Below are 57,671 nucleotides of genomic sequence, written 5' to 3'. Positions count from 1 at the left end.
TGGTTCAGATGGGCACAGGCCTATTGTTGAGGTGTCCGTCTTCACAGTAAACCACCAGTTTTGACCACTGGTTCAGGGCATAGCTCATGGCCTTATGGGTAAGAGTATCCGGTATCAGCCGGGTGACGTTTTTCTGTAGCCACTGGTGCAGGTCATCAAGCAGTGGCTAAGGAATAGTCTAAAAATAACTTCCTGATTTGCGCCTCTCAGACAATGGTCAATACTTTGAACCATTGCTGGAGGTGACTATGGCTACATACCCCTCATTAGTAAAAAAACGCATGAGAACTTTCTATCGATCACTCAATGAAAGGGATCGTCGGCATTATGCCACTATTGAAGCTATTAAGCTCGGTCATGGCGGTATTGGTTATATATCTCAGGTGCTGGGCTGTGATCAGAAAACCATTAGCCATGAAATTGCTGAGCTGGAGTCAGGAGGTGGATGGTTTTTTTAAACAGATTGTGGTTTTGCAGGCCGAGGCCCGTTGAGCAGTCCCTGATCAAGTGCGCACTATTCCTCAACCCCGTGCCGCAAGCAAAGCTGTGCGCAGATCATCGTAGTTGGTGATGGAGGGATATTGAGAAAACTCCGCAATCACGTTATCGGGTGCCTTGAACAGAAAACCGGCATCTGCTTCAGAGAGCATGGTGGTGTCATTGTAGGAGTCACCTGCAGCAAGAACCCGGTAATTGAGGCTTTTCAGTGCTTTTACCGATGCGCGTTTCGGGTCTTTCTGCCTTAACTTATAGCCGGTTACCTTCCCTGATTCTGCTACCTCCAGGCGATGGCAGAACAGTGTCGGACGACCCAGCTGAACCATAAATGGATCGGCAAACTCATAAAAAGTATCCGACAGGATAATTAACTGGAATTCACTGCGCAGCCAGTTGACAAAATCCACAGCGCCTTCCAGCGGCTTCATTCCGGAAATCACTGCCTGAATTTCATTCAACCCGAGTTTATGTTTATCCAGTATGGATAAGCGCATGGTCATCAGCTCATCGTAATCGGGAATATCACGTGTCGTTGCCCTGAGTTCGTCAATACCGGTATGGGTAGCAAATTCAATCCAGATTTCCGGAATCAGTACACCTTCAAGGTCAAGACAGACGACATCCATTGGTTATTCTCTCTTTGATGGTTAGACTTATTGCGGCCTGACAGGCTGGTTGAGAATATAGCATAAACACCTATAAATATAGATATTAATTCTATTATCGGCTAAATAGCTGCTGCTACAATAAACCACCACCGGCAAATGAAAACCATCCCCCGGGAGAACTGGATTATGAAAATCACCATGGTCAAAAAGATAATGGCCGATGGCAACCTCTGCAAAAAATGCCAGGAAGTGCAGGAAAGACTGGAGAGTTCAGGTCATATCAATCGCATTGATCAATTCGTCACCGCCGTTGATGGTGACCCGGACAGCACAGGCACTTTACTGGCAAATTTGTACCAGGTAGACAAAGCACCTTTTTTCATTGTTGAAGAAGAAGGCTGCGAGCCAGCGATTTACACTATCTATTTTAAGCTGGTAAAGGAAGTACTGGAAAAAGCGGCTTGAACCAAGCCGCTTATAAGGTAGTTACTGGTTTGGTAGCTGAACATGTGAAAAGAGTTCATCCACTTCCGCCTTGTTATGACGAAGGATTGCTTCCTGAACCACATCTTTGGTCAGGTGAGGGGCAAACTCTTCAATAAAGTCGTACATAAATCCACGCAGGAAAGTACCACGCCGGAACCCGATCTTGGTAATGCTTGGCTCAAACAGGTGATCAGCATTCAGGGGTACAAGGTCAGAATCCAGTTCGGGGTCGTAAGCCATTTTGGCAATGATCCCGACGCCCAACCCAAGGCGCACATAGGTTTTGATCACGTCAGCGTCAGTGGCAGTAAACACTACCCTGGGTGATAACCCTTCATTCATAAAGGCTTCATCCAGCTTGGAGCGACCTGTAAATCCGAAAACATAGGTTACCAGGGCATACCGGGCAATATCTTTCAGGCTCAATTCAGACACCTGGGTTAGAGGATGATCCCTGGGTACAAGAACACAGCGATTCCAGCGATAGCAAGGCATCATCACCAGATCGTTGAACAGATCCAGTGCTTCCGTTGCGATAGCAAAGTCAACGGAACCGTCTGCTGCCATTTCGGCAATTTGGATGGGAGTGCCCTGATGCATATGAAGAGCAACATCGGGATACTGACCAATAAACTGCCGGATAATGCCCGGCAGGGCATAGCGAGCCTGCGTGTGGGTTGTGGCAATGGACAGACTGCCCTTTCGCTCGTCACTGAATTCCTGGGCAACCTGCTTGATCGACTCAACTTTTCTAAGGATCTCACCGGCTGTATCAATGATTTTCTCACCAGCCGGGGTAATGCGGGTGAGATGTTTGCCACTTCGGGCAAAAACCTCAACGCCAAGTTCATCTTCCAAAAGCCGGATTTGTTTGCTTATACCGGGCTGGGAAGTGTATAGACTCTGCGCTGTAGCTGATACGTTGAGATCGTGGTGGGCGACCTCCCAGATATAGCGCAGTTGTTGCAGCTTCATTGATGGCCTCCGGTCGGGCAGGTTGTGCTGACAAAAATGAATAGATTGAAATAGGATCCGTTAGTTCTATAAAGCATAAAAGAATGACATTAAATTCTTTTCCAGAATACAAGCCAGTCAATATAGTTACCAGCGAATCATCAATTTTTAGTCAATATTTTCAAACATCGCCTTGGCTAGTTATAACTTTAGACCATAGATTTTGGGATGCTTATGGATTTTCTAACATATATTGCCACCGGTGCCGGCGTTGGTTTTGCGGTTGGCCTGACAGGTATCGGCGGTGGTTCATTGATGACACCACTGCTGTTAATGTTTGGCTTTCCGGCTCATATCGCCATTGGAACGGATCTGATGTATGCAGCCATTACCAAGTCAACCGGAGTCATTGTCCATCATCGTCAGAAAAGTATTGACTGGACACTGGTCAAAACGCTCTGTGCTGGCAGTCTTCCTGCCACAGTCCTGACAATTGTGCTGCTCAAGTTTTTTTTTGACAGAAGCGCTGATTATAGCCCGATCCTTACACTATGCCTTGGGATAATGTTAACCCTCACTGCGCTGTCGCTATTTATGAGTCCTTTTTTGAAAAGAAGACAGCTCTCAGGTGTCTCGATGATTCCACAGAAATATCAGACACCTTTAACATTTATTGCCGGTATCTTCCTCGGGGTTCTGGTCACACTTTCATCGGTGGGGGCCGGAGCACTGGGCACTGCCGCTATTGTCCTGCTCTATCCGCTGCTGAAACCCGTCAAGGTAGTGGGTAGCGACCTGGCTCACGCAGTACCGTTAACGTTGCTGGCAGGCTTTGGCCATATCTGGCTGGGTAATGTCGATTTTGTGCTGTTAGGCAGCCTGTTGATTGGCTCTATCCCTGCTATCTATGTAGGAACCCGTGTCGGCATGAAGCTACCGGATACCTTCATGCGCATCATATTGGCCATTATTTTGCTCGGACTGGGCCTGAAATACCTTTTTTAACCCTATCCAGGGTTGCAGCCCTGTGTCAGTTTGAATAAAGTGGAAAACCCTCACCAGGCCAATGGAAAACCCATAATTACCAGGGCTTTATACAGGGTGAGGTGACTATCTGTCAGTATGGGTGCCATATTTTCATCTGGCATCAGGGGCTCAGGCCACTGATCAGGAGATTTTAAACCAGTCTTATTAAAAAAACGGGACCGCGCACATGGCTGTATTACCCATTGAAGACCTTAATATTCAATCTCAGGAAGTTCTGTTGAGTCCGGAACGCCTTAAGGCTGTGATTCCGATGACTGAGGCAGCAGCAAAAACGGTTTCTGAAAGCCGTGAAGTAATCAGGGATATTCTCGATGGCAAAGACCATCGCCTGTTTGTCGTCATAGGCCCCTGCTCAATCCACGATGTTGCTGCGGCGAAAGATTATGCCCAACGGCTGAAAGCCCTCAGTGAAGAGCTGAAAGACACATTGTATCTGGTGATGCGTGTCTATTTTGAAAAGCCAAGAACCACGGTGGGCTGGAAAGGCCTGATCAATGACCCGCATTTGAATGACTCATTTAAAATTGAAGAAGGCCTGCATATCGGTCGCCGCCTGTTAATGGATGTTGCCGAAATGGGCATTCCTGCCTCTACAGAAGCACTGGACCCGATTTCGCCTCAATATCTTCAGGACCTGGTTGCCTGGTCTGCAATAGGAGCCAGAACCACTGAGTCGCAGACTCACCGCGAAATGGCCAGCGGCCTGTCCTCGGCCGTTGGCTTTAAAAATGGAACCGATGGCGGATTGGAAGTCGCGATCAATGCCCTGCAGTCTGTTTCCAGTCCACACCGGTTTCTCGGGCTGAATGGCCAGGGGCAAGTGGCTGTTACCCATACCAAAGGCAACCCCTACGGCCACATTGTTCTGCGTGGCGGTAACGGCAAGCCAAACTACGATTCTGTCAGTGTTGCACTGTGTGAAAAGGCGCTTGAAAAAGCCAGCATCAAGCCAAATATCATGGTGGATTGTTCCCACGCCAACTCCAATAAGGACCCTGCCCTGCAACCGCTGGTTATGGAGAATGTGACCAACCAGATCATTGAAGGCAATCAATCCATTGTCGGTCTGATGGTGGAAAGCAATATTGGCTGGGGCAATCAGAAAATGACTGACAACCTGAACGACCTGCAATACGGTGTTTCTATTACTGATGCCTGTATTGACTGGAAAACCACAGAGAAGACGCTGCGCAGCATCAGGGATAAATTGAAGGATGTTCTGCCGGGTCGTCGCTAGTCAGACCTGATTTTTCTCACATAAACAGCTCGATTTGCTCGGGCTGTTCGTCTATTGAGTTGATCTTGTTATCCTCTTCAACCTGAACAGGCTCAACCACACCCGGAAGCGATAACTGGGTATCCGGTGGTGTAAAGATCTCCATCGTCTGCTTTTTGCCATAACTGACTTTACGTTCCACCGGCATATTACTGATTCTTCGATCAAGAATCGCTGAGCAGATCATGCAGACCGTGGATAGATGGCCATTAACCAGCACCTCGTAGCGACAGTCACTGTTCAGGACTTCGGTACAAAGCGTACGGTCACTTCTTGACTCAATATCCAGATTTGCCTCAACCAGATGGCGCACAGCACTGCCGTCTTCGGTGACAAAAAAATTGGATAAAATGGCCTGTTTATAACGCTTCACAGTTCCGTCGGACTACCGGCTGAGTAAATGAGCTTGGGATTTCAAAAAGGCGGGAGAAGATACACCATTATTTCAGAGAGTTATACCGGTATCTTTACCCTTTTTTCAATAGTGGGTAAAAATACCATTAATAAAACGTGAAAAACCATAGCTTTCCCTATTCAACATCAGAAAAAGGCTGATATTGTATTTTATTGATCAACCAGATCTTACGTCCACCTGGTGCATTGACCACAACTTCATCGTCTACCTGACGCCCAACCATTGCCCTGGCCATGGGGGAGTCGATGGTAATGTGGTTGTTTTTCACATCTATCTCATCGGCACCCACTATACGGCAATGGAGTATTTCACCTTCTTCGCTCTCCAGCTCAACCCAGGCACCGAAAAAAGCCTTGCCTTCCTGCTCTGGCGAATAATCGACAACCTTCAGGATTTCAAGCCGCTTGGTCAGGTAGCGTATGCGTCGGTCAATTTCCCGAAGCTGTCGCTTGCCCTCTTTATATTCCGCATTCTCACTGCGATCCCCAAGCGCAGCAGCCTCAGAAACAGCCTGCGTGACTTCAGGGCGCTTAATTCGCCACAGATATTGAAGCTCCTGCTCAAGATTTTCCTTTCCGGCACGGGTAATAAGGGGAGACTTCATAAGGTGGCACCGAACACCAACGGTAAAATTGAAACAACATTGAAAAAACGGAGAAAGGAAGTGGATGCCACCTCCCTCTATTGATCTGCCTTATTTGTAAAAAGCATTCTCAGTATTACTGTGATCCGTCACATCACGAACGCCTTTCAGCTCCGGAATACGCTCCATCAGTGTTTTTTCAACACCATCCTTGAGGGTCATATCGACCGCAGCGCAGCCCTGGCAACCACCGCCAAACTGCAGAACAGCAATGCCATCATCCAGTTCCACCAGGGATACCACGCCACCGTGGGAAGCCAGCCCGGGATTCACTTCCATTTGCAGGAAGTAGTTGATCTTCATATCAAGAGGGCTGTCTTCATTAACGTTGGGCATCTTGGCGTTGGGTGCCTTGATGGTCAGCTGACCACCCAGCTTGTCTTCAGCAAAATCAACCACCGCTTCTTCAAGAAATGGCTCACTGGTGCTTTCAACATGGCAGTTGAAATACTCAAGCTCCAGCGTCAGATCACCCTCTTTCTCTTCCCCTGGCTTGCAATAGGCCAGGCAGGTTTCCGCATGGGGAGTGCCGGGGTTGCTGACAAACAGGCGTACACCAATCCCCTCAACCCCCTGTTTTTCTAATAATTGGGCAAGATACTTCTGTGCGGCTTCAGTGAATGTAATGTTCAACGCAACACTTCCTCTATTAACTTCAGGGCTATTCTATGTCATTGGGGCGCTTCAGAGAATCCCTACCTGGCAACTCGGTTATTCAAAACGGTTTCATTTATGGGAACAATCGGGGAGAATAGTTCGCATTTGCAATTCATCGTCCTTTTCCTCGACAAGCAAGAGACCGATAATGAAAGAAACCATCAGCATTCTGGGTTGTGGCTGGCTGGGCATGCCATTGGGCGAACGACTGGTAAAAGATGGCTATCCAGTCAAGGGATCAACCACCCGGGAGGAAAAGCTGGGAGCTATTTCTGCGGTTGGCATGAAGCCTTATATTATCGGTCTTTCACCAGAGCCTGAGGGTGATATTGACTCGTTTCTGGATACCGATATTCTCTTTATCAATATTCCACCCGGAAAAGGCGATGGCCAACCCCACTTTTACCTTCGCCAGATGAAGGCACTGCTTAGCCGTATTGAGCAGTCCCGGGTTAAAAAAATTATTCTGATCAGTGCCACCTCCGTTTACCCGCAAAATAACGTTGAAGTAACGGAAGACGATGCCGTTCGCATTGAGTCCCCCTTCTCTGATACTGCCTGGCTGGATATTGAGCAGCTGTTCACGGACCATGACGACCTGAAAACCACGGTGCTTCGCTTCTCAGGCCTTATTGGCGGTGAATATCAGCCAGGGCGCTACTTTTCCGGCAGAGAGCTGGGCGGCGCTGATGATCCGGTGAATATGATACACCGGGAAGACTGTTTGCAAATCATCGGGCAGATTATTGCTAAAAATCTGTTTGGGGAAGTCTTTAACGCCTCAGCGGATGAGCACCCTACCCGTCGTCAACTCTATACCCGGTCCTGCGAAATCATGGGCATTGAGCCGCCCGTTTTTATTGACAAACCCATGCCCTATCGCCTGGTGAATTGCGATAAATTGAAGAAAGCGCTGAACTATCAGTTTGTTTATCCAGATCCATTAACAGCATTGTCTGACTAGATCTACTTCGGATATTTAATTGGCATGGTATATTCCTTGAGCGGATGGAATATACCAAAAACCATTTAGATGAGTGTAAGCCAATGAACCCCTTTTCCTTAGATCCTGACCCAGCGCCCACTTCCTTCAGAACCAGCAACACCAAAACCGTTGATCAAAGTTCATGTTTTGGCAACCGCCATGTTATTCCTGGTTCAGGTTCCAATGAACCTGCAATGAATCTGGACACCAGAGAAACTCCATTTTGCAGCAACCTGTCGCAACGCAGTATAATACTGTCGCAAATACGGTCTTTTCTTAAACCTGAGGCAAGTGAACAGGCAGCAAATATCCTGCTCGATATTATAAATATTGAATGCCAAACCCTGAGAGGCCATAAAATATATCTTCTCAGCCAGGAAGATATATCCAATTTTATTTTTGAACGCTTTAAAGTGAGGTCGAATTATCTACTACGCAAGTTTGAGAATACGTTATTCAGAAATATTAATGAGGACTTACGGACAATCTCATTATTTACGGAATTTAATATAACCACCGAAATGGCAATAAAAAGTTTTGTACATAGTGAATATTGCCCAAAAACAGCAGGTACGAATATTTTTTTCCGGGCAGGCAAATTCACTTGTGTCAATGACGAAATGGGCCGCAGCAGAAATTCTATCCTGAAAGAGAAAATTTTTGACCCTAAAACGATCAATCAACAGGGTCAGGCCTATGGTATTGGCTTATACAGTACTCCAAGCATCGCTGCCGCCAGGGGTTACCTCCATAAAGGTTATAATAAAGGAAACCCAGTCACCATACTGGCCATATTCATTAAACCAGATATAAATATCCTGTCTCTGGAAAATGACAGTCCATTTTCCTGTTTTCTGGACCACCAATATCCAATGTTTAAGAAAACAATAATGAAAGATATAAGACATGACAAATGCCATATAGAAAACTGCCTTTATATCATGCCCGCAGCAGAAACCCGATATGGTTATACATTGATTAAGTCGCCAGAAATAATCAGAAAAGTTACCCCTTATGATTACAGCTTGCTAACAAAGCTACACGTGCCTTTTAACCGTGATGAAATCAGTGGTTATAAGATGACACCACGGCCAATGTCAGCTAAGTTACAGCCTGAATATATCAAGCATGATTTCATTGAAGTAAATCCTGATTCTGACAAGTTGTATCTGCCAATTTATCGTTATGCTGCCAGAAATCGTTTTGCAACCAATAGGGAGTTCCGGGATAGCAATTGTAAACCAGAGAACCAGGAGGAGATCTGCCAAAGCAACTATAAATTCTTCACAACCATAGATGGAATCAATTATCTAATCAGGCCATCAGCTCGACCATATGAACTTTGCAGGGATTTTTCATCACCTGTATTTCATGTTCAATACAAGCTTTCAAAAAACAGGCTAACACCATCTTAATTTGTCTCTAAGGCTAACCACACTGCCAATAATGATTATTGTCGGAGCCTTTACCTTTTCGGACTCAATAATTTTATTAATGGTGGCCAGAGTTCCGGTAAAGACCCGTTGATTCCTAGTAGTACCCTGTTGAATCAAGGCTATGGGCGTCTGCGGATTCCTTCCATGATCCATTAACTCCCGGCTGATGCGGGGAAGCCCCAGCAACCCCATGTAGAACACCAGCGTTTGACCGGGGTCCAGCATTTCCTGCCAGTTCAAGGCGTAGCTGCCATCTTTCAGATGCCCGGTGACAAAGCGGACAGACTGGGCGTGATCCCGGTGGGTCAGGGGAATACCGGCATAACTGGCACAGCCGGAAGCGGCAGTAATACCAGGCACCACCTGGAAAGGAATACCCTCACTGGCCAGCGTTTCAATCTCTTCACCACCACGACCAAAGATAAAGGGGTCGCCACCCTTCAACCGCAAAACCCGCTTGCCCTCTTTGGCCAATGCGACCAGCAGGGCATTGATCTCTTCCTGGGGTCGTGTGTGTCGATCCCGCTTTTTACCAACGTAGATATAATCTGCATCCCGACGACAAAGTGCCAGAACATCTTCAGACACCAGCCGATCATGCAGCACAACATCCGCCTGCTGCATTAACCGCAGTGCTTTAAATGTCAGCAGATCTGGATCACCCGGGCCTCCGCCCACCAGATACACTTCGCCGGTTTTCTGCTCCGATGTGTTGGCCAGGGTCTGTTCAATCAAACTCCGGGCTCCCTGCAGATCACCTGTCAGCGCCTTTTCCGCAGCAGGACCTGCCAACACATTCTCCCAGAAATACCGGCGGTCATTGATCTCACTGAACCGGGCCTTGACCATATCGCGACACTCACCTGCCAGTGCCGCCAGACGGCCATATCCCCGGGGCAACAGCGTCTCCAGTTTCTGCCGCAGCAGACGGGCCAGAACCGGTGCTTTACCACCGGTGGAAAAGGCAACCACCACCGGAGAGCGATCAACAATCGCCGGCATTACCGCATTACCGGCTTGTGCGTCATCCACCACATTAACAAACAGCTGTCGCTGCTGTGCCATCCTGGCTACCTGGCGGTTAATACCCTCATCATCCGTTGCCGCAATGACCAGACAGACATCGTTCAGGTCATGGTTTTCAAAGGTTTTTTCCAGCAATTGGTGCTCACCGCTGGCAAGAAACTCACGAATTTCTGCCGATATCTCTCTGGCCACCACTCGAATATTGGCACCAGAGGCGTTGAGAAGCCTGATTTTACGCAGGGCGATATCGCCACCACCCACCACCAGACAACGCTGGTTACGTACCTGTAGAAATAATGGCAGATAGTCCATGTTTTTCTCGTTATTGATATAGCTCTGTTTGACATAAGGTTGCAGGCACAAATGATGTAAGCCTGCGGTTCGCTGGCCGAACCATGTATGGGCCGAGTTTACCAGCCTACGACAGAATAAAGATAACAATATTTTCTTATCTTTTATTATTAAAAGTTATAAAAAGCCGGAAGCTGAACGGAGGATAGGGAAAAATCCGACTTCTCACTTATACGACTATAAGAGTACAGTTGATAGTAAATATGACGATATAGCTTTTTATACTGTTATTGCATCACTCCGACATAACCATAAAGAGAATGCTATACAGTTCATGGCTGTTTATATCCGAATGAGACTACTCCCCTCTTTCACGGATTGAAACGCGCTTCAGGCCCCTATCATTGTTAGCCGCTTTATGACCAGTCAAACTATTGAAAACCCAGCCCCAAACAGGGACTTCCTGCGCAATCTCTGGCAATTGGCACTGCCTATCTCCCTGCAATCCATGATGTTCTCAATGCTTGGATTGATCGATATCTTCATGGTCTCCATGCTGGGTGAAACAGAAGTTGCTGCGGTCGGCATGGGCAACCGGATTTTCTTCTTTAACCTGATTCTGATCGCTGCCCTGGGCAGTGGCATGAGCATTCTGGCGGCGCAGTATATCGGTGGCCGAAATATGGATGGTTTGCGTAGGACGCTGGTTCAGACGATCATTGCCACACTGGCCATCACCACCCCATTTGCCATTGTCTACCTGCTCTTTCCAGAACAGATCATGGGCCTGATCAGTGAAGACCTCACGCTGAAGGCTCTGGGCAGCAGCTATTTATTCATCACAGCGCCCTCCTTTCTCTGCATAGCGGTCACCATCCCGCTGGAAGCCCTGCTGAGAACCAATAACGACGCAAAAACACCGACACGCATCGGTTTTATCACCATTCTTATGAATGTGCTGTTTAATTATCTGCTGATCTATGGCCATTTTGGCTTTCCAGCCCTTGGGGTTGCCGGTTCGGCATGGGGGACAACCATTTCCCGGTTGATTCAGGTGGGCTTGCTTATCTATTACATCCTTGAGGTTCGCCCGGGGCTCAAACCGGTAAAAGCTGACCTGTTGCAATGCAAGAGTCGTAAACACTGGATGAAATACATCGGCATCTGTGTTCCCATGCTGATTCAGGACGGCCTCTGGTCATTTGGTCTGGTGCTTTACAACCTGATGTTTGCCCAGATGGGGGTTGTTGAGCTGGCGGTGATGAGCGCCATCTCTTCCGTTGAAGGCGTGCTGATTTCCCTGTTTATCGGGTTCGCTATCGCTACCTCAATCATACTCGGGAAGGAGCTCGGCGCTGGAGAATTTGAGCTGGCCTGGAAACAGAGCCGTTATTTTATGCTGGTCGCCCCGGCCACCGCCCTGGTGATCGGCGTTGTTACCCTGATTTTCAATGAGCAGATCGTCGGAATGTTTGGCAAATTTCAGGGTGACACCTTGAAAATGGCCAGTGAGGTGCTGATTATTGCCGGATTTGCCCTATGCATCCGGGTCATCAACCTGACCGGGATTGTTGGTGTACTGCGCAGCGGCGGCGATGTGAAAGCCACGGCAGCCATTAATATTATTGGTATGTGGTTTGTCGGTGTACCGCTGACCTGGGCAGCGGTGAACATCTGGCATTGGCCACTGCATCTGGTGTTTATCTGCGCTCTGATGGAAGAAGTGACTAAAGCAATTCTGGTCCTTTACCGGGTGCTGGCAAAATACTGGTTGAAGAATCTCACAGTTGAATGCTAAACCAATCGCCCTGGCTAATTCAGCAAGGGCGACTTGCTCATGGTCTGGATGTTTGTTGAAGAATCTCCGCCCAAAAAGAGTCCACCTTCTCGCTGATGAATTGTTCAAGATCCTCATTCATGAACCTTCTGCGAGAATCTGCAACGCCAGCAGCACCTTCAATAATCTCCTGTTCAGAGAGTCCCTGGGTATCCGGGCTGTACTGTTCCAACAATAACTCGGTGTTGCTCTCTGTCTTACCATGCCAAACTGAAAATTCAGCATTTCCCTTTATTAAAAGATCAAGTAATTGAGGCTCAGTTTTAAACATGTCAACAATATAATTCTGAAAATCGGCTTTATTCCTGATGCCTCTGATGAATTTTATTTCAAGTTCATCCATCACTTCCGGCTTCAGTTTACCAATTTCTCCAAAACGCTGAAAAACATGATTCTCCGGGAATTGACAAATACTTCGGGAAAATTGATTCTTGATACGCCCTCTTATCTCAGTGGATTCACTGGCTTCTACAAGAAGAGTTCCATCACTCTTGCTTGTAGTAGACATGGCTTTGTAGAGTACTGACTCATTAAAAAATAATTTTAACTTCTTCAACAAGTCGAATATCTGAACAATATCATGCCCTGCCTCCAGCTCCCGCCTGATATTAATGAAAGCCATTCTCGTTTTGATTTGATCGATGATTTCCGAAGTATGATCCTGACAATCATGGTCATAAGCAGCGTCAATCATCTCAGTGATTTCAGCACCGGTATCTGCCCGCAGATCTTCCGGGAGTGTTATCAGATGTTCCAGGATTTGTAATAAGCTCAATTTAAGCTGATTGTTTCGGTCTCTGGCTGCATTCACTTTTCCATGCAGCCTGTCTATTGCGTGGTGAAGTTCAGAATCAACGGGAAAGCTACTGTGTAATTCCTGCTGGCATCTTTGAATATTGCTTTCGATCGCAGAGGTGGCACCAGGCTGATAGTGACTTTGCCTGCCCCAACTCTGTTGGGCACGTTGAGTATGAACCCTGTTTTGACGCAGAATTTCAGGTACAGTCATTCCATCCACTAGTGTTTGTCCATTATACAAGTTAAACACAGCTTCCCGCTCGGATCTTGCAGCCTCTTCTTGTTGCCATTGATGATCACTCACGGGTAAAGAATACAAATGCGGATGACTTTCCAAAGGTTGGGCCAACCGGTGTTGCTGTTCGGGTCGTAACTGTTGCTGGCAATCTTGAATAAAATGTTTGCCCTTGTGTTCCTGCAAAAAAGAGCATTTCGGGTAAAGTCTGGCATGAACCTCATCGATGGTACTAACTCCCCACTCCTGTTGCCACTCTCCAATGGAGCCTCCGCAGGAGAAACAGAATATTTTTTTTTCATCCAGTGACAAATAAAATCCTGCATCGGATAGTCTAAGGGCATTTCTATTACCATGAGGAAAATCATCCAGGAATTCTACACACCTCGATGCATAGTGCTTAGCGAAAGAGTACATTCGCTCTGTCGCACATGCCATACGTTGGTTATAAATCGTAGCAACCGGCTCCACGTCAGAGGGCACCGTTTCAATATTATTAATTTGATGGTTATCAATGGAAACAGTTCGCTGTCGGCTACCTGATGGTGCCAGTAAATGATAGTCGCTGCCTGATGCTTGTTCGACCAATTGCGTTTGATCAGATGATGCGGCTACATTTAATGTCTCTATTTCATTAGCCAACAAAAATACTTGCTGAATACATTCATTCACATGGATCAATTTCCTGAGTTCAGCATCCTCAGGGGGAATATCGATACCAGGAAGATACACTTCGGCGCTACCCCTGAAGTTATCCATAAAAGACTGTATTTGGAGCAATGCCCTTAGCGAAGTTAATGTATGAGCATGGCCATGAATAGTAAATGCATAAGTTCTTACCGGCTGGTGTTGATGACTCTGAAAACCTGCATCCCGTGGAAATGAGCGCTCAGGGAGATCAGCACCACCAACAGCCCCCTGATCAGATAATAAATAGTTGTTCGGGCTGGCAATCGACCTTACACCGTATAGACGATAACTCGAACCATCAGTATCTGGACGGTTACTATTAATCGCCTCATTCCCATGAACAGTTCTCTGTGTAAGCTCCCCGGGTGTGATATGATCCATCATGATTCTCCTTGAGTTCATTATGACCGTTAAATATTTGAACAAAATTAATTAATAATAGTGTTTTAGATTTCAAATGTGGCTATCAAAATGGTTAGATTGACTAACCATTTTAATGATGTCCGAAAAATTTCAGGATGACACCTTGAACATGGCCAGCCTGGGTGTTGTTCTGCGCTCTGATGGAGGAAGTGTCTAAAGCGATTTTGCTGCTTTACCGGGTGCTGACAATGCACTGTTGAAGTATCTCACTATCGGGATGTTTCTCGAATAATCTTATCCCAGAACATGTCCAGCTTCTCGCTGATGAATTGGTAAAGATCTTCACGCATGAACCTTGCACGAGCATCTGCAACGTTAGCGGCACCTTCAATAATCTCCTGCTCAGAGAGCCCTGGTGTATCGGGACTGTACTGTTCCATCAATAACTCAGCGCTACTCTCTGTCTTGCCATGCCAAACTGAAAACTCAGCATTTTTCGTTATTAAAAGATTAAGTAATGCCGGATCCGTGTTAAACATGTCCATAATATAATTTTGAAAATCGGCCAGATTCATAATACCGCTGGTGAATTTTCTTTTAATTTCCGCCATCACAATTGCTGGCGGCCTGCCAACAGTGCCGTAACATTGTGGAATTTGATTCTCAGGGAATTGGCAGATACTTTGGGAAAACAGATTCTTAATGTAACCTCTTGTTTCAGTGGATTCACTGCCCGCAATAAGTAGAGTACCAGTTAACCCTCTTGTAGTAGACAATACACTGTACAGTACTGACTCGTTGTAAAATAATTTTAATTTCTTCAGCAGGTTGAATATGTGGACAACATCAGACTCAAACTCCAGCTCCCGATTGATATCAATCAAAGCCATTCGAGTCTGGATTTGATCAATGATTTCTGTTGTATGATCCTGACAATCCCGGTCGTAAGCAGCGTCAATAATCGAAGCAATTTCAGCACCTACATCTTCCGACTGATCTTCTCGAAGTGCCAGTAGATTCTGCAGGATTTGCAATAATTTTAATTTAAGCACGTAGCTTTGGTTCTGAGCAGCATTAACTTTCTCATGCAACCTGTCCATTGCATTGTGAAGAGCTGACCCAGGAAGAAAGCTACGGTGAAATGCCTGCAGACATCTTTGAACATTGCGTTTGATAGAAGAAGTGGCATCTGCCTGACTCTGTCTGTTACTACTGTTTTGGCCAGCTTGATTTTGCGCCCGTACCAATTCATGTAACGTCATTCCGTCCAATCGTGCTCGTCCTTCACGCCAGTCGGATAGAAATTTATAATAATCCACTTCTACCTGCTCTTGCTGCCATTGATACACATCCAAAGGTGAGCGATACAAATGGGGATGACTTTCCAAAGGTCGGGCTAACACACGTTGTTGCTCTTGTGTTAATTGTTGTTGACAGGCTTCGATAAACCCTTCACCTTTTTTTTCCCGCAAAAAAGAGCACTCAGGGTAAAGTCTTGCATGAACCTCATCAAGGGAGCGCACTCCCCACTCCTGTTGCCACTCTTTAATTGAACCTCCACAGGTAAAACATAACAGCCTTTTTTCCAGCAGTGATAAATAAAATCCAGCATCTGATATTTTAAAAGCACTCTTATTGCCAGCAGGAAAATCACGTATAAATCTCATTTGTCTGACTGCACCATGCAGAACGATAGAGTTTCTGCGATCGTTACTGTTTACCATATATGGGTTAAAGATTGTAGAAACCAGCCCCGCATCAGGGGCTGCGGCATGATCAGCACCATAACCAGTATTAGTGGTTGGTATCGCGGTAATATCATTAATTAACAGAAACGCATTGAACCGATCCTCTCTATTGATAATAAAGTGTTTCAGTTCAGTATTGTTAATAGGAATATCTGAACCTACATTGTATAACTCAGCACTATCACGAAAGTTTCGTAACAGTTTCCGCTCCGATAATAACGCAGCAATCGAATCAAATTGTTTATCTTCTCCATTAATATGGCCGAAATACCGGGTAGTGCTGTTAACGTCAGCAGCAGGATTTGAGCTTTCCGAAGATAGAGCAGGCTGGCAATACTGTACTGGTGTTATCTGACCACTGATTGAATTTAACCGCCTGTTTTCACGGGCAACCATTCGCTGCAAGCCACTGTGTGTTGCCGGTAAACGATAGTCATCTGACCTGTATCCACTGGCTGCTGCCTGTTCCGTCATATGTGTTTGATCCGCTGGTGTGAATACATTTAATGTTTCTATGTCATTCACCAACAAGAATACTTGCTGAACACGAGCATTCTCAAGAATCAATGTTTTGAGTGCGCTATCCTCAGGGGGGATATGGACATCAGAAAGATATCTTCCGGTACTCGCCCTGAAGTTATCCATAAAAGGCTGAATCTGGAGCAGTAACCGTAGCGACTTAAATGTTTTAGTCTGGCCATTAATGATAAATTGATAAGAACTCCCCGCCTGATTCTGGTGACTCTGAAAACCTGAAGGAAGGTCATATTCATGACCAGAGGAATCAGTATTAGCAACAGGCTGCGGGTTACCCGATAAATAATTGCCTGATGTACTGGCAATTGGCCTTACAAGGTATGACTGATATCTCGAAACAGCCGCCGCATGGGCATTATAAACATCAGATTCATCATCGCTGCCCAAATCAATAGTTGTCTCTACAGGGTCCCTCGCGGAAAGATTATTCACCACGCTCTCCTTTTGTTCATGACTACCGTAATTTTTGAACAAAGTTGATCGATGATAATACTTTAGATGTAAATTAAGAGGGTGAAATCAAACGTTCCACCCTGCTGATCTCCTAGAGAATACTAATTCCTCCCATATAGCTCTGAAGTGCTTCAGGAATATGGATACGCCCATCCTTATCCTGGTAATTCTCCAGTACCGCCACCAGAGTACGACCCACGGCAAGACCTGAACCATTCAGCGTATGAACCAGCTCAGGCTTGCCTGATTCGTTGCGGAAACGCGCTATCATTCGACGTGCCTGGAAATCAACACAGTTACTGACGGAAGAGATTTCACGGTACTGATTCTGGGCGGGCAGCCAGACTTCAAGGTCGTAGGTCTTGGCAGCCCCAAAGCCCATATCGCCACCGCACAGTGCCACAACGCGATAAGGCAGCCCCAGCTTCTGGAGAATGGCTTCTGCATGCCCTGTCATCTCTTCCAGCGCTTCATAGGACTTGTCAGGATGGACGATCTGCACCATCTCAACCTTTTCAAACTGGTGTTGACGGATCAGGCCACGGGTATCACGACCATAACTGCCCGCTTCGCTTCGGAAACAGGACGTGTGAGCCGTCAGACGAATGGGCAGTTGATCAGCTTCAACAATCTGTTCACGCACCAGGTTGGTCAGGGTAACTTCTGCCGTAGGAATCAGGAAAAACTGCTTCTGGTCAGCACCGGAATCATCATCACAGGCGGTTTTGAACAGATCTTCCCCGAATTTGGGCAGCTGGCCAGTGCCATACAGGGCTTTATCATGAACCAGCAGCGGGGTAATAACTTCTTCATAGCCGTGCTCAGTGGTCTGAACATCCAGCATAAACTGAGACAGAGCCCGGTGCAGGCGGGCAATTTTGCCACGCAGCATGGCAAACCGGGAGCCGGAAATATGAGCAGCCGCTTCGAAATCCAGGCCAAGAACTTCACCCAGATCAACGTGATCTTTGACATCAAACTCAAACTGTCGTGGCTCACCCCAGGTACGAACCAGTACGTTGTCGTTTTCGTCTTTACCTTCTGGTACAGAGCTGTCTGGCAGGTTAGGCACTTCCAGCAGCAGGTTATTCAATGCTTCCTGCAGTTCGGTCAGGGCCTGCTCATTTTCCTTGAGTTCGGCATTCACCTGATCCATGCGCTCTTTAAGCGCGGAAACATCACCGCCCTGGGCCTTGATCTTGCCAAATTCCCTGGAACCCGACTTACGTTCGCTCTGCAGCTGCTCAGTTTTAACCTGAAGCGACTTGCGACGCTCCTCCAGAGAAACCAGACGCTCAATATCCAGTTTGTAGTGCTTCTTCAACAGCTGTTCCGCCACAGCTTCAGGATTGCTGCGAACGATTTTGGGGTCTAGCATATTCCTACCAAATTAACTGATTGGACGATGGTTTTCTTATCCGGGCAGACGCTTCAAACGTTTACCATTCTCGTCACGGATAACCTGCTGATGATACACCATGACTCTGCGACATTCGATAAAGATAATAAACAGGAAGTGAGGACCGTTAACCGTTCAGGATCACCCGTATGCCCTGATAACCCAACCAGGTACCAACCAGACACAGAGTCACACTGGCCAGCATATAAACGATTGCCTCAACCAACCGATCGGCTTGAAAAAGCCGGAAAATATCCAGTGAGAACGTAGAAAAGGTGGTTAATGCCCCCAGAAAGCCTACGGTGGCAAAATCTTTCCAGATCGCAGGAAGCAGGCTTTTCTCTACCAGGCAGTACCAGCCAATCCCGATAAGAAACGAACCAATAATATTTACCGTTAAGGTCGGTAGTGGAAACAACTGATCATTTCCGGATTTTGCATACCACTCATAAACCAGTGAACGTGCCAGTGCCCCGAGGGCTCCACCGGCGGCTACAGCGAGGTAATTCAGCAAATACGGGTATTGCATCAGGGCTTCCTTTCAGATGAGGGATAGAGAATTTTGAATTCATCGCCATGAAACGGTTCTAACCATATCAAAAGGCCAGGCAACCTAAAATCAACAAGTTAAGTAATTCAGGTTGTGTGGGCCATTTGAAATTATGAATATATGATTGGATAATATAAAAACTATCGCTTTACTGTACTCTCTTCATCAAGCCGTTTCAGCCAGGCCAGCTTTTCCTTGATCTTAATTTCCAACCCGCGATCATTCGGCTGATAATAGTCCGGCACATCCATCTCTTCGGGAAAATAGCGTTCCCCTGTCGCATAGGCATTGGGCTCATCATGGGCATAGCGATAACCAGCACCATAGCCAAGGCTGCCCATTAATTGAGTCGGTGCATTCCGCAGGTGATGAGGCACCTCATAGGATGGATGACTTTTTACATCGTCCCATGCCGCTTTCCAGGCTTTATAAACGGCATTACTTTTTGGTGCACAGGCGCAATAGACCGTTGCATGGGCCATGGCCAACAGTCCTTCCGGTGCCCCCAGCCGCTCAAATGCCTGCCAGGCATTAATAACAATCTCCAGTGCTCTCGGGTCAGCATTGCCAATATCTTCACTGGCAATAGCCACCAGCCGACGAATCACGTAGAGAGGATCCCCTCCCCCATCAACAATTCGAGCGGCCCAGTAGAGTGCGGCATCGGGATTAGAGCCGCGAACGGACTTATGAAAGGCTGAAATGGTATCGTAAAACGCGTCACCGCCTTTATCGAAACGTCGCCCGGTATCGGCAAGAATGGCCTGAACCGCCTCAGACGTGATAATGCCGTTCTCAGCCAGATCCGATGCAACCTCCAGAGTGTTGAGCGCCTTGCGACCATCGCCGTCAGAATAGCGAATCAGAATATCCCTGGCGCTTTGCTCCAGCTGAATCCCCTTGCCGCCCAGGCCTCGTTCTTCATTGGTCAAAGCCTGGTCCACAAGTTGGCCAATGGCCTCTTCCCCCAGCGGCTTAAGTACGTAGACCCTGGCCCTTGAGAGCAATGCATTGTTAAGTTCAAACGATGGGTTTTCGGTGGTGGCCCCGATAAAAATAACGGTACCGTCTTCTATATGAGGCAGGAATGCATCCTGTTGCGACTTGTTAAACCGGTGAACCTCATCCACAAACAGCACTGTTTTCCGCTGGTAAAAACGCTGTTCATCCTTTGCCCTTGCTACCGCTTCCCTTATGTCTTTAACCCCGGAAAGCACGGCAGAGAGGGTTTCAAAATGGGCATCGGTTTTTGTCGCAATCAGTCTTGCCAGCGTTGTCTTGCCAACGCCGGGCGGCCCCCAGAAAATCATGGAGTGGAGCATACCCTGCTCCAGCGCTTCCCGCAGGGGCTTGCCTCTGGCAAGAATATGTTCCTGGCCCAGGTATTCATCGAGGACTCCGGGGCGCATCCTTGCCGCCAGGGGTTCATAGCGACCGGAAGCAGGGGCATCAAAGAGTGAGGTCATACCCTGCTCTCATCAATAATATCAAAACCGGCCTTCTCTAATGTCTGCAGGTCAGGTTCAAACAGTGTATTGTCCACCGGTTGATTGAGGTTCACCCGGGTAAAGTCAATTCGTCGCTTACCACCGAGAGAGTCCACAATCGTGATGGCTGAAATCTCCTCCCTGGAAAAATGGATCTCCAGCCTTTCAAAAAGATCGGACGCTTTACCGGGTTTCAGGGTATAAACCACCTCCGGACCATAGTTCATACGAGTCACCGCGTACTCCATCAGAAACTCACTGGCATCGCCACTCAGTAGCTGCACGGCGGTCGGTCCTGACTGATTGTCCATCTTTTTAATCACCACCTGCTTAAAGTCAGGATCAAGCATCCAGAGCTTGCCATCTTTAGCAATAATCTCCTGGTTAAACGGTGAAGTGATATGCCAGCGGAACTGATTTGGCCGCTTAAGTTGCATACTCCCCTTCTCAACTTTGGAGCGTCCGCTTTTATCAATGGTACTTTGAGAAAAATTGGCACTGACCGTATTCATGGCCTGCAGCTTTTGAGCCAGCGCATCAGCGGCTTTCTGATCATGTTTTATACTGGCCGGCGTACTGCTCTGTGCCCTGGCCAGCATGGATGAATGAGTTGACGCCTGCTCAGCAGACCAGACTGGCATGCTGATGGCAAAAACCAGTGGTAAAACAGTCAATAACGGCGTTTTCTTGATCATAAACAGGAACTTAATCTGGATAATTAATGCTTGGGCGGTGGTGAAGCAATCACTTCACGATTGCCGTTAGTCAATGCCGGGCTGACAACACCTGCCGCCTCCATGGCTTCAATCATTCGGGCCGCCCGGTTATAACCTACCTTCAGCTGCCTTTGAACCGAAGAAATGGACGCCCTGCGTGACTCGGTAACAAAAGCCACGGCTTCATCGTAAAGAGGATCCTGCTCATTGTTATCCAGCCCGCCCGAAAATGCACTGCCTTCCGAACTCTCACTGACACCATTGAGAATCTCTTCCACAAAATCCGGCGTTCCCCGCAGCTGCCAGTCAGCCACCACCCGATGCACTTCATCGTCAGCAACAAAAGCCCCGTGAATTCGGACAGGAACACTGGTTCCCGGGGGTAGATAGAGCATGTCACCGTGGCCCAGTAACTGCTCAGCGCCACCCTGGTCGATAATGGTTCGGGAGTCAATCTTGCTGGACACCTGGAAACTGATGCGAGTAGGAACGTTGGCCTTAATCAGACCGGTAATCACATCCACGGATGGGCGCTGCGTGGCCAGAATCAGATGAATACCCGCTGCCCGAGCCTTTTGGGCAATACGGGCAATCAGCTCTTCAACCTTTTTACCAACAATCATCATCATGTCGGCAAATTCATCAACCACGACCACGATAAAGGGCAGCGTGCCTAACTCTGGTGCCACATCTTCCGCTGATACCGGCTGATAGAAGGGATCCCGGTGCGGCTCCCCTCTTTCCAGGGCATCTTTCACCTTGCGGTTATAACCGGCAATGTTACGAACCCCCAGATGTGCCATCAGCTTGTAACGACGCTCCATCTCGGCAACACACCAGCGCAGGGCATTGGCTGCCTCTTTCATGTCCGTCACTACCGGTGCCAGAAGATGCGGAATGCCATCATAGATGGACAACTCCAGCATTTTCGGGTCAATCATGATCAACCGCACATCTTCCGGGCTGGACTTGAACAGCATGGACAGGATCATGGCATTGATACCGACGGACTTACCGGAACCCGTGGTACCGGCCACCAGAAGGTGCGGCATTTTAGCCAGGTCAACAATCACCGGCTGACCGGAAATATCATGTCCCAGGGCAAGGCTGACCGGAGACTGGGCGTCATCAAAAGCCCTGGATGAAATAATTTCGCTATAGAAAACGGTTTCTCGGTCATCATTGGGAATCTCAATCCCCATTACTGACTTTCCGGGAATCACTTCCACCACCCGGACACTGACCACTGCCAGAGAACGGGCCAGGTCGCTGGCCAGGTTGGTAATTTTACTGGCCTTGGTACCGGGTGCCGGTTGAATCTCAAAACGGGTGATAACCGGCCCTGGATGGACAGCAACCACTTGGACATCGACACTGAAGTCTTTCAACTTCAGTTCCAGCAACCGGGACATGGCATCCAGAGACTCTGGACTCATGGCCTTGCCGGAGGGGCGGGCTTCATCGAGCAACGAAACGGTTGGTAAACTTCCCTGCGGGGTATGTTCCACCAGAGGTGGCGTTTTCTCCCTCGCTGGAGGAGGGACTATTACCGGCTTTGGCTTTTCGGCTCTCTTCTCAACCACCGGTGGAGCCGGTGGCATAGAGTCTTCCTGCAGCTTTAATGCAGGCTCCTGCACCGGTGACAGCTCGCTTTGCTCAGGCTCAGGCTCACGCTGCTTTCTGGCGGCCAGCTTATCCTGCAAGTCAAAATACAGCGCAATCAACTTTTCTTTGCAGTAAACGGCGAAGCGCAGGCTCCAATAGCCGACACTGTCCATCAAACGAAACCAGGAAAGATCGGTATAAAGTGTCACGCCGAGGAGAAACAGCGCCATCAGCAGCAGTGTACTGCCGGTGACATTAAAGGCTGGCAGGAACAGATGAATAAGCAGCTCACCAATAATCCCGCCGCTGGACGAGGGAAACAGTTCACTCAACCCATGATAATGGAGTGAAGCCAGGGCAGCCCCTGAAGCAATGGACAGAATAAAACCCATACTGCGAATCAGCAGTAACCAGGAATTCCATTCATCCGCTTCATGCCGGTAGCGAAAAACCCGGATCGCCTTGATCACCAGGATAACCGGCACCATCCAAGCCAGAAACCCAAACAGGGTTAGCAGCAAATCCGCTGACCATGCCCCGAATCTGCCGGCACTGTTAGCAATATCCCTGACCGGGCCAACATGAGACCAGCCGGGATCGACCTTATCATAACTGGCCAGTGCCAATGCCAGAAAAGCGGCCAGTACCAGCCAGCCAAACATAATGCCTTCACGCACTCGTGATGAGAGCGTTTCCGCCGCTGCTGCGCCCCGGATTGTACGCTTGCACCGTCGTATGGAAACAGGCTCTTGTGATTGATCACTATCCGGTTGATGACTCTTATCCGGCTGATGACTCTTTTTGCTTACGGACCCTGCCATTCGGCTCCCTGAGATAACTGATTATAAACACAGTAGTTTAACCCGAGAAGATAACACGAGCCCTTAACTGCGGACAATCCTGCATCCATTCTTATACAAAGAACAAACATCGACCAATGAGGTAAAAATGAACAGTTTTTGTAGCCCCGGATCTGCTTGCAGGGTATTTTAGAGCGCTGTTTCTTTTCAGGCAGCGCCCTTCAAGGCCAATCCCCCATGTTTCGACCATCCTTTCTTGACTTCTCACAGCGAATGAGCCGCAACCCGGCTGTTTCAATGGGTCTATTGTTGATCACCCTGACCTGCAGCATCCTGTTCTCCCCTATTGTCATGGAGTACCAATCCATTGGGGTCACCCTGTTTTCCTGCCTGATGATTGCCAGCCTGGTTCTGACCCTCGGATCGCTGACGGAAAACAGTCCAAAAATCCGTCTCTGGTTAGAGATCACCGGCACCACTATCGTGATACTCAGGGCGGTGGTTGAGTTCCCAAACCCGCCAAACTGGCTCCCCTTCTTCACCTTAATAGCCAGCATGCTGTTCCACCTGGGCATGATGCTGATGCTTATCGGGCACCTGTTCAGCATTAAGCCACAGGCCGAGAAACTATTAGCGGCGATTAACTTCTATTTACTGACGGGCATCACGTTCAGTTATCTTTATTTACTGGTGAACCTGATTACCCCCGGGGCATTTGATCTTGCCAATCAGGGTATTTCCAGCTGGCCGGATTATCTCTACTTCAGTTTTGTCACCCTGACTACGCTGGGTTATGGTGACATTCTGCCCCTCAGCCCTCTGGCACAGGGCCTGGTATCTCTCGAAGCGATTGTGGGTGTATTGAGTCCGACAGTAATGATTGCCCGGTTTGTTGGGAAATAAGACAAACCTGGTTTCGGTGGCAGCGGATAAACTGCCATCGACAGGGCTTATACGAGGGAAAATTCAATGAGACTCTGCTGGAAACTCACCGGCAAACATTCTCTACATAGCTGCCGAAACATCACTGTGCTCTCATCATGTCTGCCAGCTGTAAGTAGCGGTCACTGTTATGGAGCCCATTCAGCAAACGCTCCGGTACCGCCTCCAGCCCATTCATCGCTCCCAGAAGCACACCCGTTAAGGCAGCCCTGGCCATATTGTTGCCGCCTCCATTAATGGCAGACAAAACACCCTGCTCAAACTGGTCAGGGTAGCGGTGCATCAGGTAGTAAGCACAGGGAAGCAGGTGAACAAGCTGGCAATCCATGCCATAAACCTGACTGATATGCAGGGCCGGTTCTATACGAACGGTCTCTGGTTGCCAGGCCACCTGTCCATTCCCGGGAGTCAGTAGATGGTCGTAACGCTGTATTGCCGACATCACATCTGAGCATTTTGCCATAGCCGCTAAACAGGCCGGTAATTTGGTCAGCGGAACGCTGTTGACCATGGCCTGAACAACCAGGGCAAATACCAGTGTATTCTGCCGTATAAAAGGCTCCCGATAGAATGTCTGCAGCAGTTGACCAGCAGCGTCTACCAGCTCAACCGGGTCATCAATCGCCAGGGCCAGCAGGGATACAAACTGTGCTCCCTCGGTTGTGTCACAACCCGAAGCAATCCCGGAATCCCCCCAATGTAACCCCGTGCGGCGTGCCCTGATCAGGTCCACCATCAATTCATCAGTATAGCGCCCGGAAAAGGACTCACCGGACAATGGCGCAAAGAAATCATCAAGCCGGGCAAGGAAATCTGTCAGTACAAAGCCATCACAATGGGCCAGAGACTCAAGCAGCAATACGATCACCTGGCCCGTCTGGGAAACGTCGCCTGCCCTGACACCCTGCTGATAACGGAAATGACTGATATTGGCAAAACCATGGCAGCCATTAACTGCCGGGTCCTGATAAGTATCAATCCAGGGGCCATAATCCTGAGCCAGTTGATCCAGGTCATAATACCAGTGGGTGCCGACGCCCAGGGCATCACCAATGAGCAGGCCAGCCACCCCACCCTTTATCCGGCTCAGTTTATCAATGTTTGAAGGGTATGATCTGATGGTCGATGTCGAAGTCATAGCAAGCCCACATTGCAAACCGTATACACCCCATGAACATAGCTGAATTTAGCGACCACCGCAGTGTATTCGCTGCCATTTCACACAGGGGCATTCAGAATGGTGATACCAAACTAATACGAATATATACGACTATTTAATTGCATTAGTCGGCGTATTGTTGCCTGAAGTCCACACTATTTATATGAGAATAAGCCCATGGAATCCGTACACGGTCACAATGTACTGAATATGATCAGAGAGCAGGAAGCTGCGCTGAGTAAAGAGGCGCTCCTCACAGCAATGTCAGCAGAGTTTGGTGAAGAAGCCCGATACCACACCTGCTCCGCACAGGAACTGACAGCAGCAGAACTGGTTGATCAGTTTGTTGGGAAAGGTAAGTTGATTGAAACCAGTGAAGGCATTCAATACATTGGTTGCAACTGCCATTGTCATTAAAAAAAGCCCGTTTACGGGCTTTTTTTAATCTGAGTTTTTCTGAGCAGAAAACAAAAAACCGGTCACAAGAACCGGTTTCAAAATTTTATTGTTGTTGCCTGTCTCATCTTTGTGGCCTTTGTGTCACCTCCCCCGCGACGTAAAGGCCTTTTCTGGAGAAATCCCCCCATCTCTTTCCCCTTCAGGCGTAAGCCATAATACGTATTGTTTTTTCTGACATATTGACCTGAATCAATATTACATCATCCATCGCATAAACTCCTGATTGCTTCAGGGTAAACTCCACTTTTTATCGAGTTAATGCTTCATGGTTTAGCTGGGAAAAATCTCTCTGTAAGATGGAGGTGGCGGCTGAAGCTCTAACTGCGAGCTTATAACCGTCACGTAAGATGGAGGTGGCTCTGGCAACAAATGATTAGACTCCAGGCTGATAACCGTCAATGCCTGGTCTGATCCCGTCTGCTTTGAATCGTTGTGCATAGGCAAGGGCTGAACCGCCACGATGGACTCTCTCCCTGGTTGCGGGGCTGTTCTGCTAATTGAAAGATCAGTGTGAACAGGAGCAGCCTCCCGAGACATTATACCGCAGCAGCCACCATATTTAGCATCGAAATAGGCACCTATTCCAAGGATTGCGAAAATACCGACACCCGAACCAGCAAGAGCACCGAAACACACTTTAGCCACCATGGTGCCTTCTAAGGGTAAGCACGAACCAATCACCGCACCGGTAGAAGTTGCACCGGCCCAGGTCAGGCCGAGACATGATGAACGGCAATTATCATTTTCTAAAGTACAGCCAGGATTATTAATGTAACCATTCGCTCCTGACGGTGTAGCAGGCAAGCTTTGCATTTTGGATCAATCTGAAAGTAGTTAACGATAGTTATTTTAAAATCGAGTTCTTTTAAAATCGCTGATTATCAGCAGCTATTTCACTGCTTGAACACATTCGACCTGTAAAATCGACCTGTAAAATCACTCATAGTTCCGGATAAAGATCATCAGGTGCGGATAAGTCCGTGAACATAAGCCCAATTTGAAGAAAATGGCACTCGACCTTTAATTTAAAGGCACAATTTCAAGCCCGAAAGATGGCGTTGTTCCCGGGTCCAGCGAATTATCTTCAGTGCCAATGGAAATATTGAAGCGTAGTCGTGACTCGCTGATCCCCTGCTCATTTAAATGCTGAACAATATTCTCTTGCAGTACTTCCATTTTGTTCTGCCAGGTATCCAGCTCTGCCAGGGTCTCGGGTACCGTGCTGTGAATGATAAGCAGAGCATTCATTGATGAGTCAATGTTCATATTTGTAACAAATGAGGCCAGATCAGAACTTTTTTCAATCCCGGATTTACCGGGTTCCAGCCTGAAGACATTGTTGCCAGCATCCTGTTCGATTGTACGTTCCATCTCATAGTCATGGGGCTTAAAGATATCCACCAATGTATAAATGCGTCCATTGCCCCGACGCACCGCGTAGACCGTATAGAAAGCATTCAGCTTTTTCCCAATATAAAACGCTTGTTCCTTATCCTGACCATAGAGCGTGGAAATATCGAAGACATCGTTAGCCCAGAAATTACTGGCACCACAGGAAAAACTGCGGCATTCAAACAGCGTCTCAACACCCTCCCCTTGCAACAGGCTGACATAAAATTCATAGCCCTGATTGCTGCTGTGCCCGGGCGGCAGAAAGTAGAGGTCCCTGATCAGGTGCCCGTCAAGCCACTGAGCGCCATCCGAGGTAACAACGCCGTTGACCCGCTTCATCCGATTGGTAATGATCGGGTGGTTCTGTCGGTTCTCATCGATGGCAAGCTCTATGCGGGCATTAGGATACGCTGGAAGTCCCGACGCATAGGTTGAAGCGCCAATTACCAGGCAAAGCAGGGTACTGATTATTTTGCAGGCAATGGTTAAAGAGCCAGATTTAAGAGTCTTCAGTAGACCCGGGATATCCACAATCACTTTATTCATGAAACACCATCCAAGTCTTCCCCCAACGACGTTTCAGACTATCATAATTTACTGCCTAAAACAGAGTTAACTATATTGGCAATCGCTTCCACCTGATCGACCATGTGAAGATGATGGTTGCCACTCATCGGGTGAAAATGAATATTTGGCAGCTTATGATGATACTGGTTAATAGCGTCACTGATCGGACCAATGTCAACATAGACCATATGAGCATTACAGGTTATCTGCCGGGGAAATGCCAGGGTCTGCTCAAGGGAAAAACGGGTGGGAGATCCCAGCTTTAAACGGGGATCTGCCGTCCAGATCCAGTCATCTCCATCCTGAATAATAGATCGATCCACCAGCAGTTCTGACGATTGCCTGGAAACTTTGAACTGGCCCATGGCCCTGGCCCGAACGGCCAGCTCCTTCGATCGATAGCGGGTCACTGGCAGCTGATCAACCGGTGTTCTGCGTTGATTGATATAGTTCGCCAGTGCTTGAGGAGCATCTTCAGGGTTTCTTGGCCAGGGGAAAAGCCCGTCAATAGCTACCAACCCGGCAACCTGATCTTTCAGCACGGAGCCCGCTGCCATCGCACTGACCACACCGCCCATGGAATGCCCAAGCAAACCAAACCGTTCAAGTTGCAATGACTCAGCGATATAAACCAGATCTTCAACGTAGTGCCAAACATCATAACTGAACCACGCGGGACGATGTTGAGAAAGACCATGGCCCGCCTGGTCCACAGCTATCAGCCTGATGCCCTCTAACTTTGGGGCCATGGGAGTGAAACTGGCCGCATTATCCAGCCACCCATGAAGTGCGATCACCGGAACACCCTCAGGGTCCCCCCACTCCAACGCAGCAAATGTTAAATGCGGTGTTTGAATGTTCAGCTCCCTTGGATACATCGTAGACTCCTTGCAATTCAAAGTATTGACTTATTTAGGAAAGAAGTAAGGCCGAATGGCTGACCATTGCAATCACAGCCAATCTATCAGAGAAATCGTGAATGTTAACACAGGGAAGCAACAAAAACAGAAACCCCGTAAAAACGGGGCGGAACTACTGTCAGACAGCACAGAGCGATTTTAATTGTTATTGGAGTGGTATATATTCTTTTTCCTTTAGCGGCAGGGAATCCGGTCCCGCCTTTTTTGTTTTTGCTGCGACCTGCTGACTTCGGCAACCCGCTACAGGAGTGACTACAGAATACGTATTTCCCGCACACACTTTATTGATCCAGATCAAAAAATAAGAACATTGTCGCTTAAAGCACAACCGTGATTATTGCACGAACAGGCTCTCAGTCCTTCGCCTTGACGTCTGATGTCTCCAAGCATCCCGTTACTTTCAGTTCTTTATGACCTTAATGAGCATAACAGTTATGATTGGATAATATAAAACCAATAAGTTACAGGATGCTGACTCACGCAGCACCCTCTTCAGACTTGGGCTCAAACATTGGGGGAAGCAAAGGCATCGCCATCGCCTGATGGACCAGCGCCATAATATCCATGTCACCAAGGCGATGAAGGACCGCAATATCGTCCAGTACATAATACAATGGCTGCAAAATATCGATCCGGTAGGGCGTTCTCAGTGCTGTCAGTGGGTCAAAGGCGGTTCTGACGGGAATATCACTCTCCAGGGCATAGGCCGTTTCACCGAAGCTGGAGAGAATTCCACCGCCATAAATACGCAACCCCCGGGAGGTATTCAATAAGCCAAACTCAACCGTCATCCAATAAAGCCTGGCAAGGTAAACCCGCTCTTCTTTGCTGGCAGCCAGACCGAGCCTGCCATAGGTTTCCGTAAAGTCAGCAAAATCCTGATTGGTCAGCAGAGGGCAGTGACCAAATATTTCATGAAAAATATCCGGTTCCTGCAGATAATCCAGCTCATCTCTGACGCGGATAAAGGTGGCAACCGGGAATTGTTTGTCGGCTAAAAGCTTAAAAAAACGATCAAAGGAGATCAGCGCCGGCACCCTGGCAACCCCCCAGCCGGTTTTACCGTTAAGCACACGGTTTATTTCATCCAGTTGTGGAATGCGCTCTGACGGCATGGCCAGTTCTTCGATGCCGTCCATGTATTCATCACATGCCCGACCTTGCAATAACTCAATCTGTCGGTGATACAGAATACTCCAGGTTTCATGCTCCTCATCTGTATATTCAATAAAGCCTGACTCGTCAGGCTTTCTGGCCTGATATTTGGATGACTTCATAAAACTCTCCCCGGCCTTGCAGCAAGGTAGTGAATCACTACCCCACCGGATTGATGGTTCATTCCCCTGAAAAGCCCTGTAATAGAACCTGTTCCATAAGAAAACCCGACGGATTGGTGATCAGTCAGATCAGAGAAAAAGCTACAACACCCCTCTTCTCATCTGATCCCTTTCCATGCTTTCAAACAGCGCGGTAAAGTTACCCTCACCAAACCCTTCATCCCCTTTGCGCTGGATGATCTCAAAGAAAATCGGGCCAATGGCGGTTTCAGTGAAAATCTGTAACAGCAATCCACCCTCCTCAGTAGGTGCACCGTCCATAAGGATGGCACTGGCTTTCAACTTATCAACATCTTCCTGGTGCCAGGGCAGCCTTTCAGAGAGCATCTCGTAATAGGTGTCCGGTGGCGGGGTCAGAAAGGCGGCACCGTTGCCCCGCATCGCCGGTACCGATTGATAGATATCTTTGGAGTACAGCGCGATATGCTGGATACCCTCGCCATTATATTGGTGCAGATACTCTTCAATCTGGCTCTTGTCATCAGAAGATTCATTGATGGGAATTCTGATCTTCCCACAGGGACTGGTCATTGCCCTGGATTTCAACCCGGTCAACTTGCCTTCAATATCAAAATATCGAATCTCACGGAAGTTAAAAATATCCTCGTAGTAAGATGCCCACTTATCCATATTGCCCCGCTGGACATTGTGGGTAAGATGATCGATAAAGGTCAGGCCGACACCTTCAGGTTCCTGATCAACGCCCTCAACAGGAACGAAGTCCACATCATAAATCGACCCTTTGTCGCCATATCGGTCAACCAGATAAATCAGGCAGCCACCGATGCCCACAATGGATGGGATATTCAGCTCCATGGAACCACTCTGGGTTGGCCCGGGTTGACAGCCCAGTTTGAGCGCCCTCTCATAGGCAAACGCCGCATCTTCTACCCGAATGGCAAATGCACAGGCACAAGGGCCATGCTCCCGGGCAAACTTCTGGGCAAATGAGTCAGGCTCGCTGTTAACGATAAAGTTAATTCCCCCCTGGCGATAGAGTGTCACCTCTTTGGATCGGTGGCGCGCTACCGCAACAAATCCAAACTGTTTGAAGAGGCTTTCCAGTGCCAGCGCATCCGGCGCTGCGTATTCGACAAATTCAAACCCGTCGGTTCCCATCGGGTTTGTGCTGGTAATCTTTGACATTTTGTTCGTTGTCATGCTTCGTCCTCTTTTACAGTCCAGCCACAGTATAGAAAAAGTATACGATCGCCCTGATGCAAAAGCCTTGCGATATGCAGCCTCATTACGCAAGATGATACAAAAGGTTTGCATCAGATGAATTGGCGGAGCCATCAAACCGGGCTTACACTACCTGAAAGCAGCCAGTTATGTCGGGATCCTGCCAATAAATTCGGCAGCAGCCCTGATTGCCGGAGGTTGTTAATGAAAGAAGTGCATTATTCCGGTTAGAGAAGATGCTTAATCCGGGTCTGTCTGCATTGATCAGAAGTGTGGCCAACAACACAGCGAGGGATCGGATGGCGAGCAGAAATGTATTGGATACCTACGACATCAGACTTTTGTCTGCACTCCAGAAGAATGATGCGCTATCCCTGCAATGTCTTGCAGAGCTGGTCAGCCTCTCTGCATCACAATGCTCCCGCCGTATCAGTCGGCTGAAGGCAAAAGGCTATATACAGAAACAGGTGACTTTACTGAACCCGCAGGCGGTTGGCCTGGATGTTGAAGCCTTTATCACGGTTTCCCTGGATAACCATACCCCGGACTCTGCAACCCATTTCAAAGAGGCCATTCTGGACATGTCTCCGGTTATGGAGTGTCATGCCATCACTGGCAGTGATGGCGATTACCTGTTAAAGGTGGTGGCCAAAAATCAGCACGCACTCTCTTTTTTCCTGATGGAAGAACTGATGAAAATTCCCGGTATCAGCCAGATCAAAACGGCCCTGGCTCTCTCTGCCATTAAATCCACCACGGTACTGCCCCTCAGCTTATAGAGTCTTTTATGGAGTTCCCGATGAAGTTTACCCTGACCGGCACAGGCAGCGTGAAAGGATGCCCGGTTTATGGTTGTGACTGCCCCGCCTGCATTAAAGCCATCATGGACCCTTTTCTCGCTCGCCGCCCGGCTTCCGCCATCCTGGAGTCCGACAATGAAATGATGCTTATTGATGCAGGGCTTACGGATATTGAAGATCGTTTTCCAGCAGGCTCCCTGAAACAGATTATTCTGACCCATTACCATATGGATCATATTGCCGGTTTATTCAGCCTGCGCTGGGGAAGTGGCCTGAAAATATCCGTGACCGGGCCAGACACCTCGGATGCCCCGGAAGAGCTGTTGAAACATTCCGGCATTCTGGATTTCAGTCAGACAGTGACGCCCTTCGCTCCCTTTACTGTCAATGGTGTCAGGATAACCCCTGTTCCCCTCAGTCACTCACGCCCAACCATGGGCTATGTTTTTCACCGTAATGGCAGGACACTGGTCTACCTGACGGATACCCTGGGACTGCCAGAGGAGACCCTCACCTTTTTTACCAGCAATCCGGTCAATGTCATGATTATTGACTGTAGTTACCCTCCGGACATGTCAGCGTCTCCCGGAGCTCACAACAGCCTGAATGATGTTATGGAGTTGCACCAGAGGATACAACCATCACGCACGATTCTTACCCATATTGGCCATGAGCTTGATAACTGGATGAATACCAATCCGTTACCAAAAAATATTGAAGCTGGCCATGATGGGTTGGTAATCACCCTTTAGGCAGGAGCATGTTTATGAAATATCCGGGTTAGGACTATGGGCAGACAAAACGCTGGCCATCAACTATGTTTAAGCATGCCTCAATATCGATGACTGTGAGTCTTGACCGCCTGTTGGGATCACGGTGATCTGGAGTTATCAACATGTCTGATTACACCGAGTTGATGGGTGAGCTGCTGGAGCTTGGCGTCAATGCAAACCCTGCATCGCCCTATACAGCCTGTATTCTTGATGCCTCTGGACAGATACTGATTACTGCCTGCAATGCCTGCCATATCAGCCCCCTTTATTCTGCGGAAGGGCTGGCGCTTCACCTGTTAGCCAGTGAGTTTGACTGCCAGCAGAAACAGCCCTTGATAATGATCACCACTGCTGAGCCCGATGACCTGAGCCTGATGGCGATCTACCGGGCTCACTGTCAGGGAACTCATATTGATGAGATCACCTACGGCGCTTCCCGCGCTGTGCTGAAAAAATTGTGGCCATCTGACCCAAGCCAGGGACTGGCTGAAAGCCTCAAGCACTTTCCGGATGAATTCTCCACTGGCTTGAACATTCATGGGCAGGTACTGGCAGACGAGTGTTTAGAAGCCTTTAAAGAAGGCAAGGACATGTTTGATCGAGGTGATGACCCAGTGCGTAGCATGGATATTGACCAGTACTGGATGGCCGGTGACTGGTTGATTGATGACTGGGAAGAGAATCTCGAATAGTGCAGAGAAGCGTTAATACCCACACATAATCACCCCGTCAATCATCCTGCCTTCAGTAGCGACTGCCTTCACCGCAGTCCCTGACATGACATATGGGTATTCAGACAATCCATAACAAAGATTTCAAATGAGTTGTGTCAGGTGGGGAACTTTATGTAAAAAGAGTGGTCAGAAAGCTAGAGTTCCATAATTCAATAATTCAATGGATATAGCTACTGTTTCCGAGCCAATATATACAGTTTCGTACCACGTCTCTTATTTTCAAGATACCGCTTTTTCTGAATCGGGCAGATTTTGTCAGGCCTTCTCCCGTGATGTTGCAGAAACAGCTACTGTTCCATGCGCTGTGTCCACTAATGAAACTCCTGAGAACTACCTTCAGCAGCCAACGGTGCATTTTCATAATCCACTTGAGGATCCCCGGTTTGAAAAAAGATCGATAGTCATCGTTTATAACCCTGAACATCACTTGCCAGTCAGAATGGGGCTGAAGAAGCATAATCATGCACCAAAATATATTCCCGCTAATGAACGTTTTTCGATCCAGTCTATTTTAGGTATTGGTTCATCAGGTGATTCAGCCCGGTCAAGAGATAAGGTCCCGGATGCAAGTTCCACCCTGACAGTGAAGCGCAACAGGAAATGTTGTAAAGATCCTGCTGAGGCAGAACGTCAAAAAGGAGCGTAAAAGGGCGCGCCAGAGGGAGCGTTACCGGAATGATCCCGAGTTCGCGCAGCGCAAAAGAGAGCGTCAAAAAGAGTACTACAAGAATGACCCCAATTACGCACAACAACAGAGGGCGCGGAAAAGAAATCCTGCTTACCTGGCACTCGCAAGGGAACGCTACAGGGAGCGCTGCAAAGATCCCGCTTACGCAGAGAAACAAAGGGAGCGCTTCAGAAATTACCAGAGAGAACGCTACAAGAATAATCCCGATTATGCAGAGTATCGAAGGAAGATCCAAAGGGAGTATCAGAGGCAACGCAATCAGGCGCGCAAGAAGGAAACACTATCATAATGTTATCTTTTGAACATAGCGACAATGAATATGTATCAACACATTGAAAAGTGGTTCCACCTGACAAAAAAGATGACTCAAAGATGGAACTTTTAGCCATATAACATTGACAAAGAGAAAGACCAATAAAATACAGGGTCAATTTTTTATGAGCAACCCGATATCTGCTAACAAGACATTAAATAAAATAGCTAACCCTAACGATGATCAACTTCACCGAAGATATTCCACAACGGTACGGAATAAAGAAAAACACCTGAGATACACCCCTTATACCACCACACGTCAAATATTTACAAACGACCACTTCAACTCAAGACAACATCAAACCAACTTATCACAAAGACAGATGGAGATTAATTATCAACGTTTTAACCATTTAAGTGTTCCTTGTGGCTTACAAAACACTTCTAATGACAACCCAAGGATAAAAAGTAACATCTCTAAAACTATGCACCTCTATTTTTCTGAAGCTGGCATAATAAGGCAACCACAGTTTTATGAAGAATCTGATAAATTGGCACATAACTCTATGTCAACTAATAGTAGAAATACTCAGTTTACCTATACAAAAACAGATCCTGATTCATCAGATACTTTTTTAAATTCATTCATGCAAAGTGGAGCTATGACGAATAATTTTACAGGTACTGAAAAAAATCCGGAGAGTCAGGTGGTTGCAAATTCAGGTGCCAGAGCAAAATACACTGAAAAGGAAAAGAGTCTTCTCCCCTATCCCTACACTCACTATAGCCCGAAAGTTGGTTACTCCCCGGTGGAAAGATATGCCTTCTGCAATCAGCATCAATTAAGTGAGCCAAAATCTGATCAAATAAATAAAAATTTGTGTAAAGTAAATTCTCTCTGGAAATTTATATTACATAATATTATTCATAATCGAGATAACTCCACTGCCTGGGTAAATATTAGACAAGGTATCTTTGAATTTAAAGATCTCGACAAATTTTCAGAGCAATGGACCACTCACAGACAAAGAACAACCCCCGTCGTCTTTGAAAATATTGCAAGATCAATCAGGAATTATTATACCGCAGGCATAATTACTAAATTTGATCAGTATGGCACCCACCTGCCAAGACTGCATTATCGCTTTAATCTATCGAATCCTGTTGTTGCTGATTATTTTAAAACCATAGGACTCATGCGTTGAGTAAAGTCAAACCAGGAGCCCCCACTCGTAGGCTTGCTCACGGCCTCACCGGGAATGGAACTGCCCTGACAAACCATGAATCCTTGACACTGACCACCAGTGACGGCAACACTGGAGTGCTTGAGTTATAACCCCACAAAGACGAATTTATGAAAATAACAACAATTATTATCAAAGTGAGTTAAAACCCTTTGTCAGTGATGGCTGCAGCCTGTTTCCGAATGGCACATTATCCCAGCCTGATCAATGGTTGCACTGCTGTGTTAGTCATGATTTTACTTACTGCCAGGGCGGCACCGAAGAAGGCCGATTACATTCAGACCAGACATTGCGACAGTGTCTCAGAGAAGCGGGCCATCCCCGGATTGGCGCTGTAATGTATGCCGGAGTTCGGTTTGGCGGCAGTCCATTATGGCCCACACCGTTCCGCTGGGGGATTTGGCTGGGAGTATCCACGTTTTTATCGCCCATTGTCTTCAGAGGAACTTGATCAGGTTGAAACCCTTTCCCTGCAGATGGAAATAATGGAAAAGGAGTAAACCGATGAAGTTGACCTGGCATTTATCTGTATCTGAACATTGTTGGCTGGGAGAAACACCCTCAGCGACCGATTGCTTTAAAAAGGTACCGGGTATTGACGGAATACAGCATTGATCTCGCCCAGCACCTCTTTTGATAATTTCAGCTGGCAGGCATCAATATTTTCCTTAAGCTGCGTCAGTGAACTGGCTCCGATAATCGTCGATGTTACACCCTCTGTTTGATATACCCAGGCCAGTGCCATCTGTGCCAGGGAGAACCCATGGCGCTTAGCTACCCCATGATAGCCTTCAATCGCCTTGTGAGTCATTGGGGTATTGCGGAAGAGACCATTTCTCTGCTGAAAAGACCAACGGGAACCCGACGGAATCTGTCCATTTCGGTACTTGCCAGACAGCACTCCACCGCCAAGTGGCGACCAGGGCAGATAAGCGACATCATTTAATACACAGGATTCCAATACATAGGGTGAGTCCTTGGCATGTATTAAGCTGAACTCGTTCTGGATAGATACCATCCTGGGCAAATCATACTTCTCACTCAGCCGCACATACTCACCAATGCCCCAGGGCGTATCATCTGAAAGGCCGCAATAACGAATCTTCCCCGCTTTAATACAATCATCCAGCCCTTGAAGAATATCCACCATTTCCGCTTCCTGCCGCGCTCGATCCACCTGGGTATGGGGAACCATCCCTGGCCAGTGTCTGGCAAAATGGGGAGAGACCCGGTTTGGCCAGTGCAGCTGGTAAAGATCAATACAGTCTGTATTCAGGCGTTTCAGAGAACCTTCCACCGCTTCTTTAATACGCTGACCACTGATTGGGCTGCCATTACGTATCCACGGTAGTCCCACACCGACAATTTTCGTGGCAATGACAACCTCATCACGCTTGCCCGGATTGGCCCGGATCCATTCACCAATGCAGCGCTCAGTTTCACCGCTGGTCTGCTCATCAGGGGGAACCGGATACATCTCGGCCGTATCGATAAAGTTAATTCCCTGGTCCAGCGCGAAGTCAATCTGCTCTAACGCCTCATTCAGAGAGTTCTGCTGTCCCCAGGTCATGGATCCCAGGCAGACCTCTGTCACCTGCAGTTCACTGCATCCCAGTTTAATTTTTTTCACTGACCGACTCCCCGGTATTTTTAAGGGTTAATGCATATTACAGTAATAGAAAAACACAATCAGGAGAATAATCAAATCAACACTGCTGACTGGTCCTGGTGAACAGCAAACTATTGCTCGGCAATGCGATAAAGCAGCTTAATAAAAGCGTCTGTACTTTTCTGGCTGGGGGACTCAATCCCGAATTTATTATGAAAATAGATGGACAGCTGACAATCCCTATTGCCCAGCATAACGGTATAGCCATCATCCATTGACTTTGCGGTAACACCTTCCAGGAAGTAGCCCCCGGCCACCTGTTCACCCTTGCCCAGAATGCGCGCAAATGCCAAAAGACACTTTTGAATATCGATATGTTGATCCACTGACTGACTCCTTCAGAAAAGCAAGGCTCCCCGCTTACGTAATTTTCAGGGAGGCATAGAGAAAACAGTGCAAGATAAACACCACAAGAGTGACAGTTGCTCTCATGGAAAGGTAAGACTTTACCCGACCATCGGCCAAAGGCTCCGTATGAACGCACTCAATAATCAGTGTTGCCAGATAACCGATGGCAAGTAACACCAGCATCTGATGATTCGCCAGCCCTGCCAGAAGCCCTCCGAATACCGAGAGTGCAATGGCATTACTGGCCAGTACTTTAAAAATGCTTCTGGATTGATTCTCACTGTAGACGGCCTGCCCCCATAAAGAACCGGCCATAAAGCTACTGATAATGATGGAATAAATAATGAACAGTTGCTCCCCTGTATTATCAAACAGAGACTGGTCCCTGATGGATAGAGACAGCGTAATAATAAAAGGCATTATCCCAAGCCAGGCAAGCCAGTACATGAGTCGTTGAAAGCGATCCACTCGGTTCTCCTTTGGTCTCACAGTGATGTCTAAACATTCAACCTCACAGGTATAGGGCTTATTCTGCCAGCGAGCAAGGATTCTCAGCCAGATGTGGCGAGCCACATCATAAAAAAAGGGAGCTTTCATACATATTTTCACTCAGCTTTTGCCAGTAAAGGTGAGCTACGCCCTATCTGTACGAATGGTCAGATCGAATGGATCATGCCATATCATTGCTCCGGGTTTATTAATGCTGAATGAATGTGTTAGCCTGAAATGGATACGAATCAGAATAATAGAGCCGATAAAATGATTAACCAAACGACCTTTAAGGTCGCAGCGGCCTGCCCGGTTAAAGAGAACTCTGCTCAGCGGATGCGTTGATCGTGAGTGGCAATGGCCCGTCAGGTTGACCTTTATCAGGGACTGATAAACGGGAGCCTCTGTCGTGTATATTCTGCGGTTGAATACTGCTGGCCAGCCTGTTGAGTGGCTTACCTGGCAGGAAACAGTATGCCTCTACTCAAGAGAGTTGGTTCGCTGGAGCCTGGGAGATATTATTTACCGGATCCATGGCGGCTATAACCGGTGGCATGGAGATCGAACGATTATCGAACTCCCCAGTATCGTTGCCTGTGGCGGTAAACGGCTTTTTCCCTGCCGAAACAATCCAACCCTTACCAATTTCTCACTGTTTGAAAGAGACAATCATCAATGCCTGTATTGTGGCCGTTTCTTCAAAACAAGGGAGCTTACCCGGGATCATATTGTGCCAAAATCCAAGGGAGGCGCTGATGACTGGATGAACGTTGTTGCTGCTTGCCGACGCTGTAATCAGTTTAAAGGAGACAAGCTGCTGGAAAACACCGAGATGTCACTGATTGCCCTGCCCTATCGACCCAATGCTGCCGAATATCTTGCCCTGGTCAACAGCCAGCGAATCCTGCCGGATCAGGCTGACTATCTCAGAACCCAGTTTTCCAAAAACTGTCGCTGGAAAAGCCGTAATCGCAATACATCATCCAGCATATTGCAACCCATTTAAATCGTCAGCTGAAGCCCCTGTCTATGTACAGGGCTCCGGTGTAAACTCCCCGCCCTGTTCATTTTTTTGTATTGGAATCAGCAATGCCCCTGAATCTCGACAACGATGGCTACCTGGCCAACCTTGACGAATGGAATACAGAAGCTGCCACAGAGCTGGCGGCGCTTGAGGGTATAGTGCTCACTGAAGCGCACTGGGAAGTGATTTACGCGCTGCGGGCGTTCTATCAACAATATGAACTGGCCCCAAACCAGCGACCTTTTGTTAAGCATATTGCCAATACCCTTGGCAAAGACAAAGGGAACAGCCTCTATCTAATGACGCTTTTTCCTGAAAGCCCGGCCAGAGTTGCTGCCCGAATTGCCGGACTGCCCCGTCCTACCAACTGCTTCTGACCGTCAAAGAAGCTACTCTGCCGGGAAATAGAAGGCATACTCACATCTGTAATATGGGCAGATGGAAACCAAACCACAACAAAGTCCTGCTGATTGATGACAGTGACACCAGCCACTGCTCAACAGGACACGGTCGGTTCTCAATGCCTTATTTTTCCGGGCTTACCTGCAGTTGATCAACATCCTCTTTGAGTCTGGTAAAGCCAACGGCTTCCACAGCCTCCAGATAACCAGAATCATTTTCGCTCTTGCCCTGAAGCAGGTTGGCGGCAATTCTTCCGTAGGTCATGGCTCCTTTGGCACCGACTCCGGACATTCCGGCGATCACCACGAAGTTGCTGTCCATGTCACCGGATGGCGCGACCAGCTGGGAAACAATGGGTACCTCAGTACTGGTCAGGCTATAGACACAGGAAACATCGTCAACCAGTTGCAGATCCTCATCGTTCACCGGCACCCCATGCATGCGTAAATACCGACCGGTGTTCTCAATGCTCCAGCGAATCTCCTCTTCGGACAACGCCTGGTGCCAGACATCGTCCAGACTGTTGATGTCGCTGCGCTGGAAATGGCCGCCAATCTTGATGACCGGATTTCCATCTGCACCAGAAGATTCAAACATGGAATAAAAACTCCCCTCCCGGGTGCCAGCGGAGCTGTTAATCACCGGATAGGCGCGTCTCAATTGACTGCGGGCGTGATCCTCAAGTTGATGATACTTCGCCGGACTGATCTGCAGGAACGCAAGAAATACCCGCTTTGGCGTGATCAGTTTATCCATGTAGGGTGCCAGCTCAGTTAGCAATGGGCCGGTGTGAGGACCCGAAGCGCTGACGATCTGGCTGGCTGTCAATTTCCTTTCAGAACCTTGCGAATCTTTGCTGGCAATAAGGTAGTGGTTACCCTGCTGTTGAATATCGCTAACGGAAGCATTGTAAACAATTGTGCCTCCTTTCAGTTTAATGGCCCTGTGCAGCAGTGAGATCAGTGCTTCAGGATTAAGGGTGCCTGAGTGCTCATTGAATTCACGATGCAGAAAAACCCCCTCCGGCAGCTGAACACCAAACATCTCCATTCCCTCCTCCGGCGTTCGAGCTAATTTGTAGTCCACCTTTTGTCGTTCAGAGGAAGCAATAATGGCATCAGCCGCTTTCAGCGGCCTCATATAATTGACGGGTGTTGTCTGGTAGACAGCAGACATCGAGGTATCGTCGCCCTGATTACCGAGATAGGTGACCAGCGTTGCGGTTTCCTGAACCGAACGGTTGTGGAGGTAAGACCACAGATCGCTGCCCAGATTGTTACTTCTGGCAATGCGTGTCAGCCCTTTGCTGGAACCCTGACTGTATTCTCGATCCTGTTTTTCCAGCAGGATAACCTCTTTGCCGTCCCGGGCCAGCTGCCAGGCAGCGGCGCTACCCATCAGCCCACCGCCAATAACGACAACATCGTGGTGCTTTTCACCGGTAGTATCCCAAGCCTGGAGCTGACCACTGAAGAATACTAATATCGATGTAAGTACTAAAGAGAACGCAGTCATATTTCCTCCATGAAATGATATCAAGGTAGTTAAAAATATTTTTTTGTTTTTTGACAAATCGGCCAGCAAAAGGTTCCATAGACGGGCATTTATTTTGCTGTAGTCAGCACTCTGCCCCCCCTGATGGGTATTCAGCATTAATTCCCCGCCATTACCACTTTGCAGGCCACATAAAGCGGAGCGATAAACTGAGCGTACCGTACAAACTCCCAGAATGTCGGCTGCCAGCTTCTCAGTTCAACTTGCGGTGGAGTTGTGACGGTAATATCCAGGCTTTTGAGGGAGAAACTGCGTGATTCATATCGCCCCGGGCTGAACAACCCCCATAATGCATACCATTGGCAATCCGGAGCTGCAGGTTCTGATGCACAGGGCTGGTAGTAGAACGGCATATTTTTCAGATTCATGGTTACTTTGAACGTGTATCGGCTATCAGGAGCCAGATAATCTTCGAAGCTCAACGCATCAGGGGAGAATAACAGTCGCCCCGGATAATAGATGAGCCCGGGTAAATAAGTCCGGTAAATTGCTGCCCCGACTCCATAATCGAAACTGAGCTGGTAGCGTGTCGAAGCTCTGAGGGTATCACTGGCCCCGCTATCTGGCACGGGGTCCACCAGCAGCTGGATATGGTCATCAAAATAGGCGGTGGATTTCAGCCGCTCTCCCAGCCAGGTGGATTCGTAAAGCTGCACCCTGATCAGTGGTGATGTTTCGGCAGACATGGTTGATAACGACAGATCTTTGAAGGTGTAACTTGCTGTGTCTTCGACGATTAATCCACAAGGATAGCCCCTGGATTGATAGTCCCCGTTCAGATCAAATGCGCCCCCCCACACAATGGCTGACGACATATCGCCGCCAGGGAACCAGAGAGTATTGGGTGGACTGGATAGAATTCGCCGATCGGTGAGCACCTCAAAACTGACATTGTCAAAACCGTTCAGGCGACATTGCAGGGAGGCAGGCTGCCACAGATTATTATTGCGTGTGTGAATTTGGTAGGCATTCTTTGGGTCATTAATATTCAGCGTTGGTTTCAGCCGAACCGAAGGCGAGCGTAAATTGCTGACCGACAGCTGCCCTTCTTCACCACGTATCAGGTCATAACCATTGGCCGGGCAAAAAATGCTGACCGACAGCTGCTCTTTTTCACCAGGTAACAGGTCATAACCATTGGCCAGACGCGTGATAACCCCGGGTCGGCCAGGACTCAAGTCAGGCGAGTCTTTTTTCACAAATTTCACGTTATAGACCAGTTTGCCCATGCCACAGGGACTGCGTCCCTCCTGGGCAACATCGGCGTAGCAACTTCGGGCAACGTCCCTGCAATTCCTGGTATCGGACTGACGTCGATTTTGTCCGGTGGGCGTTTGTTGATCACATACCCGGTAAGTCCCACAGATAGCCGAATCCTTAATCAGTCGGCAATCTTCCCACTTCCAGATAAGGTCAATCGGGTAGTCCAAAATGCCCCCATACTCCGGGGCCGGAAGGTCGCGCAACCATTGGACGGCCTGATCAGGGTCTGTTTTTTTCAATGCATGCCAGGCGGCTTCATCCAACGGATCCGGATAGCGAGTCCAGGAGGATTCGGCACTGCCACACTGCAGGTACTCATGTCGTACATTGCGGCTTTGATCCAATGGCAAAATCTTTCCGGGACAGGCAAGGCTTATCCGTGGTCCTGAATAGAAGGGGAACAGGTTCTTTTCAACACACCGGTTCTCAGGGCGGGGCGGAGTGACCCTGTCCATACCGGGTCGGCCGTTTCTTGCCGGTGAGCCACGGTTTGCAGTACGGGGGCGTTCATGGTCCCGATAAGCAGGACGACCACTTGTCAGCGTAGCCATCCACCCGGGTTCAGGTGGTGGCGGTATATAAGGGGGTGCAGAGGGTACATTAACCGACGGCCCCAACCCCATTGTTGCAGGAGTGACCGAGGATGGAGAATGAGGGGAGGCATTCACCGGTGCTATACATCTGTTCGCCAGGGCCAGAAAAATAAACGTCTGAGCAGGAGCAGATACGATCTTGCGCGTAATCTTGTGAAGAGCGCTGACAGTCCCATAAGCACAATCCAGCACTGGGCTTAGCCAATTTGCAGGGGAAGCAGGTACTTCTGATGAGTTGGCGGATGTTGCTATTTCTGGTTGAGAAATGGTGGGACTGGCAGTAGTAGTTAACATGGTCAATTCTTCATGACAGTATTACACGTGATCTCTAGAAGATGTGCCAATTATGATTTTCTGACACATCCAACATGGAATTCTGACCATAGGGAAAAGTTTTAGTTCACTGCCAAATGAGGAATGTTCTGAACCGTAAAATCATTACGAAAAATCTGAGAACATATTCTTCAGCCGGTCAGTAGTACGAATCTTTTTCTGTTTCTCAGAAGAAAAGTTCCAACTTTTTTCTGACAGATTGGTTTACAATGCTTGCGTCGTAATGAATCGCCTGCTGAGACTGGAACAGCTTCACGTTTACGCTAAAAAATAATTGACGAGGATTTAAAATTGGATATTAGATCTGACAACAACACGCCACCCACATTTAATGAACGACCCACTGAAGCACTACCCCCATATCAAAGAGCTGCAAGAGAAGGTTTTTTGAACGCCTTAGACTTTCTTCCCCGGGATATAGCCTGTGTAGAAGCGAAGGAAATTATTAAACACCTGCTTGATAAGTATCAGATTAGTATTAGTGAATTAGCTGGAGCTCATTCTGGCTCGCATTTATCTGAACGTAGTGTGAGTATCCCAACAAGATTATCTCCAATCAGACAACTGATGCAAGCAGATGAAAATACTGATTTGTTAAAAGGTTTAAACACACTGGTAAAGGGATTTAACGAAGAAGTATCTGAATTTGAGAAAATAATCGATAGTAAAAATCAAAAGGAAATTACTGCCAAGGCTCACGGCCTGACCAGAATTGCCACTCAGCTCAATAAAAGATTCTTTCACCATTATGATTACAGACCTAATTTCCCACAAGCCACACTGGATTTATTCAAGCTTGTTACGATGACCCCCTCTGATTTCAGCCGATGTTCCAAAGCGATCTATCGATTGTTCGAGAGTACTGGTCAGTGCAGCAAAACCGAGGGGCCTACTGATCATCAAAAAAAGGCACTCACTGAATTTTGTGACAAGCTACTCAAAGCAACAGCTCATGAGAACTATGCCCACCAGAGAGATATTGAATATGGACGTAAGTACTATGCCGACCAGATAGATATTAAATTTATAAAAGAGGAGCTGGAGAATGGGTATTATCCGGAATCTTCTTCCAATACGGTAGCTAACTTCTGCTCTACCGTTATTCTGTTTACCCGGGACGTAAAAGTTTTCCGAGATACTCTGGATGCATTATTCACATTGTATGAATTCACACCATCCGAAGCACCATTGAAGGAGATTCCAGAGGATCTTAATAAAACAATTAATGAATACGCCACAAAAGCAGATGGGTTTGATAGTTATCGTCAGTAATCGGCGTTCCAACTTTTTGCTGACATATTGGTCTATTTTGAGCACGTCGTAATGAATATCCTGCTGAGGCTGGAGCAGCTTCAGGTTGATGGCAAAGCATAATTAAGGAAATCCCAGAGGAACTTAATAGAGAAAAAGGAGAAAATTGAATCATTTCATGCACGATGAAAAAAACAATCATTCTTCTGAAAAGTCCGGAAACATATGCTTTAGCCGGTCAATAATTCCCAGGGTGTTCTTTTGCCCCCAAACATTTTCATCCAGAAATTTCTGCACATCTTTTAAAAACAGCCTCACCAATACGTGCAAGAATTTTCTGGGCTGACAAACCGTGCTGCTCACTCCCGGTTGAGCTGGCATCTGATGCATTTTCAACAGGAACAGCTGATGGAGCTGGGCCTAACATATTCCGCAGATATGCCACCTTTTCACTATCACTCCTGTCACTGTGTATCGTTTTGTGAAAGATGTTGTGAGTATCGGTTAAAATTTCAGCGCTTCTGTCAATGATATATTTTTCTCTTTCGATCTTCAGATAGGGAATATGAGCATATTCAGCTGGCTTAGTGTATCTTTCGATTATTAAAGGTTCCGGAATTTCAAAACATTTAAAGCTTATTGGCGTCCATTCTGGAACATCCTCAAAACATCCGCCATAAAAAAGACTCAACGCCTCAAACACGGTATCAATATGGATCTGATCTCTTTTACTTAATTCGTACAGACACTCATTAACCTTCCGGCTTTGCACAAAAAAACATTTCGCTATTCCTCCTGTGACGGCGGAATCCTTCCATCTCATCAGACCCAATGCATGGTCAATATCATCCCGGGAAAGTCCATATTCACGCATTTTCACCTTTACTGACGAACAGAAACGAGTAGAGTTGTAACTATCTTGACCATTCACTAAAAATACCGGGCAAATCGGGGCATTAGCCAACTCAAGCTCTACGTGTTGCCGGATCAAATCAGCAACGGCCAAATGCACAGGTAAGACCGAACTTGCATCCGGTTCTGCATCTATCCCTATTTGCAGCGTATCGTCCTGATTACTTTGGCACAGCCGATGTGCATCTAACTCAGCCGGGGGTATTTGCCTGACGCCCCTTGGCCCAAAACGAGCCTCTGGTGAAGAAGGTTTAGAAGCATCCGGTGAATGGCTTGCCAGGGAAAGGGCATTGAATTTAGCCGAAACCTCTAATTGAGCCGGGAATTCAGAGTTCATCCAGCCTGACCCTTATTATTGATTGTTTCAATACATCTTCAGACTCCCTGTATCCAATTAAGTTCTCCGACATTACAAAATGAAAATCATTCTCTAGAATCAGCTGAAAGAGAAATAGAAGGACTCTGTGAGTATTTCATGACGTGCTTGCAATCGGTACTGACCCAGTTGTTATACCTGTCCGGCGGCGGTTGCAATATATTGGATAATTCAAATAACTATTCACTCCAGCAGCAAAGGTAAAATTTATGGAACCAGCAGCTTTGCAACAGCAATTGGGCGGATCTTTAATTCGCGCATCAAATGCCGCATTTGGCATAAAGAGCCCGGACGGGCATGTATATACCGCAGATGACAAACAGGCGGCATTAGGACGGCATACTGTCAAAAAACTCAATATATCAACAGGCTATCTTGCAGGCATGGCCGCTAAAGGTGGTATTTCAGGTGCTTTGGGTGGTATTGCTGGCGTTACCTTTGTTGGTCTTACCAGAGCCACTGGAGAGTTCTCATGGAAACCTGTGGCCATAGCGGGAGCAGCGGGTGCAACACTGAACGTATTGAGAGCCATCGCCAATGCCAGGCCCATGACGCCACTGGAGCATGCCAGCCAGGAACTGGAGCAGGCCATGGAAGATGAAGCCTATCTGCTCAATCATCCGCTGGATCAGCCTGACCATGAATACAGCAGCGATGACTTTTTGGTTATCAAATATATGACGAATAGATACCAGGATTCCTGGAAGTCACTCTGGCTATTATGGGCAGGTATTCACACCCACGATCACCAGAGTAACTTTAATAAAAGCATGAATGAGTTCAGCGCTGTGTTAGAAGGTGAATATGGCGTGAAGAAGGAGGATATTAGCAACGTTATTGCCAGTATGGGGGATATCGACTCCCCGGAAGCTGCAACAGAACTTCCGGATTTCAAACGATTGATGACGAAGTTTCCTGTCCCGGCAAAAGACCAGGAAGATCTTGCCAGGCGGATGTTTATCTTTAACCGCATCATTACGGAAGATCTGGACAAACGCCAGAGTCGCCCGGTCAGTGAACTCTACCAGGACCTGCTCAAGACCAGGTACAGCCATTACAGGGAGCGCCTTGGACAGGATAAGATCCGATTGCAGGAAGATGTTTGTATTTTGCGGGGAGTTGAAAGAAATCACTCGGCTCCGGTATCAGGTCCGTCTGCAACCGGAACTGCTGAAAGCTAGCACATGGTTTCAATGAGTCGGGTGTCGGCTCCTTATAGGAGCTGGCCTGCGAAAGGCTTGCTTTCTGGTTTCGCAACTTTCTCGGGATTGTGGGAACAAGTCCGGTCGTAAAAAAAGGCTCTTTGCCGGAGCAAGGAGCCTTTGGTTTAACTTTAAGCGTGTTGGTGTTGAACGTGCGCGCTTCCCAGGCGTCTTTGGCATCCTGCATCGCGATGCTGTTGTTCCACACCAGTTCACCAAAGTTCAGGGTTGTGGTGGCTGCCAGACCGTAGCGGTCAGAAAGTTCAAATTTTCCTTAGTGACTGTATTTGTTGCAGTAACATAGTCACCGTTGACTTCATATTCACCACCAAAACTGATGCTAAAGAAGCCGTCATCACTCAGATAGTTAACTGCCGGACGAACCATGAAGCTGTTATGGCTGGAATCAATGTCAACAACACCCTGTAAATACTCGCTGCTGTTTTCGAGTACGCTTTCGGTATCACCGTAAACAGTAGAAACTTCGGCAGTCCAGTTGCCCATCTCGCCGATAATACGAGCTTGACCAGCATCACCACCACGACCACGGCCCTCTTTCGCCATATAGTAATAGATGCCGCTACCAATGCTGTCAGCGCCATCAGCATAAAACAGCGCAACGTCTTTACCCAGCGGGAACAGGTTCATGGCTTCGTAACGGCCAATCTGGAATGCCCAGCTGTCTTTTCGGCCAAACATTACTTACAAAAAGTTGACCCAGCTCAACATCTTGCAAATGTTTCATAAGAAAATAGTCAAACAACAAGGACTGTTGATTTTTTAGTTGCTCTTATAGAATAGTTACATCGCTTTTCGGGTCTTTAGACATTGACAACACACCGAGAATATCAACAAGGCTCAATCCATTTAGTCTGCCAGGGCCAATTAAGCCATATCACGGCCAAGCCTACCTCCTTTCCGCCTATTACTTATTGATCATGGACGCCTAACCTCATAAAGTGCCTGCCCTTCTCATGACCAGCACGGAAATGTCATGAGTTGTATCATCAGTCACCGGGGTCCTTAATGAAGCCAACCAATCACTTTGTCGCTGTAGAAGCCAACATTGCTGCGGGCAAGTCAACTCTTCTTCCCAAACTGGCAGCAGAGCTGGGCTGGGACGCCATTCAGGAGCCTGTGAATGACCCGGAATTTACACGATTGCTTCAGGAGTTCACAGACCACCCAAATGATGCGGTTAAGCGTATTCAGTTTCAGGAGTACATTACCAATCGCCGGGCCAGCATTGTTGAGCAGTTGCCCACTGACCGCAACTATCTGATTGAGCGCTCCCTTTACTCTGATTTGATTTTCACCCAGGCGAACTTTCTGGGGATGGTCAAACCAGATGAACGCTATATGCTGCATTATTGTGAAATCCAGCGCAGACTGAAGGATTATCCGGTGATCAGCGCGGTCATTTATCTCAGAACCGCTCCGAACATTGCCCATAGCCGTCTGATTGAGCGGGCAAGAAGTGCCGAGGATGGAACTCCACTGACGTACCTCTGCGATATCCATAACTATCATGAGGCCATCCTGCCACAGATCTGCCGCTCAATGGGGACACCATTAATCACTGTGAACTGGGATGATTTTGGCTGCGAAAAAAATCTGGCAAAACAACTGCTGGAAACGATTCAACCGGGCACGCTGAAGCCTGCAGTCTGTGATGCACAAAACCATCATCTGTGAGAGAAACATTCAGAACATGGGGAGGAACAGAGTGCGCGACTGTCATGATTAAAGGATCGAAAAGATTGACAATCGAAAAGCAGCCAGTATTGGTGAACGCTCTTGACTTAACAGAGCTACAAACATCAGGATCAGAGGATCTTACACCAGCAGCCTTAGTCTGAAGACTTTCAGTCTGACTTTTGTGTTGTGATCTTGCAGATTCAAGTTCTGTTTTCATGGGTGAGGGTATGTATTCCCAGACTCCGGGATTTGCGTCGATTGCTGAAACGATAAAGGCAGGATCATCTCGAAGCCAAGTATTAGCAAACCTGAAAGCTAAAGGATTATGTCCGATTAAGCCCAGCAAATAATCGCGATCCTCCAATAGCTCTCCCTTAACATAAACCAAGAGACCAATATCATAAGCAATTAAGGTTTCAATAATGCTTTTATCGCTTCGGATTCTTTCACTTGCATGACGCAGAGCATCCGAACACTGTGCGACAGCGGCCCTTACAACATCAACATTATCCTGAAAATCCGGGCTTGCATATTCCAGCTGTTTGCCTTGTTGAGTGACTGCGGCCATGACGACATCTCTGTCATTCTTCAGTCCTTGGCTAACATATTGCAAGTCATTTGGGTGCTTTGCAATGGTTGGTAATACAAGGTCTTCATCATTTCGAACCCGTCGGCTGGCATACTGCAGCCCTTGCTCCAGCAGGACATTCCTGATCTTTTCTTTATGACCCGGAAGTGGCTGACCCGGTGGAACCTTAAACGCCAGGCGGTAACTCCAACAAGATGGTTCGATAATATAGTATTGATCTTTCAAGTCGTCATACACAAGATCAACCAATTGGGTAGCGTTTTTGCAATTTGACGATAATAAAAGATGATGTAAGAGTTCCCTGCGGGTGTCCAGATCAATCTTATCACTCGCAAACATTTTCTGAAGTTGGTCATCCGATGTAATCACCAAGCATTTTAACCCTTGAACATGATCAATAAATTGTTGGTGGTATTTGCTTAATAACGAAGAGTAGCTGGAAATTATGCCCGCAAAACTATAGGCCAATAAGAAAAGACAATGGTTGAAGGCGAATCTATTGGCTTCTTCTGAAAAATCATTGTTAAGGCGTTGTGCAAGAAAGTTAAAGTTCCACTGATCTCCTTCAACAATGGGTCTGTCTTTGAGGTGAAGATCCAGATCACTCATACCACATAACACAGACAGCAGTTTTTCAAAGGCCTCCTGCATGGTTGACCTTAATTTCATTCGGGGGCATTCGACGATAATTTCTCCTGCTACGGCATTGCAACTCAGCTTGATGCCATCAGCATCCTTATCCAGTTCGACCGCTTTCAGTAACTGCGCCAAAAACCACATGCGTTTCAACTTGCCAGGTTTATCACTGCCATCAGGTTTCTTAAAACTGTCAGAAACTTTCAGCCGCAAGATGCGTCCTTTCCCCCCCTCTGCGTGTTCAAGTAGCTCGATAACGCACACATGACTTCCTAACACCAGATTAACAATCAAGGCATCATCCATACTGACGACAGTCCCTGATTTTCCTATATCATTGAGGAGCTGTTTGCAGGACGGATTTAATAGCGGTGTCTTTACAGCCGAGCCACCCGGAGTCGTGCAATCAACATAGGTGATGCACCGTTCATTAGAAAGCCTGCCCTGACCAGAATCCATAGTGACCGGTCCCAACGCCTCAACAAAGCGTTTATGGAGGGCAAAAATTAACTCATGGACACTCCGGACCTGCTCAGCCTGCGAAGGATTGAGTGCTTCAAGGCTGGATTGTAACTGATGACAGGCTGACACCCACTGACGAAACCTTCCCACGGGTGGCAGTGATGTTTCAACGGCATGCAATGGATGGATGATGGTGTTTACCGTTGAGGTGATGGTCTGTTTCAGCGTTTCGAACCGGGTGATCAGCAGCAGTGATTCTGCCTGCAATGACTTGACCCGGTCTGAACTGCTGTCACCCGCCAGCAGCAAGAATGCGCGGTAACCGTCCAACAGTGCTTCAGCTCCATGAATCAGCCGGTTTACACTGTCCCTGGTCTCTGCCACTAAATGTGCTCGTTGTGGCGACATACTCAGTTTGATCGGGTGTGCCAAACAATCCAGTCCACCGCCAGGGGCAAACAGTGACAGCAGGCGGGCATTTTGATCCGAGAGCCAGTGAAAACCGCTGGCGACCTGACAGAATGTGCCTTGTGGGAGGGACAAATCTTCCCATGACGGGATGTCTCTTGCTAACGGCACATCAGAAAAAGCAGAGGACAGACTCCCGTAACTGACCAGTTTTCTGCTGAGGTCACCGGTAACAACAAAGGCACCGGGCTTACCGTTAAAGCGGGCGCAGGCCAGCGTGGCCTGTTGGCCAACCTGAGCGACCACTGCCGGGTACTGGCCACCAGCCACCATTAAGGGTATTTTTTTCTGTCTCAGGAAGATCCCCACATGGTCATTCCGTCCTCCCGTGGCAACGGCAAAACCCCCTACCCGTTTCAGAAATTCAGGCTCAAGCATCCACTCTTCAGCGTGCTGGGCAACGACAATGGCTCCCTCTGGCATAGTGTCTGTGGCTTGTTTATTGGCCAACCAGAGTGATCCGGTGCAATAGCCTTCACTGACGTCCTCGCCACTGGCCAGGGTCTCTTTGGGTATGGGCATGGCAAACTCCATACCCCCGGGAAGCCGGGTAATAGGGCGCACCTGCAACAGGAACAGGCGACCCTGATGATCGATGGCAAACTCCACATCCACGGGGCAGAGCAACAGGTCTTCCAGCTTGGTCACCGCTTGCATGAGTTCTTCAATCTGGTCATCACTGAGTCGATACCCATCACCGTCTGATTGTGCATCAGTATCAATCGCTGTTTCCGAATAGCCGTTATTATCTGTGTTTTTGTCCAGGATGAAGTGACTTGAGATGGTCCCGCGAATGTATTGGGCGTTGTAAGCACCTTCTTTGCAATCCTTGCGCACAATGTCGATGCGGTGGGGCGTGTTACCGGACTGCCCTCCTACTATGCCTCTGGGCTGACCGGATGTGTACTCAACCCTGACGGTATTATCACCCTGAAGTGATTGAAAGCTCATGGCTACCCCACCATATTTGCAGTTAATGCACTTTTGGATAATCAGTGCCATGGGTTGTGGTATACCCCCGGAACATAATTCAGGCCGGTAACCTGAGGCCATGACTTTAAGGCAGGTGCGCAAAACATCATCTTCTCCCTGAACTTCAGAGAGGTATTTGCCCGCCTGGGCATCGCCGTAGTTATCTTCGTTGATGCCAGAACTGCGGACAATAACCGGCTGTGATCTGGATATTCGGTCACGCAGAGCCCTGATGTGTTTGGCCGCTTCAGAATCTTTAACCTGTTGGTAAAAGTCATTACTGGCGACAAATATTGCCAGACCTGCCAGCCAGTCATTCCTTTTGGTTTGCTCTGAAGGTGGCAAGGCATTGAGATATTTCCTGATGTTCATCAGACTGGTCTCTACCCAAGGTTCACTAATGCCAGAGAGATAGGGAGCTAAAAGACGGGTATCCAGAGGGTGTTGCTCAAGAGCATTCATTACCTCAGCGGTAACACATTGGAACGGTGGGACAGACAATCCTATTTCCTGCATGCGTCGCAAAAACATTCCCTTTCCCCCAAGTTGCTCCCGGTTTGGCGGGGAATGGTTCGCCTGATGGAATGGTGATGACACATGTGAACTGCACAGACGCCTGGCTAATGGATTGTTGACGGCAGGATTGCCACGGGGATCATAATCGTTAATATACCTTCTGGCTGGCCTGCTGCCCCCGTCGGATAAATTGAGGGACCTGGTATCAATATTTGAATTCGTTGCCGGGTTTTGATAACCCAAATAATGAGCTTTAACATGAAACATTTAGAATCCCTCTAACATAAATATCCATGAAATTATGACCAGTGTTTTAGTTTTTGAATGATGATATAGCCAGGAATCTGTATATGACCCTAAATTGGACAAAGATATTGTTATAAAGTTCACAGTAAAAAATTAAGTCCATGCTCTCTAAAAGGGCATAAAAAAACAGACACTTACCAAACCCGTCGTAAAGCATCGCGAAATCGGGCGGAGATATAAGACAGGAAGGCCGGGCAGCGCAGGCATGGAGCGTTCCGCAATGTGGAATTTTATGCGATAACCAAGCCCGGGCGGCACCACCTGTTCACTGAGCAATGAACGGTGGAACAGAAACGTTCCCGGAGCGATCTAAGAGCCTTCGCCCAGGCGGGGAGTGTCAGGTGACAGTGTCTATCAGTTAGAGGTCATGGAGTGGATTCTCAGGCCAGGGTGAACTGAACAGATCATTCAACAATTGTTCATCGACCTGATCAACGGTGTTAAATTTCCATTGGGGATTTTTATCCTTGTCAACCAGCCGGGAGCGGACACCTTCGCAGAAATCGCCCTTAAGTACCGTATTGACGGACAAAGCCAACTCACTCTGAAGCGCCTCTTTAAGGGACATGTGCCGTGCTCGCTGTAACTGTCGATAGCCAATGGCTGCCGACAGTGGCGAACCATGAAGTGCGGTTTTTCTGGCGGCCAGCAGCCAGTCATCATCGGTCTCAAGGCTATCAATGGCGGTCATCACATTGGCCAGTGATGGTTGATCCATCAGTCCGGCAATTAAATCCCTGTGCTCACGCACCTTTGAATAGGGTAGCCACCCGGCACTTTTTTCCCGGTATTTCTGCAGGACAGAATAAACGACAGCGTGGGCTTCTGAAGCGTTCCAGTCTGCTTGCTGCAAAGACTCCAGAACATTGTCACAAAATGCATGATCAATAAAACGGTTAGCCAGGCCAACATAGATCGCATCAGCCGCATTAAGCCGACAGCCGGTCAACGCCATAAACAGGCCAAGCCTTGCGGGCAGATGGCTCAGGATCCAGCTGCCGGCAACGTCCGGATAGAGGCCAATACTGATTTCCGGCATGGCCAGCATGGAGGTATCCGTCACTATTCTGAAATCAGCCCCCGCCATCAGGCCAATACCGCCGCCCATCACAATGCCATTACCCCAGCAGATAACCGGCTTGGGATAGGTGTGAATCAGGTAATCAACACGGTATTCTGTGGCAAAAAAATGACCGGGCACCTCAGGCTTGCCATCAATAACCGCCTGCCTCAGCGCCCGCACATCACCACCAGCACAAAAGGCCTTTTCACCGCTGCCCTGCATAAACACGGCCACAACATCATCATTGTCACGCCAGTCAGAAAATTGCTGAAGCAGCAGGTCAATCATGGATTGATTCAATGCGTTCAATGCTTTTTCAGCATTCAGCGTGATCAGACCAATCTTTTTATTATCCCGGGCATTCAGTTCGGAAAACAGAACATCAGCGGCCATATTCGTACCTCTCCATATCCGTTGGCAAAAGCATAGGTAACTGAGTCTTGATTATCAATGAAAATACCAAAACAGGGTATTGAAGATCGGGGCAGCGATAACTGCCCCGGATAAAAGCTATTTACTGACCGGCAGATCCTTCAGACAATCAATGGTGTTGCATTCGATTCTGTCAGTCTCTTTTTGGTACGCCTTCTTGTGAGGCTCGCCAAACGAGCGAATAACAAGCTTACCCCTGTTTTGCACCAGCCTTGCTAGGGCAGACTGCATATCCGAGGGCTTGAGTTTGCCAATTTCATCCGCAATTTTCACTCGATTGTCAAAATCCAGCTCGCCACTGGCAATTCCCTGCCAGAAACGACCATTACGTTCATCCATATTGTCATCTTTCTTCAGCAGGTCACCGATCAACCCCTGACGGTACTGTTCCAGCTCCTGGTCGGTCAGTCCTACCAGTACCGCTTTCTGATCGTTCAAAAACTGATCTACACGACCTTCCAGACCAATAGGGTCCAGCTTGGGCGATTGCACCACAAAAATAACACCGGGGTGTTTCTCAAAGGGACGAGGTCCGGCAAACACCACGTACCCCAGCTGCTGTTCCGTCCGCAGGCTGTTAAAAAACGGATTTGCCAGCAGACGACCCAGCAATGCGTATTGAGCGCGCTCCCGGTTATCCGTTTTGGGAATCTGGTAATAACTGATCAACATCGAGTCATCATGCTCAATAGCCATATTCAGAACACGGTTGGTGTCGCCCAGAAGGTGGAAGGGCAGATCAAAACGGTCCCGACGATTATGGTCATTCAGTAATGCCGACTCAACCATTGACGACAGTGTTAGTGCTTCTTGCTGACTGTGGTTACCATAAACCAGCATTTCTATATGAATCTGCCGGTAGAAGTCATGGGCATAATTAATCAATTGCTCATAAGTGACCTTTTCAGCAGCATTCAACAGAACATCATCCTCCGGATAGGAAGGATAGGTTGCCTGGCTAAGCGCATCCATTCCCAGTCGGTAAGGGGCATGGAACTTCTTGTTTTTCAGCCCTCTGACCAGCACTGCCTGTTCCTGTTCAAACGCGCTCTTCTCAGGCTTAAAGGTTGTCACTGCCTTGAGTATGTCTTCCAGCAGTACAGCCTGTTTGTCCTGATATCCCGCAAGGCTGATCAACAACCCTCGTCGTCCGGCCGTGATGCTGTAATTGAGACCCGCCTCCCTGGCCGGATAGCCATACTCATTGAGACTTCTTGACAGCAGCGACTTGTATATCTGAATCAATACATTATCGTCAGGTGTCGCTGAAGCAACCGGTGTAGAGATCATCACCCGTACATTGCCACGGGGCATATTGAATCTGGTATCGGTCAGGCTCCATACCCGTAATCCCGGCTGTTCAAGAATAACCGATGGTTCAGTGACCTGGCCGCTGTCATGCAGCTCAAGGTTACTGGCGATAAACGGGTTCGGTTCAGGAATAGTCAATGACTGTCGGGCAATGGGCGTCTTCAGCCGTGTGACCAGCTCAGCGGCAAGGGGCTGAATGCTGTATTGCGTTTCAAAATACGGCTCAACCTGATCCGTAGACAGGTTCTGGGCAATGACCACCTGACGCAGATTTTCCGGGGTCATTCTGGCCAGATAACCCGAGATCAGCTCAGGGTCGTAGGAGTCATAAAGATAATTTGCTTCCAGCAGATGCTCCGGTGGCAGATAGTGCATTCTGGCCGCCAGCCCTGAGGCAGTCTGCTGCGGGTTACGGTCTTCCTGATAACGAAAGGCCAGCTCTGCAATTTGTTTGCTCTCCTCATAGAGCCATGGCTCAAGACCTTCCCTGCGAATCAGATCAAGATAGTCAAATACCATGGCCGTAATCTCATCCACCCGGGCCAGCCCTTCAGGCGTCAACTCCATGCGAACGGTAAACTCACTGTACTCATTGGGCAGGTCACTGCTGTAGGCTGCCAGTGAAACAATCAGGCCACGTTCTTTCAACAAACTGTGCAAACTGCCTTTGCCTTCGTAACCAATGATTCGGGCAAGATAGCCCAGAGGCTTGATATGGTAAAAAGGCTGTGTACTGGGCATGGGAAAACCCAGTGACAGAACCCGGGTATCTTTTAATGGCACAATATTGATACGGGCCTGCAATTCATTCCGGGTATACGGCTGTTTACCAATAATCAAATCGGGTTTTGCGCCCGGGGGAACCATCGAAAAAGAGGTATTCACCCACTGCTCAAGCCTGTCCAGTGGCTCTTTGCCATAAACAACCACACCCATATTGGCAGCAACATAGTACCTGTCATGAAAATCCTTTAACGACTGCCAGAGCTGCCCGTCACGATCATGCAGTGTGTCAAGGCTGCCGATATTAAACCGGCTCTTCGGGTGCTCCGGGTTTGACGTGGCATTGAGCGCCATAAAGAGACGCCAGCCATCCTCTCTGGCGTGCAGGCGATACTCTGCATCGACCGCATTTTTTTCCCGCTCTACATAGTTCGGATCCAGCCTGGGCGCGATAAAAAACTGGGCAAGGCGATCCAGCGCTGGCTGCAGCTGGTCGCTGTTAATATCAAAGTAGTAATTGGTTCGTACATCCGTCGTATAGGCATTACTGCTGCCACCATTGGCACGGATAAATTCAGAGTAACTGTCTACGTCCGGGTACTTTTCCGTCCCCATAAACAGCATGTGTTCGAGGAAGTGGGCAAGCCCAAGACGGTCGTCGGGGTCCTGGTAACTACCAACATTCACATCCACCGCAGCTGCCGACTTGTCGGTATCCGGGTCTGAGATCAGCAGCACCTTGAGACCATTATCCAAAGTGATATAGCGATAATGCCGGTCATCAGCAGGGCTTTTTATTACGTCTCCCGGGGTCACAAGGGCTTCTCTCTCCGTCGTCATTGAACAACCTGCTATTGAAACCATGGTTAATACTCCTGCAACCATTGACACCAGTTTTTTTAACATATCAGCTTTCACTGTCCGGAACATCATACAATCTTTTGATCTATCCTGTTTTATTCGGCTTGCTGGCAAATCACCAGCCACCTGCGTTTTCCAGGAGCCTGTCGGACTTAAGCGTCCGTAGCGAGGATTGCGAGAAATTGAGGATAAAAATTTCTGCTTCTGAGGAGAATAGCGGGGCTAT

General features: G+C 48.0%; 49 protein-coding genes. 19 read left to right on the top strand and 30 right to left on the bottom strand.

Annotated features, from left to right (window positions below):
- Positions 1-4: 4 nt before the first annotated feature.
- A complete protein-coding gene (locus tag ACO6VE_RS00245; protein ID WP_422446131.1) occupies positions 5-163 on the bottom strand; it encodes an IS66 family transposase in 159 nt (52 codons plus the stop codon).
- A gap of 85 nt (positions 164-248) precedes the next feature.
- Between ACO6VE_RS00245 and ACO6VE_RS00240 the strand changes: the two genes are divergently transcribed.
- Positions 249-458 carry a hypothetical protein gene (locus tag ACO6VE_RS00240; protein ID WP_422459076.1) on the top strand — a complete coding sequence of 70 codons (210 nt, stop codon included), beginning with the start codon at positions 249-251 and terminating at the stop codon, positions 456-458.
- A gap of 63 nt (positions 459-521) precedes the next feature.
- Here the strand turns inward: ACO6VE_RS00240 and thrH are convergent, their stop codons facing one another.
- On the bottom strand, positions 522-1,124 hold the full coding sequence (gene thrH, locus ACO6VE_RS00235) for a bifunctional phosphoserine phosphatase/homoserine phosphotransferase ThrH (protein WP_269674403.1): 603 nt from the start codon (positions 1,122-1,124) through the stop codon (positions 522-524).
- Positions 1,125-1,292: 168 nt separating this feature from the next.
- Here thrH and ACO6VE_RS00230 point away from each other — a divergent pair, with 168 nt between their 5' ends.
- Entirely contained in the window at positions 1,293-1,571 is a 279-nt protein-coding gene (locus ACO6VE_RS00230) for a hypothetical protein (protein WP_422445010.1), read from the top strand.
- 21 nt (positions 1,572-1,592) lie between these two features.
- Here ACO6VE_RS00230 and cysB read toward each other — a convergent pair whose 3' ends face one another.
- Entirely contained in the window at positions 1,593-2,567 is a 975-nt protein-coding gene (gene cysB, locus ACO6VE_RS00225) for an HTH-type transcriptional regulator CysB (protein ID WP_101747347.1), read from the bottom strand.
- Positions 2,568-2,780: 213 nt separating this feature from the next.
- On the opposite strand from cysB, the gene ACO6VE_RS00220 reads away from it, so the two are divergent.
- A complete protein-coding gene (locus tag ACO6VE_RS00220) occupies positions 2,781-3,551 on the top strand; it encodes a sulfite exporter TauE/SafE family protein (protein WP_422445013.1) in 771 nt (256 codons plus the stop codon).
- A gap of 208 nt (positions 3,552-3,759) precedes the next feature.
- A complete protein-coding gene (locus ACO6VE_RS00215) occupies positions 3,760-4,830 on the top strand; it encodes a 3-deoxy-7-phosphoheptulonate synthase (protein WP_422459074.1) in 1,071 nt (356 codons plus the stop codon).
- Positions 4,831-4,846: 16 nt separating this feature from the next.
- On the opposite strand, the gene ACO6VE_RS00210 is transcribed toward ACO6VE_RS00215, so the two are convergent.
- The 3 genes from ACO6VE_RS00210 to nfuA all read right to left on the bottom strand — a co-directional run bounded on the left by ACO6VE_RS00210 (position 4,847) and on the right by nfuA (position 6,560).
- On the bottom strand, positions 4,847-5,242 hold the full coding sequence (locus ACO6VE_RS00210) for a hypothetical protein (RefSeq protein WP_422445017.1): 396 nt from the start codon (positions 5,240-5,242) through the stop codon (positions 4,847-4,849).
- Between the two features lie 157 nt (positions 5,243-5,399).
- Positions 5,400-5,888, bottom strand: coding sequence for a transcription elongation factor GreB (gene greB, locus ACO6VE_RS00205; RefSeq protein WP_101747351.1), 489 nt, complete (start codon positions 5,886-5,888; stop codon positions 5,400-5,402).
- Positions 5,889-5,978: 90 nt separating this feature from the next.
- Positions 5,979-6,560 (bottom strand): Fe-S biogenesis protein NfuA, encoded by a 582-nt coding sequence (gene nfuA / locus ACO6VE_RS00200; protein WP_422459072.1) that lies wholly within the window; start codon positions 6,558-6,560, stop codon positions 5,979-5,981.
- A 172-nt stretch (positions 6,561-6,732) separates the two neighbouring features.
- Between nfuA and ACO6VE_RS00195 the strand changes: the two genes are divergently transcribed.
- Positions 6,733-7,548, top strand: coding sequence for a hypothetical protein (locus ACO6VE_RS00195; RefSeq protein WP_422459070.1), 816 nt, complete (start codon positions 6,733-6,735; stop codon positions 7,546-7,548).
- A gap of 44 nt (positions 7,549-7,592) precedes the next feature.
- Positions 7,593-8,984 (top strand): hypothetical protein, encoded by a 1,392-nt coding sequence (locus tag ACO6VE_RS00190; RefSeq protein WP_422445023.1) that lies wholly within the window; start codon positions 7,593-7,595, stop codon positions 8,982-8,984.
- On the opposite strand, the gene cysG is transcribed toward ACO6VE_RS00190, so the two are convergent.
- Positions 8,970-10,343, bottom strand: a complete 1,374-nt coding sequence (gene cysG / locus ACO6VE_RS00185; RefSeq protein WP_422459068.1) for a siroheme synthase CysG — start codon at positions 10,341-10,343, stop codon at positions 8,970-8,972. The genes ACO6VE_RS00190 and cysG overlap by 15 nt on opposite strands.
- A 397-nt stretch (positions 10,344-10,740) precedes the next feature.
- Between cysG and ACO6VE_RS00180 the strand changes: the two genes are divergently transcribed.
- Positions 10,741-12,120 (top strand): MATE family efflux transporter, encoded by a 1,380-nt coding sequence (locus ACO6VE_RS00180; RefSeq protein WP_422459066.1) that lies wholly within the window; start codon positions 10,741-10,743, stop codon positions 12,118-12,120.
- A gap of 37 nt (positions 12,121-12,157) precedes the next feature.
- On the opposite strand, the gene ACO6VE_RS00175 is transcribed toward ACO6VE_RS00180, so the two are convergent.
- The 7 genes from ACO6VE_RS00175 to ACO6VE_RS00145 all read right to left on the bottom strand — a co-directional run bounded on the left by ACO6VE_RS00175 (position 12,158) and on the right by ACO6VE_RS00145 (position 23,561).
- Entirely contained in the window at positions 12,158-14,266 is a 2,109-nt protein-coding gene (locus ACO6VE_RS00175) for a hypothetical protein (protein ID WP_422459064.1), read from the bottom strand.
- Positions 14,267-14,514: 248 nt separating this feature from the next.
- On the bottom strand, positions 14,515-16,962 hold the full coding sequence (locus ACO6VE_RS00170; protein ID WP_422459062.1) for a hypothetical protein: 2,448 nt from the start codon (positions 16,960-16,962) through the stop codon (positions 14,515-14,517).
- Between the two features lie 112 nt (positions 16,963-17,074).
- Complete coding sequence (serS, locus tag ACO6VE_RS00165) at positions 17,075-18,361, bottom strand: serine--tRNA ligase (RefSeq protein WP_422445031.1); 1,287 nt, start codon at positions 18,359-18,361, stop codon at positions 17,075-17,077.
- 148 nt (positions 18,362-18,509) lie between these two features.
- Positions 18,510-18,911, bottom strand: a complete 402-nt coding sequence (gene crcB, locus ACO6VE_RS00160) for a fluoride efflux transporter CrcB (protein ID WP_422459060.1) — start codon at positions 18,909-18,911, stop codon at positions 18,510-18,512.
- A 161-nt stretch (positions 18,912-19,072) separates the two neighbouring features.
- Positions 19,073-20,398: a replication-associated recombination protein A gene (locus ACO6VE_RS00155; protein ID WP_422459058.1), complete on the bottom strand. Its 1,326-nt coding sequence runs from the start codon at positions 20,396-20,398 to the stop codon at positions 19,073-19,075.
- On the bottom strand, positions 20,395-21,114 hold the full coding sequence (gene lolA, locus ACO6VE_RS00150) for an outer membrane lipoprotein chaperone LolA (RefSeq protein ID WP_422459056.1): 720 nt from the start codon (positions 21,112-21,114) through the stop codon (positions 20,395-20,397). The genes ACO6VE_RS00155 and lolA overlap by 4 nt, the downstream gene beginning before the upstream one ends.
- A gap of 23 nt (positions 21,115-21,137) precedes the next feature.
- Positions 21,138-23,561 carry a DNA translocase FtsK gene (locus tag ACO6VE_RS00145; protein WP_422459054.1) on the bottom strand — a complete coding sequence of 808 codons (2,424 nt, stop codon included), beginning with the start codon at positions 23,559-23,561 and terminating at the stop codon, positions 21,138-21,140.
- A 216-nt stretch (positions 23,562-23,777) separates the two neighbouring features.
- Between ACO6VE_RS00145 and ACO6VE_RS00140 the strand changes: the two genes are divergently transcribed.
- A complete protein-coding gene (locus ACO6VE_RS00140) occupies positions 23,778-24,443 on the top strand; it encodes a potassium channel family protein (RefSeq protein ID WP_422445041.1) in 666 nt (221 codons plus the stop codon).
- A gap of 121 nt (positions 24,444-24,564) precedes the next feature.
- Here the strand turns inward: ACO6VE_RS00140 and ACO6VE_RS00135 are convergent, their stop codons facing one another.
- Positions 24,565-25,620, bottom strand: a complete 1,056-nt coding sequence (locus ACO6VE_RS00135) for an ADP-ribosylglycohydrolase family protein (protein WP_422445043.1) — start codon at positions 25,618-25,620, stop codon at positions 24,565-24,567.
- Positions 25,621-25,818: 198 nt separating this feature from the next.
- Between ACO6VE_RS00135 and ACO6VE_RS00130 the strand changes: the two genes are divergently transcribed.
- Positions 25,819-26,058, top strand: coding sequence for a YecH family metal-binding protein (locus ACO6VE_RS00130; RefSeq protein ID WP_163372612.1), 240 nt, complete (start codon positions 25,819-25,821; stop codon positions 26,056-26,058).
- Positions 26,059-26,370: 312 nt separating this feature from the next.
- On the opposite strand, the gene ACO6VE_RS00125 is transcribed toward ACO6VE_RS00130, so the two are convergent.
- From ACO6VE_RS00125 to hppD, 5 genes are all read right to left on the bottom strand, one after another.
- Positions 26,371-26,913 (bottom strand): hypothetical protein, encoded by a 543-nt coding sequence (locus ACO6VE_RS00125; RefSeq protein WP_422459052.1) that lies wholly within the window; start codon positions 26,911-26,913, stop codon positions 26,371-26,373.
- Between the two features lie 207 nt (positions 26,914-27,120).
- Positions 27,121-28,038: a DUF4892 domain-containing protein gene (locus ACO6VE_RS00120; protein WP_422445047.1), complete on the bottom strand. Its 918-nt coding sequence runs from the start codon at positions 28,036-28,038 to the stop codon at positions 27,121-27,123.
- Between the two features lie 41 nt (positions 28,039-28,079).
- Positions 28,080-28,937, bottom strand: a complete 858-nt coding sequence (locus ACO6VE_RS00115; protein ID WP_422459050.1) for an alpha/beta fold hydrolase — start codon at positions 28,935-28,937, stop codon at positions 28,080-28,082.
- A gap of 518 nt (positions 28,938-29,455) precedes the next feature.
- Positions 29,456-30,256 (bottom strand): phenylalanine 4-monooxygenase, encoded by an 801-nt coding sequence (phhA, locus tag ACO6VE_RS00110; RefSeq protein ID WP_422445051.1) that lies wholly within the window; start codon positions 30,254-30,256, stop codon positions 29,456-29,458.
- A gap of 141 nt (positions 30,257-30,397) precedes the next feature.
- Positions 30,398-31,477, bottom strand: a complete 1,080-nt coding sequence (gene hppD, locus ACO6VE_RS00105; protein ID WP_422445053.1) for a 4-hydroxyphenylpyruvate dioxygenase — start codon at positions 31,475-31,477, stop codon at positions 30,398-30,400.
- Positions 31,478-31,734: 257 nt separating this feature from the next.
- Between hppD and ACO6VE_RS00100 the strand changes: the two genes are divergently transcribed.
- The 5 genes from ACO6VE_RS00100 to ACO6VE_RS00080 all read left to right on the top strand — a co-directional run bounded on the left by ACO6VE_RS00100 (position 31,735) and on the right by ACO6VE_RS00080 (position 35,953).
- Positions 31,735-32,277, top strand: a complete 543-nt coding sequence (locus ACO6VE_RS00100; RefSeq protein WP_422459048.1) for an Lrp/AsnC family transcriptional regulator — start codon at positions 31,735-31,737, stop codon at positions 32,275-32,277.
- A 20-nt stretch (positions 32,278-32,297) separates the two neighbouring features.
- On the top strand, positions 32,298-33,050 hold the full coding sequence (gene phnP / locus ACO6VE_RS00095) for a phosphonate metabolism protein PhnP (protein ID WP_422445057.1): 753 nt from the start codon (positions 32,298-32,300) through the stop codon (positions 33,048-33,050).
- Positions 33,051-33,193: 143 nt separating this feature from the next.
- On the top strand, positions 33,194-33,763 hold the full coding sequence (locus ACO6VE_RS00090) for a hypothetical protein (protein ID WP_422445059.1): 570 nt from the start codon (positions 33,194-33,196) through the stop codon (positions 33,761-33,763).
- 202 nt (positions 33,764-33,965) lie between these two features.
- The gene (locus ACO6VE_RS00085) at positions 33,966-34,451 is read left to right on the top strand and encodes a hypothetical protein (RefSeq protein ID WP_422459046.1); all 486 of its coding nucleotides are present in this window, start codon (positions 33,966-33,968) and stop codon (positions 34,449-34,451) included.
- 479 nt (positions 34,452-34,930) lie between these two features.
- Positions 34,931-35,953 carry an ETS domain-containing protein gene (locus ACO6VE_RS00080; protein WP_422445063.1) on the top strand — a complete coding sequence of 341 codons (1,023 nt, stop codon included), beginning with the start codon at positions 34,931-34,933 and terminating at the stop codon, positions 35,951-35,953.
- 616 nt (positions 35,954-36,569) lie between these two features.
- On the opposite strand, the gene ACO6VE_RS00075 is transcribed toward ACO6VE_RS00080, so the two are convergent.
- The 3 genes from ACO6VE_RS00075 to ACO6VE_RS00065 all read right to left on the bottom strand — a co-directional run bounded on the left by ACO6VE_RS00075 (position 36,570) and on the right by ACO6VE_RS00065 (position 38,477).
- Positions 36,570-37,622 carry an aldo/keto reductase gene (locus ACO6VE_RS00075; RefSeq protein WP_422445065.1) on the bottom strand — a complete coding sequence of 351 codons (1,053 nt, stop codon included), beginning with the start codon at positions 37,620-37,622 and terminating at the stop codon, positions 36,570-36,572.
- Positions 37,623-37,732: 110 nt separating this feature from the next.
- Positions 37,733-37,987, bottom strand: coding sequence for a DUF3081 family protein (locus ACO6VE_RS00070; RefSeq protein WP_422459044.1), 255 nt, complete (start codon positions 37,985-37,987; stop codon positions 37,733-37,735).
- Between the two features lie 34 nt (positions 37,988-38,021).
- Positions 38,022-38,477 carry a DUF3429 family protein gene (locus ACO6VE_RS00065; protein ID WP_422445067.1) on the bottom strand — a complete coding sequence of 152 codons (456 nt, stop codon included), beginning with the start codon at positions 38,475-38,477 and terminating at the stop codon, positions 38,022-38,024.
- 430 nt (positions 38,478-38,907) lie between these two features.
- Here ACO6VE_RS00065 and ACO6VE_RS00060 point away from each other — a divergent pair, with 430 nt between their 5' ends.
- Both ACO6VE_RS00060 and ACO6VE_RS00055 read left to right on the top strand, forming a co-directional pair.
- Complete coding sequence (locus ACO6VE_RS00060; protein ID WP_422459042.1) at positions 38,908-39,504, top strand: HNH endonuclease; 597 nt, start codon at positions 38,908-38,910, stop codon at positions 39,502-39,504.
- A gap of 83 nt (positions 39,505-39,587) precedes the next feature.
- Positions 39,588-39,899, top strand: a complete 312-nt coding sequence (locus ACO6VE_RS00055) for a TusE/DsrC/DsvC family sulfur relay protein (protein ID WP_101745945.1) — start codon at positions 39,588-39,590, stop codon at positions 39,897-39,899.
- Between the two features lie 148 nt (positions 39,900-40,047).
- Here the strand turns inward: ACO6VE_RS00055 and ACO6VE_RS00050 are convergent, their stop codons facing one another.
- Both ACO6VE_RS00050 and ACO6VE_RS00045 read right to left on the bottom strand, forming a co-directional pair.
- The gene (locus tag ACO6VE_RS00050; RefSeq protein WP_422459040.1) at positions 40,048-41,439 is read right to left on the bottom strand and encodes an NAD(P)/FAD-dependent oxidoreductase; all 1,392 of its coding nucleotides are present in this window, start codon (positions 41,437-41,439) and stop codon (positions 40,048-40,050) included.
- A 137-nt stretch (positions 41,440-41,576) separates the two neighbouring features.
- Positions 41,577-43,628, bottom strand: a complete 2,052-nt coding sequence (locus ACO6VE_RS00045; protein WP_422459038.1) for a hypothetical protein — start codon at positions 43,626-43,628, stop codon at positions 41,577-41,579.
- A 330-nt stretch (positions 43,629-43,958) separates the two neighbouring features.
- Here ACO6VE_RS00045 and ACO6VE_RS00040 point away from each other — a divergent pair, with 330 nt between their 5' ends.
- Entirely contained in the window at positions 43,959-44,939 is a 981-nt protein-coding gene (locus ACO6VE_RS00040) for a hypothetical protein (protein ID WP_422445075.1), read from the top strand.
- Between the two features lie 256 nt (positions 44,940-45,195).
- Here ACO6VE_RS00040 and ACO6VE_RS00035 read toward each other — a convergent pair whose 3' ends face one another.
- Positions 45,196-46,167, bottom strand: a complete 972-nt coding sequence (locus ACO6VE_RS00035) for a hypothetical protein (protein WP_422459036.1) — start codon at positions 46,165-46,167, stop codon at positions 45,196-45,198.
- A gap of 248 nt (positions 46,168-46,415) precedes the next feature.
- On the opposite strand from ACO6VE_RS00035, the gene ACO6VE_RS00030 reads away from it, so the two are divergent.
- Positions 46,416-47,387, top strand: a complete 972-nt coding sequence (locus ACO6VE_RS00030) for a hypothetical protein (protein ID WP_422459035.1) — start codon at positions 46,416-46,418, stop codon at positions 47,385-47,387.
- Positions 47,388-47,630: 243 nt separating this feature from the next.
- Here ACO6VE_RS00030 and ACO6VE_RS00025 read toward each other — a convergent pair whose 3' ends face one another.
- Complete coding sequence (locus ACO6VE_RS00025; RefSeq protein ID WP_422459033.1) at positions 47,631-48,107, bottom strand: carbohydrate porin; 477 nt, start codon at positions 48,105-48,107, stop codon at positions 47,631-47,633.
- Positions 48,108-48,434: 327 nt separating this feature from the next.
- Between ACO6VE_RS00025 and ACO6VE_RS00020 the strand changes: the two genes are divergently transcribed.
- A complete protein-coding gene (locus ACO6VE_RS00020; RefSeq protein ID WP_422459031.1) occupies positions 48,435-49,103 on the top strand; it encodes a deoxynucleoside kinase in 669 nt (222 codons plus the stop codon).
- Here the strand turns inward: ACO6VE_RS00020 and ACO6VE_RS00015 are convergent.
- The 3 genes from ACO6VE_RS00015 to ACO6VE_RS00005 all read right to left on the bottom strand — a co-directional run bounded on the left by ACO6VE_RS00015 (position 48,985) and on the right by ACO6VE_RS00005 (position 57,448).
- Positions 48,985-53,016: a PEP/pyruvate-binding domain-containing protein gene (locus ACO6VE_RS00015; protein ID WP_422459029.1), complete on the bottom strand. Its 4,032-nt coding sequence runs from the start codon at positions 53,014-53,016 to the stop codon at positions 48,985-48,987. The two genes, ACO6VE_RS00020 and ACO6VE_RS00015, sit on opposite strands and share 119 nt — an antisense overlap.
- 397 nt (positions 53,017-53,413) lie before the next feature.
- A complete protein-coding gene (locus ACO6VE_RS00010) occupies positions 53,414-54,511 on the bottom strand; it encodes an enoyl-CoA hydratase/isomerase family protein (protein ID WP_422459027.1) in 1,098 nt (365 codons plus the stop codon).
- A gap of 117 nt (positions 54,512-54,628) precedes the next feature.
- Complete coding sequence (locus ACO6VE_RS00005) at positions 54,629-57,448, bottom strand: insulinase family protein (RefSeq protein ID WP_422459025.1); 2,820 nt, start codon at positions 57,446-57,448, stop codon at positions 54,629-54,631.
- Positions 57,449-57,671: the final 223 nt, after the last annotated feature.

This window comes from Endozoicomonas sp. ALB115 (assembly GCF_049310245.1).
In the GTDB taxonomy this organism is placed as follows: domain Bacteria; phylum Pseudomonadota; class Gammaproteobacteria; order Pseudomonadales; family Endozoicomonadaceae; genus Endozoicomonas.
Note: the sequence above shows the minus strand (reverse complement) of the source record. Positions and strands in the feature narration are given on the sequence as shown.

Excerpts from the sequence above, each read along its gene's own strand:
- ACO6VE_RS00240 (WP_422459076.1), top strand. The coding sequence starts at position 249 with ATGGCTACATACCCCTCATTAGTAAAAAAACGCATGAGAACTTTCTAT.
- thrH (WP_269674403.1), bottom strand. The coding sequence starts at position 1,124 with ATGGATGTCGTCTGTCTTGACCTTGAAGGTGTACTGATTCCGGAAATC.
- ACO6VE_RS00230 (WP_422445010.1), top strand. The coding sequence starts at position 1,293 with ATGAAAATCACCATGGTCAAAAAGATAATGGCCGATGGCAACCTCTGC.
- cysB (WP_101747347.1), bottom strand. The coding sequence starts at position 2,567 with ATGAAGCTGCAACAACTGCGCTATATCTGGGAGGTCGCCCACCACGAT.
- ACO6VE_RS00220 (WP_422445013.1), top strand. The coding sequence starts at position 2,781 with ATGGATTTTCTAACATATATTGCCACCGGTGCCGGCGTTGGTTTTGCG.
- ACO6VE_RS00215 (WP_422459074.1), top strand. The coding sequence starts at position 3,760 with ATGGCTGTATTACCCATTGAAGACCTTAATATTCAATCTCAGGAAGTT.
- greB (WP_101747351.1), bottom strand. The coding sequence starts at position 5,888 with ATGAAGTCTCCCCTTATTACCCGTGCCGGAAAGGAAAATCTTGAGCAG.
- ACO6VE_RS00195 (WP_422459070.1), top strand. The coding sequence starts at position 6,733 with ATGAAAGAAACCATCAGCATTCTGGGTTGTGGCTGGCTGGGCATGCCA.
- ACO6VE_RS00190 (WP_422445023.1), top strand. The coding sequence starts at position 7,593 with ATGGAATATACCAAAAACCATTTAGATGAGTGTAAGCCAATGAACCCC.
- cysG (WP_422459068.1), bottom strand. The coding sequence starts at position 10,343 with ATGGACTATCTGCCATTATTTCTACAGGTACGTAACCAGCGTTGTCTG.
- ACO6VE_RS00180 (WP_422459066.1), top strand. The coding sequence starts at position 10,741 with ATGACCAGTCAAACTATTGAAAACCCAGCCCCAAACAGGGACTTCCTG.
- ACO6VE_RS00175 (WP_422459064.1), bottom strand. The coding sequence starts at position 14,266 with ATGATGGATCATATCACACCCGGGGAGCTTACACAGAGAACTGTTCAT.
- serS (WP_422445031.1), bottom strand. The coding sequence starts at position 18,361 with ATGCTAGACCCCAAAATCGTTCGCAGCAATCCTGAAGCTGTGGCGGAA.
- crcB (WP_422459060.1), bottom strand. The coding sequence starts at position 18,911 with ATGCAATACCCGTATTTGCTGAATTACCTCGCTGTAGCCGCCGGTGGA.
- ACO6VE_RS00155 (WP_422459058.1), bottom strand. The coding sequence starts at position 20,398 with ATGACCTCACTCTTTGATGCCCCTGCTTCCGGTCGCTATGAACCCCTG.
- lolA (WP_422459056.1), bottom strand. The coding sequence starts at position 21,114 with ATGATCAAGAAAACGCCGTTATTGACTGTTTTACCACTGGTTTTTGCC.
- ACO6VE_RS00145 (WP_422459054.1), bottom strand. The coding sequence starts at position 23,561 with ATGGCAGGGTCCGTAAGCAAAAAGAGTCATCAGCCGGATAAGAGTCAT.
- ACO6VE_RS00140 (WP_422445041.1), top strand. The coding sequence starts at position 23,778 with ATGTTTCGACCATCCTTTCTTGACTTCTCACAGCGAATGAGCCGCAAC.
- ACO6VE_RS00135 (WP_422445043.1), bottom strand. The coding sequence starts at position 25,620 with ATGACTTCGACATCGACCATCAGATCATACCCTTCAAACATTGATAAA.
- ACO6VE_RS00130 (WP_163372612.1), top strand. The coding sequence starts at position 25,819 with ATGGAATCCGTACACGGTCACAATGTACTGAATATGATCAGAGAGCAG.
- ACO6VE_RS00125 (WP_422459052.1), bottom strand. The coding sequence starts at position 26,913 with ATGCAAAGCTTGCCTGCTACACCGTCAGGAGCGAATGGTTACATTAAT.
- ACO6VE_RS00120 (WP_422445047.1), bottom strand. The coding sequence starts at position 28,038 with ATGAATAAAGTGATTGTGGATATCCCGGGTCTACTGAAGACTCTTAAA.
- ACO6VE_RS00115 (WP_422459050.1), bottom strand. The coding sequence starts at position 28,937 with ATGTATCCAAGGGAGCTGAACATTCAAACACCGCATTTAACATTTGCT.
- phhA (WP_422445051.1), bottom strand. The coding sequence starts at position 30,256 with ATGAAGTCATCCAAATATCAGGCCAGAAAGCCTGACGAGTCAGGCTTT.
- hppD (WP_422445053.1), bottom strand. The coding sequence starts at position 31,477 with ATGACAACGAACAAAATGTCAAAGATTACCAGCACAAACCCGATGGGA.
- ACO6VE_RS00100 (WP_422459048.1), top strand. The coding sequence starts at position 31,735 with ATGCTTAATCCGGGTCTGTCTGCATTGATCAGAAGTGTGGCCAACAAC.
- phnP (WP_422445057.1), top strand. The coding sequence starts at position 32,298 with ATGAAGTTTACCCTGACCGGCACAGGCAGCGTGAAAGGATGCCCGGTT.
- ACO6VE_RS00090 (WP_422445059.1), top strand. The coding sequence starts at position 33,194 with ATGTCTGATTACACCGAGTTGATGGGTGAGCTGCTGGAGCTTGGCGTC.
- ACO6VE_RS00085 (WP_422459046.1), top strand. The coding sequence starts at position 33,966 with ATGGATATAGCTACTGTTTCCGAGCCAATATATACAGTTTCGTACCAC.
- ACO6VE_RS00080 (WP_422445063.1), top strand. The coding sequence starts at position 34,931 with ATGAGCAACCCGATATCTGCTAACAAGACATTAAATAAAATAGCTAAC.
- ACO6VE_RS00055 (WP_101745945.1), top strand. The coding sequence starts at position 39,588 with ATGCCCCTGAATCTCGACAACGATGGCTACCTGGCCAACCTTGACGAA.
- ACO6VE_RS00050 (WP_422459040.1), bottom strand. The coding sequence starts at position 41,439 with ATGACTGCGTTCTCTTTAGTACTTACATCGATATTAGTATTCTTCAGT.
- ACO6VE_RS00045 (WP_422459038.1), bottom strand. The coding sequence starts at position 43,628 with ATGTTAACTACTACTGCCAGTCCCACCATTTCTCAACCAGAAATAGCA.
- ACO6VE_RS00035 (WP_422459036.1), bottom strand. The coding sequence starts at position 46,167 with ATGAACTCTGAATTCCCGGCTCAATTAGAGGTTTCGGCTAAATTCAAT.
- ACO6VE_RS00030 (WP_422459035.1), top strand. The coding sequence starts at position 46,416 with ATGGAACCAGCAGCTTTGCAACAGCAATTGGGCGGATCTTTAATTCGC.
- ACO6VE_RS00025 (WP_422459033.1), bottom strand. The coding sequence starts at position 48,107 with ATGTTTGGCCGAAAAGACAGCTGGGCATTCCAGATTGGCCGTTACGAA.
- ACO6VE_RS00020 (WP_422459031.1), top strand. The coding sequence starts at position 48,435 with ATGAAGCCAACCAATCACTTTGTCGCTGTAGAAGCCAACATTGCTGCG.
- ACO6VE_RS00015 (WP_422459029.1), bottom strand. The coding sequence starts at position 53,016 with ATGTTTCATGTTAAAGCTCATTATTTGGGTTATCAAAACCCGGCAACG.
- ACO6VE_RS00010 (WP_422459027.1), bottom strand. The coding sequence starts at position 54,511 with ATGGCCGCTGATGTTCTGTTTTCCGAACTGAATGCCCGGGATAATAAA.
- ACO6VE_RS00005 (WP_422459025.1), bottom strand. The coding sequence starts at position 57,448 with ATGGTTTCAATAGCAGGTTGTTCAATGACGACGGAGAGAGAAGCCCTT.